The organism is Amycolatopsis dendrobii (assembly GCF_014145675.1).
In the GTDB taxonomy this organism is placed as follows: Bacteria; Actinomycetota; Actinomycetes; order Mycobacteriales; family Pseudonocardiaceae; genus Amycolatopsis; species Amycolatopsis dendrobii.
In genome coordinates this window covers 225,003-280,075 of record NZ_JACGZW010000007.1, presented here as the reverse complement: position 1 = coordinate 280,075, position 55,073 = coordinate 225,003, and the positions used below count along the sequence as shown (strand labels likewise).

The window sequence follows — 55,073 nt, the reverse complement described above, 5'->3', positions numbered from 1 at the left end:
CGTCGACGGCCACCATCCCGAGCTAGCGCTTGCTGTCGCCGAGGAAGCCCGCGCCCGCGAAGTGCCGGTCATCCTCGACGCGGGCAGCTGGAAACCGGTACTGGACCAGTTGCTGCCACTGGTCCACGTGGCAGCCTGTTCCGCGCGGTTCCGTGCTCCCGCACCGAGTTTGGCCGAACGCGGAGTGTCAGTGACGATCACGACGGCAGGCCCGGAGCCGGTCGCCTGGAGCACTACGGAAGACTCTGGGCAGGTCCCCGTGCCGCTCGTCGAAGCGCGGGACACCCTGGGGGCCGGAGACGTGTGGCACGGTGCGCTCGCGTACGCGGTCGCGACCCGGGAAGGCGCGGTCGCCGACTGGATCGGATACGCGAACGCGGTGGCAGCGGAACGGGTCCGGCACGTGGGTCCGCGTTCGTGGACCGGACCGGTCGGGGAACTGGCGAAGAGCAGAGAAGAGGGAGTGCGATGACGGCGTTCGAGGATCTGCTGGCGCGGGCCGAGAAGCTGGCCAAACCGCGGGAACGGCACGTGCTCGGCATCATCGGCGCGCCCGCCTCCGGAAAGACCACGCTGGCCTGGGCGATCGCCAACGCGCTCGGTTCGCGGGCCGCGGTCGTGGGGATGGACGGTTTCCACCTGGCCCAGGTCGAACTGCAGCGGCTCGGTCGCACCGACCGCAAGGGCGCGCCGGACACCTTCGACGCCGCCGGCTACGTGCACCTGATCCGCCGGCTCGCCGAGGGCCGCGAGACGGTGTACGCGCCGGAGTTCCGCCGCGAGATCGAGGAGCCGATCGCCGGCGCGGTCCCGGTCGCGCCCGAGGTGCAGCTGGTCATCACCGAGGGCAACTACCTGCTGCTCCCGGACGACCCGTGGAGCGGCGTGCGGCAGTACCTGACCGAGGCGTGGTTCCTTGCCCCGGACGAGCCGGAGCGGATCGAACGGCTGGTGTCCCGGCACCGGCGCTACGGCCGTTCGCTGGTCGAGGCCCGGCAGCGCGCGCTCGGTTCCGACCAGCGCAACGCGGACCTGATCGCGAACACCCGGGACCGGGCCGACCTGGTGCTCGAGAACCTGCCGCTGACGAATTTCGCCCTCTGAGCAGGCTCAGCGCAGGTGATGTTCTCCGATCCGGCGACGACGGATCCCTACGCCGGCGCGGTCACCTGGGACCGGGCCGGCGAAGCCCGGATCGCCGTGCTGTATCCGCCGTACGTCCCGCTCATCCGCACCCACCTGAACGGGTTGCGGGCGCTGGTCGACCGGCGGTTGTCCGAGCCCGCGGGACCGGTCGCGGATCCGCGGCTGGCGCTGCTGGTGGAGCGGATGCAGGAGACCACCAGCGAACCGCAGCTCGAGCCGCAGGTGCTCGCGGACGTCCGGACCCGGCTGGACTGGGCGTTGTCGGTGCTGCCGGAACATGGCGGCGTCCTGGAGTTGCACACCCCGGCGCACCAATGGTGGTGGGGACGCGCGCTGCTCGACGTGTGCACGGCGATCACCGCGCTGCTGGGAGCGTGGCTGCGGGGCGAGGCGGTGGACGGGCAGCACTGCCCGGACGACGCGACGTGGTGGATGTGGATGGCGCAGATGCGCTGGCTCGACGCCCAGTTCGTCGAGCCGCTCAAGCCAAGCGGGGAGTGAGCGGTGGGGGTTTTGGTCGTCACCGGCGGCAGCCGGGGCATCGGCGCGGCGATCTGTGAACTGGCCGCGACTCGCGGTTACGACGTGGTGGTGAACTACTCCGGCGACTCGGCACCGGCCGAGGAGGTCGCCGAGCGGGTGCGGTCCCACGGTGCGCAAGCGCTTGCGCACCGTGCCGATGTGTCTGACGAACAGCAGGTCAGCGGCCTTTTTTCGGCGGCGGCCGAGCTGGGGCTGCTTGTCGGCTTGGTGAACAACGCGGGCATCACCGGCAACACCCCCGGCCGGCTCGACGAGCAGAGCGCCGAGACCGTCCGGCGGGTGCTGGACATCAACGTCACTGGCGTTTTCCTGTGCTGCCGGGAGGCGGTGCGGCGGATGTCGACGCGCTACGGCGGGTCCGGCGGAGCGATCGTGAACGTGTCCTCCACGGCCTCGCGGACCGGGTCGGCAGGCGAATGGGTGCACTACGCGGCGTCCAAGGCCGCGGTCAACACGCTCAGCTTCGGTCTCGCTCAGGAAGTCGCCGACGAGGGGATTCGGGTCAACGCCGTGTCGCCAGGCCTGGTCGAGACCGGATTGCACGCCGCCGCGGGGATGCCGGACCGGCCCGAGCGGTTCAGCGCCGTGATCCCGCTCCGGCGCGCGGGCCAGCCGGAAGAGATCGCCGCGGCCGTGCTGTGGCTGCTCTCCCCGGAGGCGTCCTTCACGGTGGGCGCGGTGCTGGAGGTCGGCGGCGGCCGCTGATCCATCTCGGACAGTGAGACGCCGGGAGACGGGCAGATCACGATTGACCCCGGAACTCGGTCAACTCGCCCGTAGCGGTTGTCCCGGTGTGCGAGTCTGGAACGAGGGGTTGAAAGGACGGCCGCGAAAGTCATGCCCAAGCTCACGTCTGTGCACCATCTGGCGCTCACCGTGACCGATGTGGACCGAAGTGTTCCCTGGTACGTCCGGGTGCTCGACCTCGAGGAAAGCCATCGGCGCGAAGACCCGGAAACCGGGGTGCGCAAAGTAGTTCTGCGTTCGGCGGGAGACGGATTCTCCGTCGTGCTGGTCCAGCATCCCGACACCGAGAGACCCGCGTTCGACGAAAGACGAACTGGTCTGGACCATGTCGCGTTCTCGGTGTCGTCCCGCGCCGAGGTCGCCGAATGGGAGGACCGCCTGCGGGAGTACGGCGTTTCCTACCTGCCCGCGACGGAATCGCAGACCTTCGAAGGCTCCGCGGTGATCGTGTTCCGCGATCCGGACGGTATCCAGCTGGAAGTCTGGTCCGACCCGTCCTGAAAACTCAGGCGTGCGCGTCGTCGGGTTCGTCGACCGGACGCCGCATTTCCTGGCGGTAGCGCAGCACGCCGTACGCGGTGCCGAACACGAAGAACGCGATGCTCACCCACAGTGCGGCGGTCTTGACCCACGGGATGGCGTCGAGCAGGCCCGCGCCGTAGTAGCCGAGCAGCACCAGCGTCGGCACCCACAGCAGCCCGCCGACGGTGGTGGCGAGCAGGAACCGCCGCGAATCCATCCGCGCGGCGCCCGCGATGAGCGGGGCCAGCGTGCGGATCCACGGGATCCACCTGGCCGCGACGATCGCGAAAAATCCCTTGCGGTCCAGGAAGGCTTGCGCGCGTTCGAGGTTGTGCCGGTTGAGCATCCGCCCGCCGCGCCGGGCGATCAGCGTGGTGCCCGCGCCGCGGCCGATGTAGTAGCCGATCTGGTTGCCGAACACGGCGGTGACCAGTGCGGCTCCGGAAAGCAGCCACGCGTTGAGGTCCGAGCCGTGCTGCGCGAGCACCACGCCCGCGCCGAACAGCAGGGAATCGCCCGGCAGGAACAGCCCGATGATGAGCGCGCACTCGATGAGCACGAACGACAGCACGATGACCCAGACGAGCACCGGGCCGGCGGTGTCCAGCCAGCTCAGGCCGATTCCCGCGGCGTGCGCGGGCTGAGCGGCGTCGAGGTTCACGCGAAGAGCCTACGTGGCTGGGACCGGCTGCAGTACGCAACCATCGAATCCTCCGCATACGGTGACTTTGGGTATTCCTGGGATAACCAGACTGTTCACCCTTTTCGCCCAGGACAACGAACAGGCCGCCCGGAACAGTTCCCGGGCGGCCCGTCGCGGTTTTCTCTAGAACTGCGGCAGGGACTCGCCCTGCACCGCCTCGATGTCCAGCTCCACCTTGACGGTCGTGCCGATCGCGGCCACGCCCGCCCGCACCATCGCGCTGTAGTTGATCGCGAAATCGTTGCGGTGCAATTGCGTTTCGGCGTGGAACGCGGCGCGCACGCCGCCCCACGGGTCCGGGCCGTGCCCGGTGTAGCGCAGGTCGAGCGTGACGTCGCGGCGTTCGCCGTGCAGCGTCAGCACGCCGCGCAGCGCCCAGTTGTCCGTGCCGAGCTGGGAAAGCCCGGTGCTTTCGAACGTGATGAGCGGATACGCGTCGACGTCGAGGAATTCGGCCGAACGCAGGTGGTCGTCCCGCATCTTGATGCCGCTTTCGATGCTGCCCGCCTTGATCTCGGCGTGCACGCTCGACCGCTCGACCGGCCGGGCGACCTCGATCCGGCCGGCCACGTCCGGGAACCGCACCTTGATGCTCGCGATGCCCATGTGCCGCGCAGTGGCGACCACCGACGAGTGCATCGGGTCGATCGTCCACGGACCCTCCGGCGGCAGCTCGACCGCGCCGGAAACCGGCACGAGCGCGATGTCGCCGAGCAGCCCGGCCCCGTCGGAACCGATCTGCACGGTACGGGCCAGCGGCGTGTACCCCGGCGCGGTGATCACGGCGGTGTAGACGCCCGGGGGCAGCGGGTCAGTGACCACTGCCCCCTTCGCGTCCGTGACCTGCCGAGCGACCTGTCGTCCGTTCAAGTCGGTGACCGTGAGCACCGCGTTCTCGACCGGCCATCCGCCGTTCGAGCGCAGCTGTGCGCGCAGGCCCCCGCTCATGACCGGTCGACCAGCTCGTCGAGCGCCTGGTCATAGCTCAGCCGCACGTCGTGCTGGGCCTCGCCGTCGTTCAGCGTCACCTGGCTGGTGGCGGGCGGGTACCCGCTCGCCACGACCGTGTAGGAGCCGATCGGCAGGTCGCTGACCACGTAGCGGCCCTCGCTGTCGGTGCGGGCCACCGCCGCGACGTTGCCGTTCGCGTCGAGCACGGTGATCCGCGCGTCCGGCACGATCCGGTCGCCCTCGGTGCGCGCGACGCCCTGGAGCAGCACCGCGCCGGCGAGTTCGACGTCGTGGCGCAGCACACCGCTGTCCGGCACCGTCAGCGTGACCGCGACCGGGCGGTAGTGCGGGCCGCTCGCGACCAGCGTGTACTGCCCGGCGCCGACGCCGCTGAAGGTGTAGACGCCGTCCTCGGCGGTGATGAACGCGCCGTTGACCTCGCCGCGCGAATCGGTCAGCGTGACCGTCGCGTTGGCCAGCGGGGTCGCGGTGCCGATCGAACGGACCACGCCGGTCAGCTCGCCGGACCCGGTGAGCGTGACGTCGAGGTTCGCCGGGTGCCCGCCGACCACCACGCTGGAGGCCTGCGGCTGGTGCCCGGGAGCGGACACGATCAGCACGTACGTCCCCGGACCCTGGGTCGGGATCGAGTAGCTGCCGTCGCCGTTGCCGGTCGCCCGCGCCACCTGACGGCCCTGCTGGTCGATCAGGGTCAGCGCGGCCGCGCTCACGTGGCTGCCGTCCTGGCGGCGCACGTGGCCGGTGACCGGGACGCCGCCCGAGCCGGTGGCCGTGCCGAATTCGGCGTCGGCCACCGAGTTGGTGATCGGCATCGGCCGGGCGTCAGTCACCGCTTGGGGGTCGCCGTGCCCGTTGGTCAACGCGTGCCTCCCGCCCGCTCCGACGAGCACCGGCTCCTTCGGGGCTTCTTCGAACAGCGAACCGGTCTTGATCTCGGCGGTGTCGTCCGCGGCCGGGGCCGGGGTGGGTTCGTCCAGGTCCAGCAGCGCTTCGCCGCCTTCGACGGCCGCCGCGGCCGGGTTCATGCCCGCCAGCGGGATCTCCTTCATGAACAGCAGCACCAGCGTGGCCAGCAGCGCGACGCCGCCCGCGACCCAGAACACCGTGGTGATGGACTCGGTGAAGCCGATCAGGATCGGCGTGCGCACCGCTTCCGGCAGCGTCTGGATGACGCTCGTGTTGCTCGACAGGTCGCCGAGGTTGGCGCCCCCGCCCGGAGGCAGGTGGCCGCCGAAGGCCTTGGTGATGTTGCCCGGCAGCACGTTGAACAGAATCGTCAGGAACACCGCGACACCCGCGGTACCGCCGATCTGGCGGAAGAACGTGGCCGACGCGGTCGACACGCCCATGTCCTTGCGCGGGCCCGCGTTCTGCACCGCGATGATCAGCGTCTGCATGCACTGGCCGAGGCCGAGACCGATGATCAGCGCGGCCACCAGCGGGTGCCAGATCGGGGTGTCGTACTTGACCAGCGCGAAGAAGAACGCGCCCGCCGCGATCAGGATCGTGCCGACGACCGGGAAGATCTTGTAGCGCCCGGTCTTCGAGGTGATCCGGCCGGAGATGATCGAGCTGGACATGATGCCGACCATCAGCGGCAGCATCAGCAGGCCGGATTCGGTCGGCGTGTAGCCCTGCACGACCTGGAGGTACTGCGGGATCATCGTGATCGCGCCGAACATCGCCACACCGACGATCACGCCGCCGATGATGGCCACGGTGAAGGTCGAGTTCTTGAACAGCCGCAGCGGAATCAGCGCGGCGTCCTTCATGAGCTTCTCGACGACGATGAACAGCACGATGCCGACGCCGCCGATGATGTACATCCAGATCGACTTCTGGTCGCCCCAGCCCCACTTCTGGCCTTGTTCGGCGACGATCAGGAACGGCACCACGGCGATGACCATGGTGAGCGCGCCCCACCAGTCGATCTTGTGGTCGTGGCGGTTGTGCGGAACGTTCAGCACCTTCGCGACGACGAACAGCGCGATGATGCCGATCGGCACGTTGATCAGGAAGACCCAGCGCCAGCCGTGCAGGCCGCCGAGGCTGTCGAAGCCGGCGAAGAAGCCGCCGAGCACCGGGCCGAGCACGGTCGAAGTGCCGAACACGGCGAGGAAGTAGCCCTGGTAGCGAGCGCGTTCCCGCGGCGGGACCACGTCGCCGATGATCGTCATGGCCAGCGACATCAGACCGCCGGCGCCGAGACCCTGCACCGCGCGGAACGCGGCCAGTTCGTACATCGAGGTCGAGAACGACGCGGCGGCCGAACCGGCGACGAAGATCGCGATCGCGGCGAGGTAGAACGGCTTGCGGCCGTAGATGTCGGAAAGCTTGCCGTAGATCGGCGTCGCGATCGTCGAGGTGATCAGGTACGCCGTGGTCGCCCACGCCTGCAGATCGAAGCCGTGCAGGTCGTTGGCGATCCGGACGATCGAGGTGCCCACGATCGTCTGGTCGAGCGCGGCGAGGAACATGCCGCACATCAGGCCGCTGATGATCGTGACGATTTGGCGGTGAGTCAGCCGCGGACCGCCCTCGCTGTCTTCAGCGGGCGCTCCCCCTCGCGACTGAGGTTGTTTTTCAACGGTGGACGTCATGCGTTCGAGGCCCCCTTGGCCTGTGCCGTCGCCGCGGTGTCGGACAGCGACGGATTGTTCTTTTCGATACCTGTGTTGAGCCGCGCGAGAAGCTCGTTGAGCGTCTCGCGCTCCTCCTGGCTCCAATCGCCGAGTACTTCGGCCAGCCACCGGGCGCGGTGCTTGCGGTTTTCGTCGAAGACGCGAAGGCCTTCGGCGGTCGGGGCGAGCAAGCAGGCGCGGCCGTCCTCGGGGTCGGCCTGCCGTTCGACGAGTCCGTGCTGCACGAGCGAGCTGGACTGCCTGCTGATCGTGGAGATCTCCGAGTGCAGGAACTCGGCCAGCTTGCTGGTGCGTTGCGGGCCTTCGTGGACGAGGCAGAAGAGGATCGCGTACGCGGCCCTCTCGATCCCGTCCGGTCCGTGCTTGGCGACCTGGGACTTCGCCTTGGTGATCAAGCGCATGAACCGGACCAGCTCGTGTCCGAGCTGGTCGGCAAGGTCGAGGTCGGCCTCTGGCCTGACGGCGGAGTTCTGAGGTGCCATGTGGGTCTTCCTTGGGGTGGAGCAAACCATTGGTTGGCGACTGCAACTAGTTGCCTTAAGCAAGAGTGTGCCCGTACGGCGTATTTCGCAAGCGGCCGACCCCCGGTTGTGTCACAAGACACTTTAGTTGCCGCATGCAAGCAGATTTCAACCGGAGGGGTATCGTCCGGTTTCACCCGATATGGGGACACCGCTGGTCACTGGGGGTTTCGGGGCGGGAACAGATCCTCCTCGCTCGGGTTTCATAGAGGTATGACTGACGACACGGCGCTCTACGACCTCATCGCGGCGGGCAAGCAGGGGGTGCTGGCGACCCTGAAACGGGACGGCCGCCCGCAGCTGTCGACGGTGACGCATTACTTCGACCGCGACGCTCGCCAGTTGCAGGTGTCGATCACGGACACGCGCGCGAAGACGAAGAACATGCGCCGGGATCCGCGGGTGAGCTACCACGTGGCGTCGTCGAATGGCTGGTCGTACGCGGTGGCAGAGGGGCGGGCGGTGCTGTCGCCGGTCGCCGCGGCACCGGACGACGAGTCGGTGGAGGCGTTGATCGCGCTGTACCGCAAGGTGGCGGGCGAGCATCCGGACTGGGCGGAGTACCGCGCGGCGATGGTGGCGGATCGGCGGCTGGTGCTGACGGTGGAGATCGAGCGGGTTTACGGGCTGGCGCGCTGAGGTTTACGGCTGTCCTTCGCGGGATTTCGCTTGCGCGCCTGGGGTTTCGGGCTGGCCTCGGTTCGGGGTCGCTTCGCTGGGGGTGCGAGCCCGGCTGTCTTTGGGTGCTTGGGCTGGTGCCCTTGGGGGTTTCGGGCTGGCCTCGGTTCGGGGTCGCTTCGCTGGGGTCGCCAGTCCGGCTGTCTTTGGGTGCTTGGGCTGGTGCCCTGGGGGTCTCGCGCTGGCCTCGGTTCGGGGTCGCTTCGCTGGGGTGCGAGCTCGGCCGTCTTTGGGCGCTTGAGCCGGTGCCCTGGGGGATTTCGGGCTGGCTTCGATCCTGGGTTGCCTCGCTGGGGCCGCCAGCCCGGCCGCCTTTTGCCGCTTTGACTGGTGCCCCGGGGGTTCTGGCTCTCGGCCTTAGACCAGTCGATTCGTGCGGGTGCTCCGGCATTCGTGCTGCCCGGCACCAGGCTGGTCGCACCGGTTTTCGCCGTGCCCTGCCGTCCCGGCGGCTCAGCCCTTCCGGTGTCCCGCCGCGACCGTCGCCTTGACCGGCGCCCCGGCCTCGATCCGGTCGGCGATGTCCTCGATCTGCGCCAGGAGGCTGTCCGTCGCCTCCTCGCCCAGCGCCGCGCGCATGTAGAGGCCCTCGCCGACCAGCATCACCAGCTCCGCGGTCAGCGGGTCCTCGACGTGCTCGAGCATCACCGCGCGGGTGCGCTCGGTGCAGCGCCGCGACACCTCCGCCGCGATCGGGTCGTTGAGCACCAGTCGGAGCGCGGCCATCGTCGTGCGGTGCAGCGCGAGATCGCTCGTGACGTCGGTGATCGACGAACGCAGGTAGTGCCGGACCACGCCCTCCGGTGCGTTGCGCGCGCGTTCGAGGTCCTCGTCGGTCAGCCGCTCCAGGCGTTCGAGCAGGCCGTCGCGCAGGGCGTCCTTCGAACCGAAGTGGTAGAGCAGGCCGCCCTTGGACACCCCGGCGTGCGCCGCGACCGCGTCGAGCGTGATCTCGGCCGGGCCGCGGTCGGCGAGGATGACCTCGTACGAGCCGAGGATGCGTTCACGTGCTGAAGGTTTAGCCATCGCCTTGACTATACCGTCCAGACGGTTTACCTTCTACCTCAGGAACGAAACTGTACCGTCTGGACGGTACAAGGAAGGAAGAGTGCGCCATGGTGCGGCGCGGAGGCCAGTGGTGGGCTTTGGCAGTGCTGGTGCTGCCAGTGCTCTTGATCAGCGTGGACACGACAGTCCTGGGGTTCGCCCTCCCCTATCTCAGCGAGGATCTCGCGCCCACGGGTGCGGAACAGCTGTGGATCGTCGACGTCTACTCGTTCGTCCTGGCCGGATTGCTGGTCTTCATGGGCACGCTGGGCGACCGGATCGGCAGACGGCGGCTGCTGCTCATCGGCGGTGCGGCGTTCGGCGCGGCCTCGGTGCTGGCGGCGTTCGCCACGTCGCCGCTGATGCTGATCGTCGCGCGGGCGCTGCTGGGCGTCGGCGGCGCGACGCTGATGCCGTCCACGCTGTCGCTGATCCGCAGCATCTTCACCGAGGACCGCACGCGACGTACCGCGGTCGCGATCTGGAGCGCGGCGTTCTCCGGCGGGATGGCGGTCGGCCCGGTCGTCGGCGGATGGCTGCTCGAGCACTTCTGGTGGGGTTCGGTCTTCCTGATCAACGTGCCGGTGATGGTGCTGCTGCTCGTGGCGGGCCCGTTGCTGCTGCCGGAGTTCCGCGACCCGAACCCGGGCCGCTTCGACCCGTGGTCGGCGCTGCTGTCGCTCGGCACGATGCTGCCGGTCGTCTACGGCGTGAAGATCGCCGCGACCGAAGGACTGACCTGGCTGGCCGGGGCCGCGATGGTGCTCGGCCTCGCGCTGGGCGCGGCGTTCGTCCGCCGGCAGCGGCGGCTCGACCAGCCGATGCTGGACCTTCGACTGTTCGCCAACCGCAAGTTCGCCGGCTCGGTGATCACGAACCTGCTGGGCGTGTTCGCCCTGGTCGGGCTGCTGTTCCTGCTGCCGCAGTATCTGCAGTTGGTCCTCGGGCTGAAGCCGCTGGTCGCGGCACTGTGGATGCTGCCCGCGACGGTCGCCGGAGTCGTCGGCGCTCTCGCGGCCGCCTGGCTCGCCCGTCGAGTCCGGGTGCCGGTCCTGATCAGCCTGGGCCTGCTGCTCGGCGCGGCCGGCTTCCTGGTCCTGACCACCATCGGAGCCGACGCCGGACTTGCCGCGGTCGTGATCGCGTTCGTCCTGGTCGGCGGCGGGGTGGCCCTGTCGGAAACCCTGACGAACGACCTCGTGATCTCCGCCGCCCCGGTCAACCGCGCCGGTGCCGCGTCGGCGATCTCGGAAACGGGCTACGAACTGGGCGGCGCACTCGGCACCGCCCTGCTGGGCAGCCTCGCCACGGCGGTCTACCAGTCAGGCCTGCCAGCCACCGCCCCCGCCGCAGCCCACGACACGCTGGGCGGTGCGGTAGCCACCGCGCACTCCCTGCCCGCCACCGAGGGCGTGGAACTGCTGAACACCGCCCGAGAATCCTTCGTGACGGCACTGCACACAAGCGCGTGGGTGGGTGCCGCGATCCTCGTGTACACGGCACTGCAGGCGTACTTCTTGTTGGGACGCCGCCGAAACCGCCCGCAGGCGGCGCAGCGGGAAGAAGCCGCGATGTCGGCGTGATTCGGTTCCGGCAGGCACGCGAGCAAAGACTCGCCTGCCTGCCGGGCTGTGCAGTTTCGCCTGGCGGACAAGGAAAAGACTTCTTGTCGGGCTGCGCTCCGTCGACGCTTGGCGAGCGAAAACCCTTGGCGCTGCTTGGGGGTCAGGTGCGTTCGCTCCTGCGAAACTCCGTGCGGGGGCACCCTGGGGGACTCTGATTTCCTCAGGGATCCCCGCACGGGCCTCGGTATCGCGCGCCGGGCCAATCTGCGACTCGGCTCTGCCGGTCAGTCCAGCGAAGCACTCGCCGCGCGAAGTTCCTCCAGTGCGGCCACCAAAAACTCCGCCGGATCGTCATCCCCGCGGTCGCTCTCCGACCACGCGAAATACCCCCGCTTGAAAGCCAGCACCCCCAACTCGCTAGCGAGCGCCGCAGTCGCGTCGGGCAGCCCCCGTGCGGTCAGGGCGGCGGTCATCGCCGCAGCGAGGCCGACGCTTTTCAGCGCGTCCCGTTCCTGCAATTCCGTACTGGCCGCGACGGCAGCCTTCAATCGCGGGGCGAGTTCCCGGTTCATCGGGCCCATCGCGGTCGCAGCACGGCGCAGGCCGTTCGCGACGGCTTCCAGCGGGCTGGCGTCGGCGGGGGCGTCGGCGATTCCCTCCGCGAGCAGTCGGCTCAGCGTTTCCTGTCCCGCTACCAGCAACTCCCGCTTGTCCGGGAAATGCCGGAAGAACGTGCTCTTCGTGACGCCCGCCCGTTCGGCGATCTGCGCGACCGTCGTGGCGTCGTAGCCCTGTTCTGCGAACAGGTCGACGGCCGCTACGACCAGCCGTTCGCGTGCTCCGGGTTCCCATCGGGCCATGAAAACCATCCTATGTGACGAGACCTTTGTCCCGTCACTCTGGTAGCGTCTGACGGGACAAGAGTCCCATCACTGTGAGGGAGAAATCCAATGCGCGTGTTCGTCACCGGAGCGACCGGGTTGATTGGCTCCGCGGTCGTTGCCGAACTGCTGGGTCATGGCCACTCGGTCGTCGCGCTTGCTCGGTCGGAAGCTTCCGCCGCGGCGGCCGAGAAGGCTGGTGCCGAGCCGGTGCGGGGTGCGCTGGCTGATCTGGACGTCATCCGCGAGGCCGCGGGCAAAGCAGACGGGGTGATTCACCTCGCCTTCGCCAATGCGTTCAGCAGCGCCGAAGCCCTCGCCAGTGCGGTCGCTGAGGAAACAGCTGCGCTCAAGGTGCAGGCCGAGGTGCTCGTCGGAAGCGATCGGCCGTTGGTCACGGTTTCGGGGACGCCGTACGCGCCGGGTCGCGCGTCGACCGAGGCTGATCCGGTTGCGACTGACGGGCCCGTCGGCGGCAGGGGGCGCACGGTCGCCGAGGTGTTGGAGTTCGCGGACCGTGGGGTCCGGACGTCCGCGGTACGCCTGCCGCGCACGGTGCACAACAACGGTGAGGGCGGATTTGCCGGTCTGCTGACCACCATCGCGCGGCAAACCGGAGTGTCCGGTTATCCGGGCGACGGGACGCAGCGGTGGCCCGCGGTGCACGCGCTCGACGCGGCGGTGCTTTTCCGGCTCGCTTTGGAGAAGGCGGAGCCTGGTACGGCCTGGCACGCGGTCGCCGACGAAGGCGTTCGGGTCGTGGACACCGCGGCGGTCATCGGACGGCGGCTGGGGCTTCCGGTCGAATCGGTGCCGGAGGAGACCTACGGGCCGCTTGGGTCGCTCTTCGCGACTGACCAACCCTCCTCCAGTGCGCACACCCAGCAAGCGCTCGGCTGGGCACCGGAACACCCCGGCCTGCTGGCGGACCTGGTGAACATCCGGGCCTGAATTGCGGTTCCGGCAAAGAACCTTGCTGTCCAGCGCGGTCAGCGGAATCGTGAACGGCGGAGGTGGTCGCGAAAATGGTTCCGTCCGGGGAGACCGCGCAGTTCTGGGAAGACCTTTACCGCAGTCGTGCGCAGGTGTTCAGTGGCGAGCCCAACGGAGTGCTCGTCACCGAGGCCGAGGGGCTGCCGCCGGGGCAGGCGTTGGACGTCGGGTGCGGCGAAGGGGCCGATGCGCGGTGGCTGGCGGCGCGCGGGTGGCAGGTGACGGCCCTCGACATCTCGCGCACCGCGTTGCAGCGGGCGGCCGCCGCTCATGCCGGGATCGCCTGGGTGTGTTCGGATCTGGCTGCGAGTCCGCTTCCGGCGAGGGCGTTCGACCTGGTCAGCGTCCAGTATTTCCCGCTCCGCAAAGACGATCGGGTGCTGCGGAAACTGCTCGACGCCGTCGCGCCGGGCGGGACGTTTCTCTTCGCCGGTCACGATCCGCGGGACCTGTCGGAGGAGCACGCGGATTACTGTCAGCCGGACGACATCGCGCAAGCTCTCGGCGAGGAGTGGACTGTCCTCGTCAACGAGAGCCGGCCGCGGGTCATGCCAGCTCCGCCGGGCACCGCGCACACCCGGGACACCGTGCTGCGCGCCCTGCGGACCAGCTAATATCGGAATTAATATTCCGCACTGCGGAGATCCCGGTTTACCATGCGGAGATGAGCAACGACGCCCTCCTCCAGCGGCTTCGGGACGACCTCGGCCCGGCCGCGGTGCTCACCGACGCTGACGTCACCGACGCCTACGCGCGCGACATGATGCCGCTCGCTCCCTCGGGAAAACCGTTGGCGGTAGTGCTTCCGGCGGATACCGCGGGAGTGCAGGCGACTGTCCGTGCCTGTGCCGAAGCGAGAGTTCCCATCGTGCCGCGCGGGGCGGGCAGCGGGCTTTCCGGTGCGGCCAACGCGATCGACGGCTGTGTCGTGCTTTCCCTGACCAAACTGAACGAGATCGTCGAGGTCGACGCGGGCAACCGGCTCGCCGTCGTGCAGCCGGGCGTCGTCAACCTCGACTTCCGCTCCGCGGTCGAGAAGCACGGCCTGTTTTATCCGCCCGACCCGTCCAGCTACGACTGGTGCACCATCGGCGGCAACCTCTCCACCAACGCGGGCGGCCTGTGCTGCGTGAAGTACGGCGTGACCACGGATTCGGTGCTCGGCCTTGAGGTCGTGCTCGCCGACGGATCGCTGCTGAAGACCGGTCGCCGCACGGTGAAGGGCGTCGCGGGTTACGACCTGACCAAGCTGTTCATCGGCAGCGAGGGCACGCTCGGCGTCATCACCCAGGCGACCGTCTCGCTGCGGCCGCTTCCGCAGGCCCCGGCCACCTTTGTCGCCGGGTTCAATACCACCGAGGCGGCCGGCGAGGCGGTCGCGCGGGCGGTGCGCGAGGGGTTGGTGCCGTCGCTGCTGGAGATCATGGACGCGGCGTCGATCAAGGCGTCCGAGACCTACCTCAACACCGACCTCGGCGCGGGCTCGGACTGTCAGGCCCTGCTGCTCGGCCAGTCCGACGCCGGCGGCGAGGCGGCCCGCCGCGAACTGGCGCTCCTCGAACAGATCTGCACCGACTGCGGCGCGGACCTGGTCTACGCCACGGACGACCTCGAAGAGGGCAAGATGCTGCTGCAGGCCCGCCGCGTCGTGCTGACCGCGCTGGAGACCTACGGCGTCTGGCTCACCGACGACGTCAGCGTGCCCCGCACCCGGATCGCCGAGCTGATCCGCGGCTGCGAACGGATCAGCGAGAAGGTCGGGCTCAAGATCGCTGTCGTCGGCCACGCCGGGGACGGCAACATGCACCCGACCATCGTTTATGCGCCCGATTCCGAGGACGAGTTCGCGCGCGCCCAGCAGGCGTTCGACGAGATCCTTGAGGTCGGCCTGTCGCTCGGCGGCACAGTGACCGGCGAGCACGGCGTCGGCAAGATCAAGCGCGAATGGCTCGCCCGCGAAATCGGCCCGGTCGGGATCCGCGTGCACCGGCAGATCAAGCAGGCGCTCGACCCGGAGAACCTCTTCAACCCGGGCTCGATGTTCTCGATGACCGACTGACCCCGGAAACGATCGAAGCGGCGTCCGGAAAGTCCGGACGCCGCTTCGATCAGCCAAGAAACCTCAGTCGCGCACGCGCGGGATCTGCTGCGTGACGTCGGCCGAACCGTCGGCCGGACGGGCCTTCTTCTCGCGGCGGCTCTTCAGGTACTCGATGGCGATCGGCACGACCGACACCAGCACGATGAGGACGAAGATCGCGTCGACGTTGTCCCGGATGAAGCCGATGTTGCCCAGCAGCGAGCCCAGCACGGTGATGCCCGCGGCCCACAGGATGCCGCCGATGACCGTGTACGTGAAGTAGCGCTTCGGGTCCATCCGGCCGATGCCGGCGATCCAGGTGATGAACGTCCGCACGAACGGCACGAACCGGGCCAGCACGACGGCCTTCGGGCCGTGCTTCTCCAGGAACGTGTGCGTCTTGTCGACGTACTCCTGCTTGAAGAACTTCGAGTCTGGCCTGCTGAACAGCTTCGGCCCGACGAAGTAGCCGAGGTAGTACCCGACGACGTTGCCCAGCAGCGCGGCGACCGTGACCAGCACGCACACCAGCCACAGCGGAGCCTTCAGCGTGCCGTTCGCGATGAACAGGCCCGCGGTGAACAGCAGCGAGTCGCCGGGAAGAACCGGGAAGATGCTGCTCTCGATGAAGATGATCAAGCACAGCACGGCGATCACGGGGGCCGTCAGCCCGTTCAGCAGATGCTGCGGGTCCAGCCACGACGGCAGCAGGGACATGGTGGTCACTGTGTTCTGGGCGAGAATCACACCGAAAACGGTACAGGGTGACTCACGGTGGCCTCATCGGGCAAGGAATCGCAGGTCACCGGTGTGGGATCGGGGTTAAGAACTTGGCCCTGGAGTGCCTTGCCGGAGTGGTCGTCCGGGCAAGCGCGGGCGGCGGCGCGGCTCAGATCAGCGTCAGCAGGCCGATGACGGACCCGGCGGCGAGGCCGAGCAGCACTGCCAGCAGCAGGACCCAGTGCGCGGGCAGCGGGCCGTTCTGCGCCGCCTGAGCGGGACGGCGGACGGTCGCGTCGGAGGCGCCGACCGGCGGGATCGAGCCGGTGGTTCCGGGCGACGTGTCGGCCGCGTCGAGGGCGGCGCGTTCGCGGGCGAGCGAGTCGGCGCCCGCTCCGGACAGCAGGCCGTAGTTGGGCGGCAGTTCGGTGGTCGGGCCGGTCTGCGACGGCGCGCCAGTCTGGGCCGCGGCGCCGAACGAGCCGGTTCCGCCAGCGCCTGGGCCGGAAATGCCAGGGCCGCCGGCCGCGCTGAACGAGCCCGTTCCGGAAGCGCCGGGCTGGACCGAGCCAGTGCCCGAAGCTTCGGAACCAGCCTGCTCTTCCGCGGGGTTCGCCACGACGTGCGGAGCGAAGACGGCTTGTGCACGCAGCGCGTCGGCCAGTAACCGTTCCGGGTCTTTCGGCTCGCTCATCCGCTCCGTCCGCCTGTCGAAGTGCTAGCTCGTCACGTACTCAAGGTAGCCCGGCCCGCCTCGGCCACCCATTCGCCCCGGTGCAGTACCCGGGACGGGCGCAGGTCGTCGTCCAGGATCACGGCGTCCGCGGCGAGGCCGGGGCGCAGTGCGCCGGTGCGGTCGGCGATGCCGAGCAGTTCGGCGGGTCGCGCCGACGTCGCCCGGACGGCGTCCAGTACGTCGAGTTTCGCACCCTTCACCAGGTTGCGGAAGGCGTTGTCCATGGTCAGCGTGCTTCCGGCCAGCGAACCGTTGTCCAAGGTGGCGACGCCGTCGTGGACGTCGACCTCCAGCCTGCCCAGGGTGTAGCGGCCGTCGGCGGCGTCGGTGGCCGACATGGCGTCGGTGATCAGCACCGTCCGGCCGCGGCCCGCGTGCTGCGCGGCCAGCCGCACGACCGTCGGGTGCAGGTGGACCAGGTCGCAGATCAGCTCGACCGTCACCCGCTCGTCGTCGAGCAGCACGCCGACCGGGCCCGGCTCGCGGTGGTGCAGCGGGCGCATGCCGTTGAACAGGTGGGTGGCGACCGTCGCGCCGGCGTCGATGGCCGGAACCAGCTGGTCAGCGACCCCGTCGGTGTGGCCGATCGCGGCGATCACGCCGGACTCGGCGAGCTGCCGGACGGCCTTGACGCCGCCGTGCAGCTCGGGCGCGAGCGTGACCATCCGGATGGAGCCGTGCCCGGCGCGCAGCAGCTTCTCGACGGTCCCGGTGTCCGGTTCACGCAGAGTGTCCGGGTCGTGCGCGCCGCAGCGGGCGCGCGAGATGAACGGGCCCTCCAGGTGGATGCCCGCGAGGTCGCCCTCCTGCACGAGTTCGCGCAGTGCGGCGATCTGCTCGGTGAGCAGGTCGATCGGGTCGGAGACCAGGCTCGCGAGCATGGTCGTGGTGCCGTGGCGCCGGTGCGCGCGGACCGCGGTGCGGATCTCGTCCGGGTCGAGCGTCGAGAACGACGCGCCGCCTCCGCCGTGGCAGTGGGTATCCACGAAACCGGGCACGACCAGCGCTCCGGCGACGTCGACCGTCGCGGCGTCCGGGCTGCTCGGGGGCGTGCCGGTGCCTACCGCGGCGATCTGTCCGCCGGACACGGCGAGCCAGCCGTCGTCGAGTACGCGGTCCGGGGCCACGACGCGGCCGCCCGTGATGACGAAGTCTCCGGGGTGCTTCACGCGGTCCAGCATATATTGGTCTGGACCAAGGAGGGCCGACCAGCGCGAGATTGGTCCGCCCAGGTCACTGAGGCGGCTGCATTGCCTTCTGCAACGCCTCCAGCGCCCGGCTGGCGGTTGACTTCACGGTGCCCTTCGAAATGCCCGCGGCTTCCGAAATCTCCGCTTCGCTCAGCCCGCCGTAGTAGCGCAGCACGAGCACCTCGCGCTGGCGCGGCGGAAGCTTCGACAGGGCGTTGACCACGGCCTGGTGCTCGCTGGAGAGCATCGCGAGGCTTTCCGCGGACCGGGCGTTCACCGCGTGCGGGGGCACGTACTCGCGGGCGGTCTTGCGCCGGCGCAGCACGCTGCGCGATCCGTTGACCACCGCGGTGCGCAGGTAGCCGACAGCCGCGGCGGCGTCGCGCAGCCTGCCCCAGTTGCGGTGCAGGCCGGTGAACGCCTCCTGCACGACGTCCTCGGCCGTGGCGGGCTCGTCGACCAGCAGGATGGCGAGGCGCACGAGCCGCATCCGGTGCTGCCGGTAGAGGTCTTCCAGGTTCAACGGGGCGGTCGGCGGCTGCGCCGGGACCGGCCCGTCCATGGTCCGCAGGTGGCCGAGGGTCGCCTCGACGCTGCGTTCCGCGTTCCCCTCCAGCATGTATCCCCGCCTGTCCTCGACGTGTCCGCTCCGCAGGCCCCAACGCGTGCGCGATAGGCACAGCGTGCACACAGGTTCCGCCCGCGCCTAGCCTATCGGGTTGGCCTGCCGCTGCCACCGCTCGCATGGTGCGTCCGCCCGGCGGTCACCGGTAGCGTCTGCGGCGTCACCGTCGTGTCCACCCCGGGAGTAAGCGCATGGCCTGGTACCTCGTCGAAATCCGCTATGTCCAGGAGAAGCTGGCCGACGTCCGGCCGCGGCACCGGGACTACCTGAAAGAGCACATCGAGGCAGGCCGCGTCGCGGTGGCCGGTCCGCTCGCCGACAACTCCGGCGGGCTGGTGCTCTGGCAGGCCGAGGACGAGACGGCGCTGGCCGAGCTGATCGACAACGACCCGTACGCGCTCGAAGGCGTCGTGGCCGAGCGCACGGTTCGCGAGTTCAAGCCGGTGCTCGGCGACTGGGTTCCCCCGCAGAACTAAAGCTCCAGGACGGCGGGCCCGCGGTCGACACAAATCCGCACGCGCCCGCCGTCCTCGGCGGCTACCTCGCAGGTGCCGCAGAAACCCTGGCGACACGAGTACGGCACGTCCGGCAGCACCTCGCGCACCACGTCGAGCGTGGAGCGGTCGGCAGGCACGTCGAGGGTGCGGCCGCTGCGCCGCAGGACCACGCGGAACGGTTCGCCGTCCACGATGGGCGGCGGCGAGAACCGTTCAAAGTAGACCGCGGCGGCACCCGCGCGGGCCAGGTCGACGCGGACGCCGGTGATCATCGGCACCGGGCCGCAGCAGTACACCGAAGCGCCGGCGGGCATTTCCTCCAGCAGTTCCGCACCGGACGCCGGGATGCCGAACTCCGTGTCCGGCCGGATCCGCACTCGCTCGGCCGGGAGTTCGTCGAGGAACGGCATCGAATCCCGGTCTCGGCCGGTGTAAACCAGCCGCCAATCCGCGCCGCTCGCTTCGGCGCGACGCACCATCGGCAGGATCGGCGTGATCCCGATTCCGCCCGCCACGAAGTGATACGCGGGCGCGGCGACGAACGGGAAAGCGTTACGTGGGCCGCGCACAGTGACGCGGGTTCCGGCGGTGAGCGCGTGCACCTCGGCGGACGCGGAACCGATGCGCCGCACGGCGATCCGGTAGTGCGACAGGTCCGAAGGCGAGCCGCACAGCGAGTACTGCCGCACTTCTCCCGAAGGCAGCATCAAGTCGATGTGCGCGCCCGGACGCCACGCGGGCAACGGTGCTGAATCGGGCCGCACGAGCCGGAGACTCACCACGCCGACGGCCTCGGCGCGCACCGCGTCGATCACCAACGGAAGGCGACGGTCGACCTCCCGCACCGGCGGACGACGCCGGCCGGAAACCTCGGCCAGCCTTCGATAAGCCGCGCCGACCGCGACCAATGTGGACATCAGCCGGTCGCGCCTGCCGCTGCCGTCGAGCCGGGGCGGGAACTGCGGTGCGGTCATCGCGGAGCGTCGGCGGCCTTGGCCGCGGGCGAACTCGCCAGGTACGCCACCGCCTGGTCGGTGTTGCCGGTTTCGGTGGGGTGATACGACTTCCGGAAGTACGGCCGGATCTCGCGCAGCAGTTCGCGCGGTCCGGGCAGCAAGCCTTGCCGGGCGGCGCGCCGGTAGGCCCGCCAGCTGGTGCGGCCGGGTCGAGTCGGATCGTTCTTCATCAGGAATCGGGTGCCACGAAGGAAAATCCACGCCAGTACCGGCGTCACTACGAGCATCGAACGCACTCGCCGACCGTAGCGGCCGTCGAGGTGGCAGAACAGGTCGTAGGCCACCGATCGGTGCTCGACCTCCTCCGCGCCGTGCCAGCGAAGGAGATCCAGCATCGTTTCGTCCGCGCCCGCCGCGTCGAGTTCCTTCGCGTCGAGGATCCACTGGCCGAGAAACGCCGTGTAGTGCTCGATCGCCGCGACCAGCGCGAGCCGTTCGATCAGCCATTCCCGGCTCGATCCGGGCCGGTCGCCGAGCAGCCGCCGGAACATCCACTCCATCTGCGCGATATAGGGCCGCACGGAAACCCCGGCGGACTCCAGGTGCTCTGCCGCGCCGTCGTGCGCCACGGCGTGCATCGCCTCCTGGCCGATGAAGCCGAGCACGTCCTCCTTGAGCCGCTCGTCGCGGATCAGCGGGACAGCCTGCTTGAACACCTCGACGAACCAGCGTTCGCCCTCGGGCAGCGCCAGGTGCAGCACGTTGATGCTGTGCGTGGCCTGCGGCTGCCCGGGAATCCAGTGCATCGGCAGCTTCGACCAGTCGAACTCCACGTCGCGCGCGTGGAGCACGATCTGCTCGTGATCGGCACTCATGACCGGCCGCTCAGCTCGTAGTCGCTCGGCTCGACGCGCCGCGTCTCCAGCCAGTACCGCCAGGTGAAGCCCGGCCAGATCGTCCGGTTGACGCCCTTCGCGTCGAGGTACCAGCTCTTGCAGCCGCCCTGCGTCCACACGCCCTTGACCAGCTTGTCCTGGATCTGTTCCTGGAATTCGTCCTGCACCGACGGGCGCACGTCCAGTGCCGCCGCGCCGCGGGAATCGGCCAGCCGGATCGCGTCGACCACGTAGCGGGACTGCGATTCGATCATGAACACCACGGAGTTGTGGCCGAGCGCGGTGTTCGGGCCGAGCAGGAAGAACAGGTTGGGGAACCCGGACACGGTGATCCCCTTGTGCGTCTGGATCCCTTCGGTGGCCCAGGTTTTCGCGAGATCGCGGCCGCCGACGCCGGTGATGTCGAGGTACTCCAGCGCGTCGGTCACCTTGAAGCCGGTGCCGTAGATGATCGCGTCGACCTCGTGCTCGACCCCGGCGGTGTCGACGATGCTGTGCGCGCGGACCTCGGCGACGCCGTCGGTGACGACATCGACGTTCGGCCGGTCCAGTGCGGGGAAGTAGTCATTCGACAGCAGGACGCGTTTGCAGCCCATCGTGTAGTCGGGCGTGACTTTCCGGCGCAGCGCGGGGTTTTTGATGCCCTTCGCGATGTGCCTGCGCGCGAGGACCTCGGCGGCCTGCATGAGTTTCGGATGCCCGTTGAACCCGATCGCGCGGGATTCGAGCATCCAGTACAACGCGTTGCGATACAGCCGCTGCGTGCCCGGAACGCGCTTGAACAACTGCCTCGCCCAGCCCGGCATCGCGTGGTCCGGCTTCGGCATGATCCACGGCGGAGTGCGCTGGAACAGCGTCAGTTCGCCGACCTCGGGCGCGATCTTCGGCACGAACTGCACCGCGCTCGCGCCGGTGCCGATCACCGCGACCCGCTTGCCGGCCAGGTCGAACTCGTGGTTCCACTGCGCCGAATGCCAGGTCTGGCCCTTGAACTTGGCGATGCCCGGCAGTTTCGGGATCTGCGGGATGTGCAGTCCGCCGACGCCTGCGACGAGGAACTGCGCGGAAAACTCGGTGCCGCCCTTGGTCTCCACCGTCCAGCGGCGTTCGCTCTCGTCCCAGTGCGCACCGGTGATCTCGGTGCCGAACCGGATCTTGTCCCGCAGCCGGTATTTGTCGGCGACGCCCTTGAGGTAGTCGAAGATCTCCGGCTGCGGCGAGAACGACCGGCTCCAGTCCGGGTTTTGCGCGTAGGAGAACGAGTACATGTGCGACTGCACGTCGCACGCGCATCCCGGGTACGAGTTGTCCCGCCAGGTGCCGCCGACCTCGTCGGCCTTCTCCAGGATCACGTAGTCCCGGATGCCTGCTTTTTCGAGCTGGATCGCCTGGCCGAGCCCGGAAAACCCGGTGCCCACGATCACGACCTTGAACCGCTCGGTCATCTTGTCGGCCTCCGCTGCGCTGGGGGTCTGGCAGCGTTGATGTTACCTCAGGTAACAGTTACTTGAAAGTACTTCCTACTCGTCAGTATCACTCGGCAGGCGGTAGACCACCAGCGTCTGCTCCGGACGCTCGGCCACGTGGAACGCGGCGTGCGTCGCCGTCACCACGCCTAGCCGGGGGTGCCGAAAGCGCTTCTGACCTGCGTGGCTGAACTGGATTTCGTAGTGCGGCCACCACTCGCGCACCTCAGGGCTCGCCTCGGTCAGCTCGGCTACGAGCCGGGTCACGCGCGGGTGGCCGGGATGCCGCCCGGCGATCGCGCGCAGCCGGGCCAGGATGTTGCGCGCCTCCTGCTCCCAGTCGACGAGGATCTCGCGGGCGGCGGGCTCGGTGAACATCCAGCGGACGACGTTCGCACCCGGCTCGATGTGCTGGAACAGTTCCGCGGCGGCGTCGTTGTACGCGAGCAGGTCGTAGCAGATGCCGGTGACGTACGCGGGGTTGTCGCCGAGCATCGCCGGGACGCCCGCGACCTCGGGCGCGGCTTCCTCGGGCGCGTCCTCGGCGGTTGCTCCGCCATCGGCGAGGCGACGCAGGTGTTCCTGCTCGGCGCTGGTCAGCCGCAGTGCCCGGGCCAGGGCGTCGAGCACCTGGTCGGACGGGCGGACGTCGCGGCCCTGCTCGAGATAGGTGAGCCAGGTGGCGCTGATCCCGGCCAGCAGAGCCAGCTCCTCGCGGCGCAATCCGGGGGTGCGGCGGCGTCCGGTGACCGGCAGGCCCGCGTCGGCCGGGGCGATCCGCTCGCGGCGGCTGCGCAGGAAGGTGCCCAGTTCGGCGCTCACCCTAGAACCTCCGGTACCAGAATAACGCGATTCTGGATACCAGCTTAACGGCGCGCGAGGCTGGATTCATGCGAGCTTGGACTGTTGACGCACAAGGCCTGCGCCTCTCGGAGGCACCGGAACCCACGCTGCAGGGCGGTGGCGTAGTCGTGGAGGTGCTCGCCGCGCACCTCCCGGCCTACACGAAGGCGGTGGTGGCGGGAGGCCGCGGTAGCCTGCCGATTCCGCTGATCCTCGGCCCTTCGTGCGTTGGCCGCGTGACTGACGTCGCGCCGGACGTGTTCCATGTCGCGCCGGGCGACATCGTGCTGGATACGGCGTTGCTCAACGCGGGCGACGGCGACGAGATCCTGGTCGGCTGGGTGGGCCTCGGCGCTTCCGGCAGCACCGAACGCACGGACCGCATGCGCGAGGTCTGGCGCGACGGTGCGTTCGCGGAAAAAGCGTTGTGTGCCAAGGAAACGATGGTCAAGCTGCCCGGTGCCGAGAATTACCCCGACCCGGCACGGCTGGCGTTTCTGCCGTGGCTCTGCGTTGCCGCCGCGGGATTGCACACCGCGGGTCCGCTGGCCGGACGCGACGTCGCGGTGATCGGCGCGACCGGTCAGATGGGCGGCGCTGCCGTGTTGCTGGCGCTGGCGGAAGGCGCGGCGACCGTGACGGCGGTGGGCCGCAACAAGGAGGCACTCGACCGGCTGGCCGAGCTCGGTCCGCGCGTGCGTACCCACCAGTTGACCGGCGATCGCACGACGGACGCGGCGGCGATCGGCCCGGTGGACGTGGCCCTCGACGCTCTCGGTGCCACCCCGACGGCGGACGCGACGATGGCGGCCTACGACAGCCTGCGCGTGCGCGGCACCCTGGTGCTCGTCGGCGGCGTACGCCAGGATTTGACCATTCCGTACGGCGAATTCATGCACCGCAGGCTCACCCTGCGCGGTTCCTGGATGAGCGACGACGAGACGGTGCGGACGGTGTGGAACCTTGTCCGCTCGGGTGCGCTGGACCTTGCCGCCGTCGAACTGCTGAAGGCCAGCCTGGACGATCCAGAAAGCGCTCTCGACCTGGCTGAACGTACCTCCGGGCTGAGCTTCGTGGCTCTCGTCCCTTAGTAGCCGCCGCCGAGTTTCGAGTGATCCCAGCTCGCGATCTTCGTCGGACGCAGGATCAGCCCGACCCGCTTCGGGGCCTGCCGTTCGATGAAGGTCCGCAGTTCGTCGGGTGCCGGTGCGCCCGGTTCGGCTCCGGAGTAGCGCATCATCAGCGCGATCCCCATCGCCGTGACCTGCTCGGTGTCCTCGACGAACTCGACGTCCGCCTCGAACGAAAGCCCGCGCAGCTGGTCGTACGAATCGCCGCTTTCGATCAGCACGGTCGCCTCGGGCAGCCGGCGCAGGTTCTTCGCTTTCTGCGAGGTGCCATAGGTCCACGTCGCGACCCCGCCCTCGTGCGGGTAGTACCAGAGGGCGGTGAGGTGCGGCCTGCCGTTCGGGCCGACCGAGGCCACGTTGATGACCTTCTGCTCGGCCAGGTAGGCCTGCACTTCGTCCGGAGTCATCCGGATCTGGTCGCGACGGGACATGGCGCTCCTCAGCTGCGCTTGGTGGCCGCGCGTCCGCCGTGGCCGTTGACCGACGACTCGAACGCGCCGCGCTCCTCGACGTCCTTCAGCGCGGCCCGGTCCGCCGCCGGCACCCGGGTCCGCGCGCCGAGTTCGACGATCGGCGGCAGGAACGAGCGCAGCAGCTTCAGGCCGCCGACCCAGCGTGGCACGTGGATCGTCCGCGCGCGGCGCAGAATCCCGGCTTCCAGGTCGTCGAGCGCGACGTCCAGCGGGTAGGTCTTGCCGAGCAAACCCGGCATCCCGGAACGCAGTTTGCCGAACACCGGGTGCGCGTCGGCGCTTTCGACCAGGTCGGTGCGGATCCAGGTCGGGTGCGCGACGCCGACCTTCACGCCGAGATGCGCGACCTCCGCGCGGAGACTGTTGCAGAACGCCTCGACGCCGGCCTTCGCGGCGGCGTAGTTCGCCATGCCGGGCGCGTGCGTGATCGCGGCGAGCGAGGAAATGCCGAGCAGGTAGCCGCGGCGTTCGATGACGTGCGGCATCGTGACGCGGAACGTGCGCCACACGCCGAGCAGGTCGACCTCGATCACCCGCTCGAACGCGGCGCGGTCCACCGAGCGCACGAATCCGGCGGTCGCGATGCCCGCGTTGGCGATGACGATGTCGATGCCGCCGAAGTGCTCGACCACGCCCTCGGTGACGCGCTCGAGGTCGTCCCAGCTGGTCACGTCGGCTTCCCAGGACTTCGCGTTCGGTCCGATCCGCTTGGCGACCGCCTCCTGTTCGCTGGCCTCGAGGCCGACGAGCGCGACCTTGGCTCCGCGCGCGGCGAGCCGCTCGGCCAGGCCGGCTCCGATCCCGCGAGCGGCTCCGGTGATGAGCACGACCTTGCCGTCGACCTGCTTCTGAGCCACGGTGCCCTCCTGAGCCGGTTTTTGCCTGTCCGGAGGGCACCGTACAACAACCTACCCGCAGTAAGCTACTCTTCGGTAAGTATCAGTTCGACGCTTCGCCCAAAGCGGTGAGTTCGGCGTCGGTCAGGTTCAGCTCGACCGAAGCGAGCAGGTCAACGAGCTGCTCCGGGGTCCGCGCGCTGGCGATCGGCGCGGCGACGGTCGGCTGCTGACGCAGCCACGCGAGCGCGACACTGGCGACCGAAGTGCGGTGCGCGGCGGCCACCTCGTCCAGCGCGGCGAGCACTCGTTCGCCCCGGGCGTCGAGGTACGCCAGTGCGCGCGGAGCGCGCGGCGAGTCGCCCGGCTCGTCCTTCGACCGGTACTTGCCGGTGAGGAACCCTTTGGCCAGGCCGAAATACGGCAGCGTCACCAGGTTCTCGCGCGCGACCAGCGGGGCCAGCTCGCGCTCGTAATCCCGCTCGACCAGGTTGTAATGCGGTTGCAGGGCAACGTATCGGGCGAGCCCGTTCTGGTCCGAAATGGACAGCGCGGACGCGAGCCGGTCCGGTTCGTAGTTGGACGCCGCGATGTAGCGGACCTTGCCGTCGCGGACGAGCTGGTCGAACGCGCCCAGGGTTTCTTCCTGCGGGGTGTCGAGATCGTCCACGTGTGCGTAGTACAGGTCGATGTGGTCGGTTCGCAGACGCTGCAACGATTCGTCGACCGCCGCGGCGATGTTCTTCGCGGAGAGGCCGGGTCGCTGGTCTCCCCCGCCGACCTTGGTGGCGATGACGATGTCGTCGCGGCGGCTGCGCTTGGCGAGCCAGTTGCCGATGATCGTTTCGGAACCGCCTCCGCCGCCGTAGATGTTGGCGGTGTCCAGGAAATTGCCGCCGGCCGCGGTGTACGCGTCGAGAACAGCGAATGACGTGGGTTCGTCCGCGGTGTTGCCGAAGACGTTGCAGCCGAGGTTGAGGCCGTGGATGTCCAGTTCCGTAGTGCCGAGCTTCGTCATGCTTTCGAACCTAATCCGGCCGGGGCGGGAGGAAAACCGGGTTCTCGCGCGTTGGGCGGGACATGGCTATCGAACTGGGCAAGCTAGGCGTGTGGCGGATGTCGGCCGCGGTGGACGGAACGTTCGCCGCCGAGGTGGAGAAACTGGGCTACGGCACGATCTGGCTCGGCGGCTCTCCCGGCGGCGACCTGGCGATCGTCGACGAACTGCTGGCCGCGACCGAGGGGATCAAGATCGCCACCGGCATCGTCAACATCTGGGCCGACGCACCCGAGGACATCGCGCGGGCCTTCCACCGCATCGAGGGCAAGCACCCGGGACGCTTCCTGCTCGGCGTCGGCGCGGGCCACCGCGAGCACACGCAGGAGTACAAGAAGCCGTACGCGGCGCTGGTCGACTACCTCGACGCACTCGACGCCGCCGGGGTGCCCGCGGAATCGCGCGCGCTGGCCGCGCTCGGCCCGAAGGTCCTCGAACTCGCTCGCGACCGCACCGCGGCCGCGCACCCGTACCTGACCACTCCGGAGCACACCCGGGCCGCGCGGGAGATCGTCGGCACTGGCGCGCTGCTCGCCCCCGAGCAGAAGGTCGTCTTCGACACCGATCCGGAGCGGGCGCGCGAGACCGGCCGCAAGACCGTGCAGTTCTATCTCGGCCTGTCCAACTACACCGCGAACCTGCGCAAGTACGGCTTCTCCGAGGAGGACATCGCGGGGAAGGGCAGCGACCGGCTGATCGACGCGCTCGCCGTCCACGGCGACGGAAAAGCGCTGGCCACGGGCCTGCAAGCACACCTCGACGCGGGAGCCGAGCACGTCAGCGTGCAGTCGCTGGACGAGGATCCGTTCCCTGCCTACCGGGCAATCGCGGCGGAGCTGCTCTGAATCGCTCCAGTCGGTTTCGTCTCGTGTGAGGTAGGACCGGTCGGCCCGGCCGGTCCACCTCGTACGATGCCGCTGTAGAAGCCAGTCGTCTCGAGGAGGAACCGATGCCCATCGCCACCCCCGAGGTGTACGCGGAGATGCTCGACCGGGCGAAGAACGACGAATTCGCCTACCCGGCCATCAACGTGACCTCGTCGGAAACCGTGAACGCCGCGATCCGCGGGTTCGCCGAGGCGGAGAGCGACGGGATCATCCAGTTCTCCACCGGCGGCGCGGAGTTCGCGTCCGGGCAGAAGGTGAAGGACATGGTTGTCGGCGCGACCGCGCTGGCCGAGTTCGCTCAGGTGGTGGCGGCGAAGTACGACGTCAACGTCGCGCTGCACACCGACCACTGCCCGAAGGACAAGCTGGACGGCTTCGTCCGCCCGCTGATCGAGATCTCCGCCGAGCGCGTGCGTAACGGCGGCCTGCCGCTGTTCCAGTCCCACATGTGGGACGGTTCGGCCATCGATCTGGACGAGAACCTGCAGATCGCGCAGGAACTGCTGGCCAAGGCCGCGGCGGCGAAGATCATCCTCGAGGTTGAGATCGGCGTCGTCGGCGGCGAGGAAGACGGCGTCGAGGCGGAGATCAACGAGAAGCTGTACACCGCCGAGGGCGACTTCCTGAAGACGATCGACGCGCTGGGCGCCGGCGAAAAGGGGCGCTACCTGCTGGCCGCGACGTTCGGCAACGTGCACGGCGTGTACAAGCCGGGCAACGTGAAGCTGCGCCCGGACGTGCTCAAGGGCGGCCAGGAAGCGGCGGCGAAGAAGCTCGGCCTGGACGCCGGCTCGAAGCCCTTCGAACTCGTCTTCCACGGCGGCTCGGGCTCGCTCCCGGAGGAAATCCGCGAGGCGGTTTCGTACGGCGTGGTGAAGATGAACGTGGACACCGACACGCAGTACGCGTTCACCCGCCCGATCGCGGACCACTTCTTCAAGAACTACGACGGTGTCTTGAAGATCGACGGCGAGGTCGGCAACAAGAAGGTGTACGACCCGCGCAGCTACCTGAAGGCCGCCGAAGCGGGCATGGCGACCCGGGTGGTCGAGGCTACGCAGGCACTGGGCTCGGCTGGTAAGAAGCTGGGCTGACGTTGTTTTCGGGGAGGCCGTCTCGATCTAGGTCGGGGCGGCCTCCCTTTTTGCGCGGGGTGGTCAGTTGTTGACGGTTGCTCGCGGCATCGGTTGGCTGGACCGTGACGAGGGAGGAACTCCATGACCTACACCGGAGTGGTGACCACCGGCGGCCCCGCCGACGTGCGGGAAACCAGCGGGCTGACCATCTCGAAAGTCTCCGTCGGCACGATCGACAACAACGCGTACCTGCTGCGCTGCCGAGCCACCGGAGAGCAACTGCTGATCGACGCGGCCGCCGACCCGCGAACGCTGCTCGCCCTGGCCGGCGACGGTGGTCTGGCATCGATCGTGACCACGCATCAGCACTGGGACCACTGGATCGCGCTCGCGGAAGTCGCCGAGGCAACCGGGGCCCGTACCTATGCTGGGCGCGACGACGTCGACGGAATCAAGGCTCGCATCGACGTTCCGGTGGACGACGGCGACACTGTCCGCGTCGGCGAGGTCGAGTTGACGGCTCGGCATCTTGTCGGTCATTCGCCGGGGAGTATCGCGCTCGTTTACCGGGATCCGGAGGGGATTCCGCATCTCTTTACCGGGGACTCGCTGTTCCCGGGCGGGATCGGGAACACGGAGCAGGATCCGGTTCGCTTCGCTTCGTTGCTGAAGGATGTGGAGGAGAAAATCTTCGGGGAGTTGCCGGACGAGACGTGGTTCTATCCTGGCCATGGCGGCGATTCCACGTTGGGGGCGGAACGGCCGAAGCTCCCCGAGTGGCGCGAACGCGGCTGGTGAATGGTGCCCAGTCCTTTGGAGTCGTGTACGTTACGGGTGCAGAGCGGCAGTTCTCGTGAGGATGTGATGGCGGCGATCATGAGAACCAGCGCGACAAGCCCAGGTCGATGCAAGTGCTGGTGTCGAGCACGCCTTTCTCGTGGCGTTCAGTCATGAGATCACTCCCACGCGTCGTCAGGATCTAGCCGGTCCTCAGTGCCGAAGAATTCGTCAGCTTCCTGCCGCAACTCGGCCACCTCGACGCCGTTGCGAGTGACGCAATAGACCTCGCCCGCTTCGACGGCGTCCATGACGGCAGCGGAGTTGTTGCGGAACTCGCGCTGAGTGATCACCTTCACGACATCAACGTAGCCTGCTGTCGCGGCGGTTCGCCCTACCAATCCGTCGCCGAGAGCACCGCCGGAAACTCCTCCGTGAAGTCATCCGTCCGGTGCCGGGGCAGGTCGATCACGATCCCGTCCGCTGTGCGGGTCCACGGCAGCGGTCGGGAATGCCCGCCCAGCAAGCGGATTCGCGAGCGATCGTTGATCGGCACGTCACCCGGTACGAGAAGCCGACCGTCCGGCCAATGGAGCGGGATCAGGTTGAACGCGCCGCACGCCCGCGTGTAGCAAAGGTCCCCGTCCATCGCCCGAATCCAAGGCTTCGACCCATAGATCGCGCGGCCGTTGATGCGCAGCCAACGGCCCATGTCCAGCAGGCGCGAACTCATCCAGTCCGCGATCGTGCCGTCCTCTCGGGGGCCGATGTTGAGCAGCAGGTTTCCGTTCTTGCTCACCACCTCGGCGAGCAAGCGGATCAGCTGCACCGAGGATTTGATCTTCGCTGGATCCTCGTTCTCGTTGTAACCCCAGGACTTTCCGATATTCAGGCAGGCTTCCCACGGATCCGGGCGCAGGACGTACTTCTTGTTATCCCCTTCGACGGTCGCGAAATCCGCGTGCGAAGCCTCGAAGCGGTCGTTGGCCAGGACGCTCTTCGGGTGCGGGCGGCCGGCGGCGTTGCGGTAGTAGTAGGCCAGGATTTCGTCGCTGCGCCAGTCCCACGTCTTCGGCCGGAAGATCGGGCCGCCGCCGAATTCGTGGTAGCCCTGGCCGTCGGCCCAGAGAATATCCGGATCGTAGTGGTCGATCAGGGTTTTCAGGTGTACGTGCTCGTATTGAGACACGTAGTCGGTGACTGGGCGGTAGCCGGTGTAGGGGATTTCCGCGCCGGTGTAAGGGTTTCTGGGAGCAGTGCCGAGCGCGGGGCTGTAGAACTCGCCTAGGGAGTAGTAGAGGCCCCGTTTGAGCCGGGTGTCCGCGGCGGCCGAGAAGAGCTCTCCGACCAGGTCGCGGCCTGGGCCAAGGCGGACGGAATTGCGGTCGGACGCGGTGTTGCGGAACAGCTGGAAACCGTCGTGGTGCTTGGAGGTCAGCACGAAATACCGGGCTCCGGCTTGTTCGAACAGGCGTACCCAGGAGTGCGGGTTGTAGCGGCGGGCGGTGAAGCGCGGGATGAACTGATCGTAGGCGAAATCCGCGCCGTAGGTTTTCAGGTGGTGGTCCCGGGTTCCGGTGCCGCGCGCGGGGTCCGTGACGTTCATGGCGTACAGGTACCACTCGGCTGCGTGTTTGGCGTCGCCCCAAGCGGCGGCTGAGTAAGCGCCCCAGTGGATGAACACGCCGAATTTGGCGGAGGGGTACCAAGGCGTGGCGGCGGCTTGGGCCGGTGTCGCGGTGAGTCCGAGCAAACCGGCGGCGCCCGCGGCGGCGAGTACGCTGCGGCGGCTGATTCCTGCCTGGTCCATGCATCCACTCCCGTTGGCGGCGGTCATCAGATGTCTTGGCCTTTCAGGCGTACCAGCTCGGCGAACGACCGGCAAGCCTCCTGTCTCGCCAAGACAGTTGTTCACAAGCATGAACACGACGGTTGGCCGATTGACGCGGTCGAGTGCCTTTCTTATGGTCGAGTGAATACATCAGATATATCGACGGGTGGCCGCCATGGGTGCAGCGTGGGAAACCAGTCGGCGGACTGCGTTGCGCGGCGGGGTGGCCCTCGCGGCTCTGGCTGCCACCGCGGGGACCGCGTTCGCTGATCCGAAGCCGGGGCGACGGTTGCCGTTCCTGCTCGACATGGTCCAGAACAATCCCGGCGAACCACTGTTTTCCAGTCGCTTCAACGATCCTGCGACGTTGAAGGCGTACGGCTACGACGGTCAGGTGATCAACGAATTCACCCCGCCGCAAACCGCGATCACCTTCGAGACGTTCGACGAGCGCATTTTCCCCGCTGGCTCAACGGGTCGCGCGTGGGTCGATGCCACCGCGGAGAAGATCGACGCGCACATCGCGCGAGCGCACGCGGCGGGCATCGCGGCGTATTTCTTCACCGACATCATCGTGCTGCCGAAACGCCTGGTCGAGCTGTACGGCGACCAAATTCTCGACAGCCAAGGCAGAATCAGTTTCGACCGCCCGCTCACGCAGCAGATCCACCGGCGCATGCTGCGCGAGATCTGCGCGCGTTTTCCCGGCCTGGACGGAATTGTCGTGCGCACCGGCGAGACGTACGTGCAGAACGTCCCGTTCCACACTGGAAACAATCCGATCACCAACGGCGCCACCAGTCATCTGACCCTGCTCGGCATCCTCCGCGACGAGTTGTGCGTACGCGCTGGCAAGCGGGTCTTCTACCGCACCTGGTCGACCGGCGGCGACAAGCTCACCAGCGACCCGGACTTCTACCGGCAGGTCACCGACCAGGTCGAAACGCACGAAAACCTGATCTTCTCGATCAAGCACACCGCGAAAGACTTCTGGCGGACCATCCCGTTCAACCGCACCATCGGGGTCGGCAACCACCGGCAGATCATCGAAGTGGAATGCCAGCGCGAATACGAGGGCAAAGGCGCGTTCCCGAATTACGTGATCGATGGCGTAGTCAACGGTTTCGAAGAATTCCGCACCCAGCCGCGCACCGGTCCGATCGGGCTCGCCGAGGTCGCCGACAATCCCATCATCGCCGGCATCTGGACCTGGTCCCGCGGCGGCGGATGGCGCGGACCGTATCTGCGGAACGAACTGTGGTGCGACCTCAACACCTGGGTCATCGCCCGCTGGACTCGCGACACCGGCCTCGGCGAGGAAGGCGCGTTCACCGAATACGCGACGACGCGCCTCGGCCTGCACGGCGACCAGGTCCGCCGCTTCCGCCGGCTGGCGTTGCTGTCGGCGGCCGCCGTACTGCGCGGGCACTACAGTGCGGTGCACCCGATGGGCAGGCTGATGTGGACCCGCGACCAGTTCCTCGGCGGCTCCGACAAGGATCTGACCAGCGATTATGATGCAATCATCGCAATGGGGCGGGTCGAGTCGGTGCTCGCCGAGAAAGCCGCCGCGGCCCGGATGTGGGACGAAATCGTCGCGCTGTCCGGCACGCTTCCGCTGCGCGATCACGCTGATCGAACCTACTTGCGAGTGTCCGCGCGCTACGGTCAATCCTGGCACCGCGTCGTGCACCACGGCTGGGAAGTAATGCTGCGCGGTTACGCTGGCGGGTACGACAAAGCCGTGCTGCGCTACCACCTCGCCTGCTACGACGCGGAATGGCAACGCTGGCAACGACTTGCGAAAGCCGAGCCGTCCTGCGCGACGCTGTACCAGCCGTACAGCTTCGGCCCGAAAGGCCCGGACGGGCTGTACAACGCCGACCCGGACCACGGCATCAAACCGGCCACCGACTATTACCGTCGCCTTCTGTCCAGTTAGGACTGAACGGCGCCCCACCACAGAAAGTCTCGCGCCCGGGTAGCCGCGACCAGTCGCTGCCGACTGCGCAACTCGTGCTGTTCCTCTTGCTCCGCAGGGTCTTCCGGCGCAGGACGCGGCAATTGGACGACCAGCACCGCGCGAAAGTCGAGCCCCTTCGCCCGGTGCACAGTCCCGACGTGCAGCCGGTCCTCGGCCGCTCCGACGTACCGTTCGAGAGCACGCGTCGGAACGCCAGCGGATTCCAGCAGCCGCCGGCACTGATCGGCATCCGCATTGCTGAAGGTGATCAACGCTGTCTCCCCGAGCGGAATCTCCAGCGCACGGACAGCCGCAGCCAGTGCGTCCGGCAGTTCGGCCGGGGTGCCGGTCCAGGACTGCACTACGCCGCCCTCGTTGACCGAATCCGCGTCCCGCAGCGCAACCCCCGCCGCGCCGTCCAAATCGTCCACCGCGTTGATCCGCCGGGCGAAGTCGAGAATGCTCGCACGGTTGCGGTAGTTGACCTTGAGCACCTCGCCGCGGCCCTGGATCGGGATCCCGGCGTCGGACAACCGCCAGCCACCGGGATAGACCTGCTGCTGTCCGTCGCCGACGAGCAGCAGTTGATTCGGCCCGTCGCCGGCGATCGTGCGCAACAGCCGCAGGCCGGTCAACGTCATGTCCTGCGCCTCGTCCACCACCACGGACGCATAAGGCTCTTCGAGCGGCTGTCGTTCGAGTTCGATGCTCGCCCGGGACAGCAGGTCATGGAAGTCGTGCAACCCGTTCGCGGCCAGATTTTCCTCGTACGCGGTGTACAGCTGCCAGACCTTCTCGCGCTGGCCGCGGTCGAGCCGGAGCCCGCGCCGGGCTCGGTGAATGGACTGGTACTTCTCCAGCGTCCGGATGCCCTGGCCCTTGATGATGCGCTGGACCTCGGTCTCCCAGTAGTCGTAGTTCGGACCCAGCCGCTCCAGGGGTTCGCGATGCTCCTTCCACGCGCGCCCGAACGCGTCCTTGGTGAGCCGCGAATGGGTGTTCAGCTCGATGCCCCGCCGCTGGAGGAACGCTCGCGCCCACGCGTGCAGGCTGACGAACTGCGCTCGATCGGCCAGCTCCGGGGCCAGCCGCCGGAACGTGGTCTCGTTGACCGGCGGCAGCGTGCGCACGAACGTCGTGAACAGCAGCGGGCCGGTGCTCCGGCGGCCGACGTGCCGCATCCGGTGCAGCGCGACCACGGTCTTCCCGGTCCCGGCCGGACCGCTGATCCGCGCCGGACCGGAGTAGTTCCGCGCCGCCAGCGCGGCCTGGTCGGGATGCAGAAACGTCATCCACGTTTCGAACGGCCGCTCCACCGCGGCGATCAACTGCTCGTCCGCGACGCTCTCGGCCGAGAGCAGCTCGAACGACCCGGCTTCCTTCTCCGGAGCCGAGACCGTCAGCCACTCGTAGCCACGCAACCGCGCGGCGAGCCCGTCGGCGATCTTGGCGGCTTGCCGCGCGGTCAGATGCACCGTGTCGCGCCGGAAAAGCTGGTCCAGTTTGGCCGCTGGCAACGACCAGAACGGCCCGGCGTTGCGCGGCCCCGGCGAAGAATCCGCGCCGACGATCGCGACCAGCGTCACCGCGCTCCGGGCAATGCGCTGTCCGCCTGGGCCGGGCAGTCCGGCGAACCGTTCTTCCGCGTCCCGCGCCACCTCTCGCATCGTCGCCTCGTCCGGCGCGGGATCGGTGACAACAACTGCGAACACCCCGGCGCGGCCGATCAGGAAGGCGTCGGCGGTCCCCGGGGCTCCGGTGCGCACCGCCAGATGCCAGCCTTCGGCGGTCCGCTCCAGCAACCCGGCCAGCGCGTTGCGCCGCAGGGGATCCCGGAACCGCTCCGCGATCAGTCGCGTGGCCTGCCGCTGGACCTGCCTGCGGGCGTGCGTGCTGAGTCCCACGGAACCCCCGCGTTACGCCGCGACCGCACGCCGCGAAGCCCACCACTCCTTCGCCGGGCCAGCCCCGGCCCACAACGCGAACACCGCCACCACAGCGACCAAAGCCGTCCAGTACGCGACCGGCGGCGCGGACTCCGTCTGCCGTTCCCCGAGCAGCCAAGGCCGCATCCGCGACTGCACCCAGAACGCGCCGTACCCGAGCACGGTCACCAAAACCGCCCCCGTCAGCGCAGGTCGCGGCAGAAGGAAGGCCAGGTCCACCGCGATCCCGACGGCCAGCAGATAGAACGGCACCGTCGACACCGGGAAGCCCAGCGCCAGCAGCAGCGGCCACATCACGCACCGGTACGCGACATACGCGCCGGCCACGGTCAGCCCGGCCCAGCGCCGTCCGACGGTCTTGCGGGCGAGCACGAGGATCAGCGCCGAAACCCCGATGCCCCACAGCGGGTACACCCACTCCGGGATCGGCATCGTGAAGTGCACCACCGCGGCCCGGTCGACCGGGTGGCCGATCTGGTTGGCGGCGAAGGAAAGCAGTGTCGGCTCCGCCTCGGGCGTACCGCGTTCCCAGGCCCGCAGGCCGAGGATGCCGTACTCCTGCTGCCCGTTCGGGAAGAAGGTGTTCTCCAGGAAGAACGCCCACAGCGCGAGCAGCACCCCGGTGCGGAAACGGCCCGGCGGGGACAGCCGCAGCCAGCCGAGCAGGACGCCCGCCTGCATGATGCCGGTGCCGAGGTACAGCATCATGTGCGACGGGCTCCACGCGGTCAGGTCGAGGCCGTTCACGCGGTGGTTGATCACGTCGAGCGGCGCGGCGACCAGGAACACGATCAGCCCGGCCTGCATGAGCCGCAGCGAGCGCCGGTCGCAGCCGAGGCCGGTGTAGCTGTGGATCGCCACCAGCACGACGATGATCACCGTGCCGACGGTGTTGATCAGGTGCGGCGGGGCGAGGTCGTCGCGCAGCCACTTGAAGTGCCACGACATGTCCCACGACGACCCGACGAGCTTGAACGCGAACGCGGTCAGCCACATGCCGTAACAGAACCGCAGCACCCACGCCGGCGTCGGTGCTCCCGGCGCGCCGCGGTGCCAGTGCGTCGCGAAGAAAAGCCTGGTCTTGCCCACGGGTCCGCGCGGGACCGCGGGGCAGGCGACGTCTTCAACCGCCTTCGTCATAGGCGCCATCATTCCCTGCCGCAAGAGGACGCGGCGGGAGAAGGGGCAAAAACCGGGGTTCACCCCTACGGGTGGCGGACTTGCCCTCGCGCCGCCCGGCACGGCAGGGTGTCGGCCCATGATGCCGAAACGAGCCGTCGCCGCCGTGCTGATCGCAGCACTCGTTCTGGCCGGCGGAGGCGTGCTGACCAGCCTGTTCCTCTGAGCCGGGAGCATCGTGGGCACAATGGCGGCATGACGCACAACCTGCTGGGCCCCGAGCCCACGCTGCTGCCCGAGCACACCGACGCGCAGGCCGCGCTCGACTCCGGGACGGACCCGTCCGCCGTGGCCGCCGAACACCCCGACTACAGCGAGGCCTGGGCCACGCTCGCCGAACGCGCGCTCGCCGACGGCGAGACCGTCGCCGCCTACGCCTACGCCCGCACCGGCTACCACCGCGGTCTCGACCAGCTCCGCCGCGCCGGCTGGAAGGGCTTCGGCCCGGTGCCGTGGGCACACCGGCCGAACCAGGGTTTCCTGCGCGCGCTCGCCGCGCTCGGCACCGCGGCGGGCCGGATCGGCGAGTCCGAGGAGTACGAACGCTGCAAGACGTTCCTCGCCGACTCCGACCCGGCCGCGGCCGAGGCGACCGGCCTGAAGTGACGCGGGCCGCCGGTCGCGCCCCGGCGAAAACCCGGGCGTGACCGGGCCGCCTGCCCACCTTCGGGTGACAGCTAGAGGTGTTCGCATTTGGTGACACCTACAAAGGCGGCCATGCGAGGCACGGCCATGCTCACCCCCCGGATCCGCACCCTCGGCACCGCGTTGCGCGAGGCCCGGATCGACGCCCGTTTCGGACTGCGCGAACTCGCCCGGCGAGTCGGCACCAACCCCGCGCTGGTGTCGAATTGGGAGCTGGGACAACGGGTTCCCGCGCTCGAGGACGTCGCGGGCATCCTCGGCGCGCTCGGCGTCGTGGGTGCGGAGAAACAACGGATCCTGCAACTGGCGCGCGGCACCGCCGAACCGGGCTGGGTCGCCCGAGGCAAACAGTCCGACCCGGACCATCTCGGCGGGCTGCTCGCGTGCGAACGCGCCGCGACGTCGGTCGTCGAATGGCAGCCGCTTCTCGTGCCGGGACTGCTGCAGATCCCGGATTACGCGCGGGCGCTGTTCCTCGCCGACGGATTGCCGCTGAAGGACGCGGAACGCCAGGCGGAGATCCGGATGATGCGCCGTCCGCTGGTGGTCGGCCCCGGCGCGATTCCGTGTGAGGTGCTGCTGGGCGAGGCAGCATTGCGCAATCCGGTCGGCGGACCGGCGACGATGGCCCGGCAGCTGCGTTTCCTCGCCGATCTCATGGCGACGTCGGCGAAGCTGTCGGTCCGCGTCGTGCCCGCGGGCTACGGCGGACATCCCGGTCTGGCCGGCCGGTTTTGCGTGTACTACGTGGAGGTCGGCGACCCGATCGTCTACTTCGAGCACCAGCACTCGGGGGCCTTCCTCCTCGACGAGGGGACCGACACCTACTGCGAGGTCGCGGACCGGATCCGCGAAGTCTCCCTGGATTCCCGCGCGTCGGCGGCGTTCGTGCAGCGCACCGCGCAGGAGTTCAGGGAGATCGCGCAGGGGAAAAAGCCGGAGGGGCCTAGGAATATGCTCGGTTAGCCGGTACGTCGACCGCGATCCGCAGTTCGCTTTGCAGCAGGTTCTTCGACACCGAAAACCCGTGCCGCAGGTAAGCCGGGATCGCGCGATCCGAGGAATGCACGGTCACCCGCTCCATCCCGAATTCCGCGGCCAGCCGCAGTGTCGCCTCGATCAGGAGCCCGCCGACGCCGCTGTCACGCGCTTCCGGCACCACGTACACGCATTGCACGTCGCCGCAGACCCGCGAAAAGTCGTGCGGTGTCGGCACTCTGGGGGTTAGCGCGAGGAAGGCCATGCCGAGCACGTGTTCGTCCCGCACCGCGACCAGACAGCGATGCGTTTCGGCGTGCGCGCGAGCCCAAGCGGCGAACTCGCGGACGAAATCGGCCTGAGCACAGTGCAGCGGACCGCCTTGGTCGGCAACCCACCGCCAGCGCAACGCGGCGACGGCGGGGAGTTCGTCGTCGCGGGCTGGGCGGATCTCGGTGAGCGGCACAGGTTTTACTAATCCGACCATAAGTCGGCCGACCCCCCTTCGGTACGTAACCGTTGCTACGAAGCCATTAGGCCGTGACGGTGGCCGGATTAGCAATCATCGGCACAGTGTCTCCGAATTCCGGGGCTGACGAAGGATGGACCCGGCCGGCCGGGGGAGGGTGCCGGCCGGGTCCGAGGTCGTCAGGCGACTGCCGCGAGTTCCCGGGTCGGCGGCGTGACCGAGCCGACGACCCGGTTTCGGCCGCTGTTCTTCGCCGCATACACCGCGGCGTCGGCCGCGGCCATCACTTCCTCGATGCTTGTCCCGTCCAGCGGGAACGCGGCCACCCCGATCGACGCGGTCCGGTTCTCGATCGAGACCGCCTCGCCTTCGTTCGTCTGGGTCGGGATCACCAGCTCGCTGATCCGCTGCCGGATTCGTTCCGCTGTCACGATCGCGTCTTCCTTCGACGTCGACGGCAGCAGCGCCACGAACTCCTCGCCGCCGAACCGGCCGACGAGGTCGTGTGCCCGGGTTTCCTGTTTCACCACGGCGGCAACGGCTTTGAGCACGTCATCGCCCGCGAGATGGCCGAACGTGTCGTTGATCCGCTTGAAGTGGTCGAGGTCGATCATCAGCGCGCCGAAGCTGCCGTTCTCGCGCTCGGCGCGGGAGATCTCGCGCTGCGCGCCGTCCTGCCAGGTGGTGGCGTTGAGCAGCTGCGTTTTCTGGTCCGTGGTCGCGAGTTCCTCGAGCCGCTTGATCAGCATCGACCGCTGCAGCACGTAGAGCGGCAGGATCACCAGCACCGACAGCAGCGGTTCGTGGCTCAGCACCATCACGAGCAGCCCGCCGACGCACAGGGTCGCCAGTTCCAGCAGGTTGTCGTCCATCGTGCCCAGGCACGATTCGGCCGTCGCCTTCGCCGGGTCGCCGAGGTACAGACCAAGGCCGGTCAGCGCGGTGTTGACCAGGAAGTATCCGAGTGCGCCCGCCACCACGGTGGTGACGCTGTGGCCGTCCGCGAGGTGTCCGGCCAGCGCGGCGCCGAAACCGGAAAGGATCATCGTGGTCGCGTTGGCCGCGACGCGGTGCGCCTCACCGGGGCGCGTGCCGTTCCAGCTGCGGAACGCCAGGTAGACGTAGATGATCACGCCCAGCGCGGCCACCAGCTGCGGCGGCACCAGCAGTGCCGCCGGAAGCAGCCACACCGAGGTGACGGTGATGTGCGGGCCCTGGCTCAGCATCCGGCGCTGCCGCTCGATCTGCCGGGTGACCTCAGTCTGCGCGATCGCCAGTCCGACGAGCATGCACAGGATGCCGATCTGGCCGAGACTGACCGGGAACACCAGCGTGCTGACCACGGTGAGCACCACCGTGACGGCCATGCTCGTCAGCGTGACCGCGACCCACTGACGCGGTCGAGTCCAGAGCGACCACCGGGAAACCGCATCGCGCAGCCCCAGACCAGAAAATTCCCCCAATGTGACCATTCTTCCCCCCGGGTCTTGCGCGGATCTCCAGTGACACTCGCCTTACTCACAGTTTCAGACCGTTTGCCGCCTGTCCACAAGGGCCTTAGGTGTGTACATTTTTCCCGAACACGCCGGATGAAGGGTGACCAGCGATGCGCAGCAAGGAACAGTGACCGCGTAGCAGCACCGCAAGGTCGCGCAGGTCAGAGCCTCACGCGCGGGGCATGTCGGGGTACTTAGGCATGTTCGGCGCGTGTGGCTTCCTTCGCTGACCCGTCTTCAGCCTGCCCGGAAACACTCCGCTGCCACGCGATCGCGAGCGGAATCGTGATCAGCAGGCCGGCCAATCCGAAGATCCCGACCGTCGTCTGCGCGCTCACGTGGTCCGCGATGACCCCGCCGATCAGCGGCGTCACGCCCATCGTCGTGGTCAATCCGGTGTTCGACAGCCCCATCGTCTGCGCCCGGCTCTCGTCCGGGACCGCGACCGTCAGCGACGCCGTCGCCTGCAGCAGCGCGATCGTGCCGAAGCCGCCGGAGATCACGAACAGGATCACCGAGACGACCGGGCCCGGCTGCAGGAAGCAGAGCAGCAGCGGGATCGCGGCGAGCGCGGTCATCGGGCCGATCAGCTTCGGCCGGATCCCGGCGGGCACCCAGCGCGTGTAGACGAACGTGAAGATCACGCTGCCCACCGGGTCGGCGGCGAGCAGGAAGCCGATCATCTCGGACCCGCCGCCCGAGGAAGCGACGTACGGCGCGGCAATGCCCTCATACACCGGCATCAGCCCGGCGAGCCACGTGAAGACCATCAAGGAACGCAACGCCGTGGTCGCGAAGGCGACGCGGCCGCCCGCGCTCAGCGAGGAGAAGAACGGCTTGCGTTTTTCGCCGCTGGCCGCCGCGGGGCGGGCCTTCAGTCCGAAGCGGAGGAAGAGCGCGGAGAGCACGAAGGTGCCCGCGTCGAGCACCAGGGCGAGGCGGGCGTCCATCGCGAGCAGCAGCGCGCCGCCGCCGGCGAAACCGAGCAGCTGCGCCGACTGGACCGTCATGCTCCGGATGCCCATGCCGACCACGAATCGGTCGCCTTCGAGCACCTGTGGCAGCAATGCCAGCTGAGACGCCTTGAACGGCGGATTCAGCAGTGAAACACAGCCGACGAGCACGCATAGTGCCCAGAACGGCAATCCGGGAATGGCAACGCACAGAATCAGCGCCGCACGTGTGGCATCGACGGTGACCATGACCGCCCGGCGCGGGAAGCGGTCGGCGAGTCCGGTGAGGAAGATGCCGCCCAGCAGCGACGGGAAGAACGTGAGCGCGTAGGTGAGACCGGTCAGCGTCGCCGAACCGGTGTTGGCGTAGACGAGGACGGACAACGCGACTCGGGCCAGCTGGTCACCGGCGATAGACAGCAGTTCGCCGAACCACATCGCGCGGAACTCGGCGACTCCGAACACCTCGCGGAAAGTGACCCGGTGTGGTGCTGTCGTCATGCGTGTTCTCCCCGCTGCTGTGCGCGGACGGTGCCGCACTTGTGACCAACGGGTGACCCTAGATCCTCCTGGTCACGGGTCGGTCACACGAAGTGAGTTGTCAAGCTCAGTGTCTCGTGACTGTTGGTGATTCTCTAGGTTCTTTCGCCGGTATCCGACAGGTCACGGTCAGTTCGCCACGTGTCCAGACGATAGCGCTCCGCACTCCCCGCCGGGGCCGGTTCGATCTTTGTGGTTTGTGCCACATCCGTTCGAGCGGCCCGTCCGCAGAGTGGAACGGCCGCCGCGCGGCCACCCAGCCGCGTAGCTTCGCCCGAGTGACCGCTCTCCCGACGTTCACGCTCGCCATCGTGGGCGCCGGACCTCGCGGGGTCGGCGTCCTCGAACGGCTGTCCGCGAACGCCGCCGGCCTGCTCGGCGACCGGCGGATCGAAGTCCATCTCATCGACCCGTTCCCGCCCGGCCCCGGCCGCGTGTGGCGGTACGAGCAGTCGCCGCTGCTGCGGATGAACTCGATGCCCGAGGACGTCACCGTGTTCACCGACGACACCGTCCGGATCGACGGTCCGGTGCGGCCGGGTCCGTCGCTGATCGAGTGGGTGCGGCAGGTGCGCGCGGGCAAGCTCGCCTATCCGGTGCCGGACGACGTCCGCGCCGAGTTCGACAGCCTCGCCTCTACGGATTTCCCGACCCGGCGGCTGCAAAGCCGGTACCTGGAGTGGTTCTACCGCGAGGTGGTGGCCGAATTGCCGCCCGGCATCACGGTGGTCGAGCACCTCGCCACGGCCGAGAGCATCGACGACGACGAGACCGTGCGGCTTTCCGACGGCACGACCGTGTCCGCCGACGCCGTGGTGCTGACTGTCGGCCACCTCGACGCGGTCCCCGACTCTCGCGAACGCGAGTTGGAGTCGTTCGCCGAGCAGCACGAGCTGTCCTACTACCCCGCTGGCTACACCGCGGACGTCGACTACTCCGCGGTGCCCGCCGGAGAACCGGTGCTAGTACGCGGTTTTGGCCTCGCGTTCGTCGATCTGATGCTGTTGCTCACGGAGGGGCGGGGCGGCCGGTTCGAGGAACTGCCGTGTGGCGGCTTGCGCTACCACCCGAGCGGCGCCGAGCCGGTGCTGCACGTCGGCTCCCGGCGCGGGGTTCCGTATCACGCGAAGACTGGCTACCGGTTGCGCGGGAAACCGTTGCAGCTGCCCAGATTCTTTGACAAGCGCGCCATTGACGGGCTGACCGGTCCGCTCGACTTCCGCGCGGACGTGTGGCCGCTCATCGCGAAGGAACTCGCCTGGGCGTACTACACCGAGCTGTTCACCGGGCATCCGGATCGCGTGCGCACGGATTTCGCGATCTTCGCGGACAAATTCGCCGACCTGCCGTGGTGTTCGTCCGAAATGGACGATCTGATCGCGACTGCGGTGCCCGCGCTGGAAGACCGGCTCGATCTGGAGCGGCTGGACCGGCCGTTCGCGGGCCGCCGGTTCGATTCCGGCGAGGAATTCGGGAAAGCGGTACGGAAATACATCGAGTCCGATCTGGCACGCCGGGCGGACGTGCACTACAGCGCGGACCTCGGCGCGTTCATGGCCCTGCTGTCCGTGATCGGTCAACTGCCCGCGCTGCTCGCGACCGGGCGGCTGACCGCCGCGTCTCAAGTATCCGATATGGACGGTTGGTTCCACGGATTCTTCTCTTACTACGCGAGCGGCCCACCGCCGCGCCGGCTCGACGAACTGCTCGCTCTAGCGGACGCTGGCGTCGTGTCATTCCTCGGCGCGGACATCTCGATCGCCGCGGACGAGACGGCCGGGACGTTCGTCGCGTCGAGCACCAGTCATCCGGACACCGTCGCCGCGCGTACGTTGATCGAGGCGCGCCTGCCGGACGCGAGCGTTCCGCGAGTGTCCGACCCGCTGCTGCGCAATCTGCGGGATACTGGTGCGCTGGCCGAGGAAACCGTGCCGGACGTCGATGGCGCGACGTTGCCGTCCGGGCGGATCGCCACGACGCTCAACGACTTCCGGCTGGTCACTGTGGACGGATCGGCGCATCCGCGGCGGTTCGCGGTGGGCCCGCACACGAGCGTCCGCTCGGCAGGAGCCTTCACGAGGCCGCGCACGAATGCGATCTCGTTTCGGCAGAACGACGCGCTGGCAAGGGAAATCCTGCGGCTGGCTAACCCTTGACCGCCGGTGCGATCTGCTGCGCCCATTCCCACGGCGCGGCGGTGTCGCCGGGCAGCGAGTTGAAGTACTCCCAGCCGTCGATGCCGCCGAAATCCGAGTACTTCTGAACGAGGCCGCCGACCGTGTTCTTCAGCGTCGGCATGTCGACGTAACCGTTGCAGTTAGCCGGATTCGTGACCGTTCCGGCCACGACCTTGCTCGCCGGAACGACGCCGTGGCCGATGATCTGATCGTAGCCCGAGGTGTCCGCCAGCGAGCCCCAGCCACAGTAGAACTGGGCGTTGAACCAGGAGATCTTGTCGCCGCGTTCGCGGTAGAGCCGGTCGTAGTCGAGGCCGGAAAGACCGCCCCCGCCGCTGAGTTCGGTCGCGACCGGCGCGAGGGTGATCAGGAAGTCCGGGCCGAAGTCGTTGCGCAGCGCGTCGATCACCCGGTTCAGCGCGTCGTTCGACATCTGCTCCTCGACGTCGAGGTCGATGCCGGACAGCGAATGGTCGCGGATCAGGTTGCGCAGCAACGGGTAGTAGGTGTCGAAGTCCTGCTCGAGGCGCTGGAAGCTGCCCTTCGCCGCACCGCCGACGAACGCGAGCGTGTGCACGCCTTTGCTTCGCATCGTGGCGAGATCAGCCCACATCTGCGTGAATTTGGCGTCCGACGGCGGATCGTCGTTGAGCGTCATGGTTCCGCCGTCGTTGAGGTGCACGGCTCCGACGATCACGTCAGTGACGCCGGTGTCGTGATCGGTGAGCCCCAACGGAGAGATGTACGACCCGTTTTGGTGCGTCGTTTGGTAGTAGACAACGACTCTGCGTCCGGTCGCCGCCGTCGCCGGGACTGCCCCGCAGAGCACCAGGAACACCGCCAGCACCGCCGCCGTGATCTTCCGCATGGCTTCGGACCATAGGACGGCAGCGGTGCCCGCGGTAGGGCCGATCGACTCAGCAGCGGCCCAGCATGTCCGTCAGCGCAGATTTCTCCGCCGAATTCACGGTGAGCTTGAACTTGTACTTGACCGTCACCCACATCTTGGCGTAGGTGCACCAGTAACCGGTGGACGGCGGCTTCCACTGGTCCGGCGACTTGTCGCCCTTTTCCTGGTTCACGTTGTCAGTCACCGCGATCAGCTGCGGGTCGGAGAGGTCGTTGGCGTAGGCCTGGCGCTGGTCCTGGGTCCAGGACGAGGCTCCGGTGCGCCACGCGTCGGCGAGCGGCACCACGTGGTCGATGTCCACATCGGACGGAGAGCTCCAGGTCGCCCCGTCGTACGGCGAGGTCCATTTGCCCGACGTCGGATAGCAGTCGGAGCCGACCTGGACGTTCGTGCCGTCGCGCTTGAGCACCATCTCGCGCGTGTTGCAGCTGTTGCCCTGGTCGATCCAGTGCGGGAACTTGTCGCGGCTGTAGCCGTCCTGCGAGCCGTCCGGTTTCACGGTGAGACCGGCGAGCTGGCTCTTCGCGGTGTCCGCCGACGGAATGCCCGGCGGGGTGGCGTCGGCGACGCCGACCGTGACCGAGCCGAGCAGCGCGACGCCGGCCAGGACGGTCAAGGAGTTGCGAACTGTACGTGTGGTCGGCATATTGCTGCCTTCCTGGTCAGATGCGGGACTGATTCACCTTTGACCACGAAAGTGGCGTGCGCAACACCGTCAGGTGACAGGAAGCCGACCTTCTGTAAACGGAAAGTCACCGAGAGTCCAAGTTTGCTTGAACCTCGTCCGCGCTATCGGGTCAGCCGCGAACCGCTCGAAGATCGACTGTGTGCCGGTACCAGGTTCGCCGGGTAATCTCGCGATCCTGCGCGACACCATCGATGACCAGCGAAGACGTCGGCACGCAGCCGAGCTGGAAGGCGCGCCCGCGGAACGTCGCGGACCGTTTGAGGAGCTTGCCGCGGGTGATTCGAGCGGTCACTCCGGAGCCGTCCGGTGCGACCTCGATGCCGGAAACCGAACCGTCGAAAGCCACCTGTTCGTCGCAATACGCCTGGCCCTTGACATCGCGCAGGGTCGCGTGCCCGAGGAGCACGCCGCCGGTGTCGTCGCGGACGAGGGAGATCTCGGCGTCCTCGCCCTTCCAGGCGAGCGCGAACGCCTCGTCCGGGTCCGAAGGCAGCCGCCAGTGCGCGGCGACGCGAGAGGCGGACTCAGTGGCCACGAAACCGACTGACACGCCCGGGAGGACTTCGCGGCGCATGAGACGCACCACCACGGCGGCGAGGTCGGCGTCGGAGCCCAGCACGACGAGCCGGTCGTGTTCCCCCAGCAAGGGGTCGATTTCCGCCTTGCCGGGACGGGGCCCGGCGTGCACCAGCGGGACGTCGCCGAGCCGCGCGGGGAGATCCGCCGCGGCGCCGCAGGCCACCACTATTCCGCGCACTCCGGCGTCCTCCGTTAAAGTCATGCACCGGCATTTACCAGCGCCACCCGTGTCCCCGTCCGGGGTCACTATTCCTATTGCCGAACACCTGGAGTGTCACATGCCGGCCATCGTGCTGATCGGTGCCCAGTGGGGGGACGAGGGCAAGGGCAAGGCCACCGACCTGCTCGGCGACCGCGTCCAGTGGGTCGTCCGCTACCAGGGCGGCAACAACGCGGGCCACACGGTCGTGCTGCCGAACGGCGAGAACTTCGCGCTGCACCTCATCCCGTCGGGGATCCTGACGCCGGGCGTGACGAACGTCATCGGCAACGGCGTGGTCATCGACCCCGGCGTGCTGCTGGACGAACTGGCCGGTCTCGAGGAGCGCGACGTCGACACCAGCAAGCTGCTGATCTCGGCCGACGCGCACTTGATCATGCCCTACCACGTGGCGATCGACAAAGTCACCGAGCGCTACCTCGGCAGCCGCAAGATCGGCACCACCGGCCGCGGCATCGGCCCGTGCTACCAGGACAAGATCGCCCGGGTCGGCGTCCGCGTGCAGGACCTGCTCGACGAGAAGATCTTCCGGCAGAAGGTCGAGGCGGCACTGGAATTCAAGAACCAGGTGCTGGTCAAGGTCTACAACCGCAAGGCGCTCGACGCCGACCAGGTCGCCGACGAGGTGCTCGCCGCCGGCGAGAAGTTCGCGCACCGCATCGCCGACACGCGGCTGCAGCTGAACCAGGCCCTGGAGCGCGGCGAGACGGTGCTGCTGGAGGGCTCGCAGGGCACGCTGCTCGACGTGGACCACGGCACGTACCCGTTCGTCACGTCGTCGAACCCGACGTCCGGCGGCGCGGGCTCGGGCTCGGGCATCGGCCCGGGCCGCATCACGACCGTGCTGGGCATCCTGAAGGCATACACGACCCGCGTCGGCTCCGGCCCGTTCCCGACCGAGCTCGACGACGAGTCCGGCGAGTACCTGCGCAAGCAGGGCGGCGAGTTCGGCGTCACCACCGGCCGCTCCCGGCGCACCGGCTGGTTCGACGCGGTGATCGCCCGGTACGCGGTGCGGGTCAACGGAATCACCGACTACTTCCTGACCAAGCTGGACGTGCTGTCCGGCCTGGAGAAGGTCCCGGTGTGCGTCGGCTACGAGGTGGACGGCTTCCGCACCTCGGACATGCCGATGACGCAGACCGACGTGCACCACGCGGTCCCGATCTACGAAGAGCTGCCGGGCTGGTTCGAGGACATCTCGAACTGCCGCACGTACGACGAGCTGCCTGCCAACGCGCGGGCTTACGTCGAGCGGATCGAGGAACTGTCGGGCGCACGGGTTTCGGCGATCGGCGTCGGCCCCGGCCGGGAGCAGACGATCGTGCGGCACGAGTTCGCCTGAGTTTGTTGCGTCTGTCGTCTGCCGTTCGATGAGAGCGGCATGACGACGGACGACGCTGCCGGTCGGCCAGGCCGGGTGCAGAAACTGCCGGAGCTGCGGTGGTGGTGGGTAGCCGCTGCCGCCGCGGCGACCGCGGTCCTGATCGCCGCGGCTACTTGGCTGCTCGTGAGCCAGGTAGCGACGGCTCCGACGTCGGACACGGCCAGAGCCGAACTGGACGCCATCCGCACGGCACTGAGCCTCGCGGTCGGCACGGGCGGCGCGTTCGCGCTGTGGCTCGCCGCGCGACGGCAGCGGTCGACGGAAATCCAGATCCGAGAGACGATCGCCGCCACCGCCGAGGACCAGCGCCACCGGGAGCGGGTCCAGCTCGCGACGGAGTTCGACCTGACCGAGCGGCGGATCACCGAGCTGTACGCCAAGGCTGTCGAACAGATCGGTTCGGACAAGGTACCGGTTCGGCTGGGCGGGTTGTATGCGCTCGAACGGCTGGCCAACGCGAATCCGACGCTTCGACAGGCCGTCGTCAATGTCATTTGCGCGTATCTCCGGATGCCGTTTCCGAAGCCTTCGTGGGACTACGAAAGCTCGAGAGCGGCCGAGCTGGAAAGCGGCATGTCGGAGGCCGAGCGGCGGGAACGCGAGGAACTTCCGGTACGGCTCGCCGCGCAGGGAGTGCTGGCGGATCACCTCCGGGAGGCGGACGGCTCCCCGGAGAAATGGGGTGCCCTCGACCTGGACCTGAGCCGCGCGGTCTTGATCGATTTCCGGTTTGAGGGGTGCGCTGTCGGCAAAGCCCGGTTCCGCGGCACCCTGTTCTTGGTCGTGGCCAGGTTCGACAACACCGTCTTCCACGGAGAGACCTGGTTCTATCAGTCCGATTTCGACCGGCTGGCGAGCTTCTCCGGGGCGAAGTTTGTCGATCGGGCCGTCTTCACGGGTGCCCGGTTCGGCTGGAATCTCCTGGCGAGAGGCACGCGATTTCTCGGCGGAGCCTGGTTTACTCCCTCGGAGTTTTGCGGAATATGCGATTTCCGCGACGGGGAGTTCGCTCGATTCATCGAGTTCGACGAGCGGCCGAAGCTCGGTGAGCAGGTCGGCGGTACGTGGTCGTGGGACGAATTTCCCAGCACCCGCTTCAACTTCCGGGGTGCCAGGATCGGGCAGCTGGCGGAGGAGCCGACGCTGCCCGACCGGTGGCGTGTTGGCGCTGACGGGACGCTGACCTATCGCGGCGAACTGGATCCGTCGTGATCGGCGTGCTCAGCGAACCGTTGTGGTGACTGGGGTTTGGTTGCGGAACAGGTCGAGCACCGGGCAGTGCTCGTCCACCGCGCGGCGGAGTTGTTCGTAGACCTCGGGCGCGGCCGGACCGTCGAGTTCCACGGTCACCCGCACGTCGCTGAAGCCGGGCCGGGTCGATTCGTCGAAGCCGAAGAAGCCGTGCAGGTCCAGGTCTCCGTCCACCTTCACGCGCACTCCGTCCAGCGGGATGCCGAGGCGGGCGGCCCAGAACTGGTACGTGATCACCTGGCAGGACCCGAGCGCGGCCAGCGCGTACTCGACGGGGTTCGCCGCCTGGTCGGTGCCGCCGAGGGCGGGCGGCTCGTCCACGGTGAACGCGTGGTCGCGCACCCGGACGTCCACCACCGTCGCGGTGTTCGCGGCCAGCGCGTGGTCGACGCTGAACGACACCGCCGCGTTGTGCCGGTCCGTCTGCACGGCTTGCCGGGTGCCGTCGATGACGTCGGTCAGTGACATCGGTCCTCCTGGAGTCGTCGGGCGTCCAGGGTGCGGGTCTGCCGCGGTGCCGGGCAGGGGCTCTCGTCGGCTGAGAATCCGGCTGGCACAAAGCCGTACGGTTGTTTCGGCTGGTGAGAAACCGGTGGTGTGCCTGAATAATTTGAAGGTATGAGCGTCGGACTGACCGTGCCTGCCCGTCCGCAGGCGAACATCACCGTGACCGAAGTGCTGGACCAGGCGCGCGAGGCCGAGGAGGCTGGCGCGGCGTCGATCTGGTTTTCCCAACTGCCCTCGGGTCACGACGCACTGGTGCTGGCCGCGCTGGCCGGACAGGTGACCTCCCGGGCCGAAATCGGCACGTCCGTCGTCCCGATTTACCCGCGGCATCCGCTGGCGCTGGCGGCTGCCGCGCGCACGGCGAGCGAGGCGTCCGGCGGACGGTTCACGTTGGGCATCGGCCTTGGCGCGAAGAACTTCCTCGAACCTGTTTACGGCACGCCGTATCCGCCGCCGGTGCGGCACCTTCGGGAGTACTTGACCGTCTTGCGTGCGTTGTTCGCCGGGGAACAAGTCGACTTCTCCGGTTCGACGGTGGAAGCCCATCTGTCGGAGCCCGCGCCTGCGGCACCGATCTCGGTGATCGTCGCCGCGATGGGTCCGCAGGCGTTGCGCGTCACCGGCGAACTGGCCGACGGCACACTGCCGTACCTGGCCAGCCCGCGTGCGCTCTCGAACCTGATCGTGCCTGGGATCGGCCCGGGCAAGCGAGTGATCGCTGCTGTCCCGGCTGTGGTGACCAGCGACGTCGACGCGGTCCGTGAGATCGCGGCACGGGAACTCGGTTTCTACGGCTCGATCCCGTCGTACCAGCGTGTGCTGAAGGAGGGCGGCGTCGAAAACGCGGCGGAACTGGTGCTGATCGGCGACGAGGAGACGGTCGCCGCCGGGGTGCGGCGCTACTTCGACGCGGGTGCGACCGACGTGTTGCTCACCCAGACCGCCCTGCACACCGACGAGGACCGCCGCCGTACCTGGCGGCTGACGGGCGAGCTCAACTCATCCGGTTCGTAAGGGTTGTCGTTACGGACATTTCCTCCAGATCGAGTTCACGCAGGACTTTTTGCAGGACGTCGTCGTCAAGGCGGCCGGCGCGGTTCTCCTCGATCATCGCCGCGCGCTGGGTGATGAGAAGTTCCCGCCGCGCCTTGGCGAACTGCGCCTGCGGACTGTCGCGCCGCTCCTCGCCGGACAGGGTGATCGCGGCCTGCGCGAACCGGTAGCGAGTGTCCACCACGCGTTCGAGCCGTTGTTCGAGCCGCTTCATCTTCTCCGGTTCCATGTCCAAAGTGGATAGTTGGTCGCGAGCAAGCTCGCGCAACCGTTCGTGCGCGGCTTTCTGCGCGACCTTGCGCGCGGCCAGCTCCTCGGCCTGGTCGCGGGCGTCCTCGTCCGGATCCTGGACTTTGAGCAACCGGATCAGCGGCGGCAGCGTGAGCCCTTGGATCAGCACGGTCCCGACCGCGACGGCGAACGCGAACAGCTGAATCTCCGCGCGGCCAGGCGTATCCGCGGGCACACCGGACGCGGCGGCGATGGTGACGACGCCGCGCATACCGGTCCAGGAGATCACCGCCAGCGACCGCCAGGCAGGCGGGTCGTGCTTGGTGCGTCTGAGAAGTTGCAGGGGCCGGGGCAGATAGCTGGACAGGAAGACCGCCGGAATCCGCACGAACATCGTCGCGAGCAACACGATGATCGCCGACAACGCGAGCGTCCCGTTGTCCCGCGCCGCATGCTGCGCCCCGTCGAGCACGAACGGCAGTTGCAACGCCATCAAAGCGAACACCAGCGCCTCGAGCATGACGTCGATCGATGCCCAGACAGACCGGTCCTGCACCCGCGTCGCGGGCGACGCCCGCAACGACCGGTGCCCCAGGAACAGCCCCGCCGTGACGACCGCCAGCACGCCGGACCCGCTGAACTCCGCCCCGAACGGATGCAAATGTTCGGCGGTGACGTACGCCGCGAACGGCACCACGATCCCGAACGCCGATTCGAGCAGCGGATCGTCCAGCCTCGTGCGGATCAGCTCGACGACCCCGCCCGCGACCAGCCCGACGAGAATGCCGACCACCGTCGCGACGGCGAAGACCGCGAACCCGTGCCCGAGCGATCCGGCCGTCCCGGCCACCGCCGCGAGCGCGACCTTGTACAACGTGAGCGCGGCCGCGTCGTTGACCAGACTCTCGCCGGTGAGCACCGTCATCACCCCGCGCGGCAGCCCCAGCCGCCGCCCGATCGCGACAGCTGTCACGGCATCCGGCGGAGACACGACCGCCCCGAGCACCAGCGCCGACGCCCACGGCAAATCGGGCAGCAGCAGATGCACGACGAACGCGATCACGAACGCGGTGGCCACCACGAGCAGCACGCCGAGCGTGATGATCGGCCGCAAGTTCGCACGAAAGTGGGAGATCGAACTCTCCAGCGACGTCGAGTACAGCAACGGCGGCAGCACGACGGTCAGGATCAGCTCAGGCTCCAGCTCGACCCGCGGAACACCGGGAATCAACGCGATCCCCAGCGCGACCACCACGATGAGCAGCGGCGCGGACAGGTTGAACCGCCGAGCGACCGCGGTCAGCCCCAGCGACCCGGCGAGCACGCCGACCAGCGTCAAGGTCTCCATGCTTCGCATCTTGACTCATGAATCCGGCCGGACGCGGATGGTGTGGGTTCGTGTCGGGACTCCCTTCGGGCGAGGTGGACGGGTCGGTTGCGGGAAGCGGACGGCTCGGTGGTGGGGCGCGCGGGGCGTTGGTGAATGGGGTGGGCATGGGGCTTCAAGGGTCGGGTTTGGCTGGTGGTCGGCGGACGGTGAGGGCGGGCAGCGGCGTGCCCGCTCGGAGGGAACGGCCGTTTGACGTTGACGCGGAGGCGAATCGCCAGGGCGGCGGTCGGGCAGCGGTGTGGCGGTCGGGCAGCGACGGGCGAAATAGCCGGTCGCTGCCGCGCGAGTGGGCGGGCGACACCGCGGGAGGCGGAGCAGACCGGCGCGGCGGCGTAGTGACGACCGGTTCACCTCGCCGCACGTGAGGCTTGGTCGGCCCGCGTTGGTTCGGCAAAGGCCGGTCCTGCTCGCGGACTCCGGTCAGGTGCTCAGCTCCGACGCGGTGTCGGGTGGAACGCCGCTGGGTGGAGCGACGCGGAACGGAGCGATGCTGGGTGGAGTGCTGCGGAACGGAGCGGCGTCGGGTGGAGCGACGCGGAACGGAGCGACACCTGGTGGAGAACGGTCGTCCGTCGCGAGCACCCTCCGGCCTAGCCGAGTTCCTTCAGTTCCTTTTCCACCGCGGCCAACTCGTCCGCCGAACCCTGCACCTTCGGGCCGGTGAACCACTTCCGTGCTGACAAGACCCACCACAGGGCTGCCCCGCCAAGGACGACCAGGAAGGCGATCGGCGTGTAGTTGAACGTGTCGACCGTGACGGGACTTGCTTGGGGCAGCATGAAGAGCACGAAGATCACCACGACCCAGACCGTCGCGACGATGCCGATTGGTTTGCCCCAGCGGCCCAGGTTCCAGGGGCCCTTCTCGAAGCTGTCGCCGCGGCGGACGCGGAGGAAGACCGGGATCACGTACGCGACGTATAGGCCTACTGTCGCGATCGAAGTGACTGCTGCGTAAGCCGTCGCGCTCCACAGATACGGCAGCGCTAGCACCAACGCGCCGCCCGCTGCTAGCCATACTGCGTTGGTTGGGGTTTGGGTTCGTTTGTTGATGTTGTGCCAGATCTTCGAACCCGGGATCGCGCCGTCGCGGGCGAAGGCGTAGATCATCCGGGAGTTCGCGGTCACCGAGGCCATGCCGCAGAACAACTGGGCTCCGATGCAGATCAGGAGGAGGAATTTGCCGGTCACCGCGCCGGTCGCGTCGATGAAGATCTGGGCTGGCGGCACGCCGGTCGCCGAGTTGACGGCTCCGTCGTAGTCCTGGATCGCGAATGTCAGGCCGATCAGCAGGATCCAGCCCGCGACCAGCGACACGAGGATCGAGTTGATGATTCCGCGCGGGCCCGCTTTCGCGGCGTTCTTGGTTTCCTCCGTCATGTGCGCCGAGGCGTCGTAGCCGGTGAGGGTGTACTGCGCCAGCAACAAACCCAGCAAGAACACGTACGGCGCGGATCCCCAGCCCGTCTGGTTTACGAAGCTGCCGAACACGAACGACGCTTCTTGATGCTTCGCCGGCACGAACACGAGCACGCCCACGATCACCAGCACGCCAAGCAAATGCCACCACACGCTGACGCTGTTCAGCACCGCCACCGCACGCACGCCGAAGGTGTTCAGCACCCCGTGCACGACAAGAATGATGGCCAGCAACAGAATCGTGTGGCCCGGCGTCGCGCTGAAGCCCCACTGCAGATCGAGGAACGCGTTGAGGAAGAGCGCGGCTCCGAAGTCGATGCCCGCGGTGACCGCGATCTGCCCGATCAGGTTGAACCAGCCGGTGAACCACGACCACGCCGGGCCGTTGCGGGTCGCCAGTTTCGCGGCCCAGTAGTAAAGCCCGCCCGCGGTCGGGTAGCTCGAGCACACCTCTGCCATGCCCAGTCCGACCAGCACCACGAACAGCCCGACCAGCGGCCAGCCCCAGATCATCGCCGCCGGGCCGCCGGTTTTCATGCCGAAGCCGTACAGCGTGAGGCAGCCGGACAGGATCGAGATGATCGTGAACGACACGGCGAAGTTCGAGAACGCCGACATCGTGCGTTTGAGTTCCTGCGCGTAGCCGAGCGCGTGCAGGCGAGCGCTGTCTTCGTCGGGTTGTCCGGTCTGCTGGTCGGAGACATCCATCGGGCACCCACCTGAAAGGTATGCGGACAGACCATTGAGAGTGCGCAGAAGTTAGCCCCCGGCGTTCGCGGGTGTCAAGGTTTCGCTGGTGGCTGGACGGAAGCTCCTCCGAACGGCGCAGGGCGGTCCGGGGCTGAGTGATCAACATGGGACCAGTATGTCGAACAATTGTTCGAGTGCGCATCACTCGAAACGGTGCTCTGTTCGGCGCCGCCATGATGTCGAGAAGGACGCGGCGGCTCCGTCCCCGGGGCGAGAGACTCACCGTCCGCACCGGAAAGGATCGCCGCCATGGCTGTCGCCGAAGACATTGACCGCGCTACTGACTCCCAGTGGGACTGGGTCGCCGAGCAGACTCGGGCATACCTGGCCTCGAACGGCGCGGAGGGCCACGAATCCGACGGTCTCCGCATGCTCGTGCTCGCCACGACCGGACGCAAGACCGGCGTGCCCCGGCGCACCTGCTTGATCTACGGCACCTCCGGCGACGAATTCGTGGTCGTCGCTTCCAAGGGCGGAGCCGACGAGGACCCGGAGTGGTTCAAGAACATCGGGGCGGAACCGAGCGTCGGTGTGCAGGTCGGCGCGCGCCGGTTGACCGCTCGCGCTCGCGTCGCGTCTCCGGAAGAGCGCGAGGTGCTTTGGCCGCAGATGGCGCGCGTTTTCCCGCTGTACGACGAGTACGCGCAGAAAACCGACCGCGTGATCCCGATCGTTCTGCTCGCTCCGCGAGGCTGACGCGAAACGGCCCGCCGGTGACCTGGCACCGACGGGCCGAAAGAAAAGCTAGATCCGTGAAGGGAAAGTCAGCGACCGGTGAAGTCCCGCACCGATTCCAGCGCGGTGTCCGGCTGGTCGGCGAAGAATCCGTCGACCCCGGCCTTCAGGAACGCCGCTTCCTCCGCGAACACGTTGCCGAACGCGCTCGGGCTGGCCGAGGAGCGCAGGTTCGCCGGAAGGAACGGGTTTTCGTTGCGGAAGGTGTAGGGCTGCACCTCAAGCCCGGCGCGGTGTGCGTCGGCGATCAGCGTGGTCGGCTTGCCGAGGTTGTCCTGCGCGTCCCGCGGGATGATCTGCCCCTTCTCCGGGCCGAGGTACTTCGCGTACTTCGCGATCTCGCGCAGGCCGGCGGGCGTGACCAGGTCGGCGTACGTGCGCTTGTCGCCCTTCGCGACGAAGTCGGCCGGAGCGCCCTTCGCCTCGGTCAGCTGCAGCAGCGGCACCCGCACCTGCTTGTGCAGCGCCTGGAGGTTCGACACCTCGAACGACTGGATGATCACCGGCGCGTTCGGCCGGTTCAGGCCGTTGCGGTCGAGGATCGACACGAGCTTCGGTTCGGTCGGGTTGCC

General features: G+C 68.3%; 54 protein-coding genes (2 of these 54 cut by a window edge). 23 read left to right on the top strand and 31 right to left on the bottom strand.

Features of this window, described 5'->3' with window-relative positions; translation table 11 throughout:
- From H4281_RS22095 to H4281_RS22075, 5 genes are all read left to right on the top strand, one after another.
- A protein-coding gene (locus H4281_RS22095) for a PfkB family carbohydrate kinase (protein ID WP_182893023.1) crosses the window boundary here: on the top strand, nt 1–472 show its 3' portion. Its footprint begins 395 nt before the window's first position; the window shows 472 of its 867 coding nt (coding positions 396–867); its start codon lies off the left edge, out of view; it ends in the stop codon at nt 470–472.
- Nucleotides 469–1,104 (top strand): nucleoside/nucleotide kinase family protein, encoded by a 636-nt coding sequence (locus H4281_RS22090; RefSeq protein WP_009084950.1) that lies wholly within the window; start codon nt 469–471, stop codon nt 1,102–1,104. Before H4281_RS22095 ends, H4281_RS22090 begins: the two co-directional genes overlap by 4 nt.
- A gap of 18 nt (nt 1,105–1,122) precedes the next feature.
- Nucleotides 1,123–1,647 carry a hypothetical protein gene (locus H4281_RS22085; protein ID WP_220507670.1) on the top strand — a complete coding sequence of 175 codons (525 nt, stop codon included), beginning with the start codon at nt 1,123–1,125 and terminating at the stop codon, nt 1,645–1,647.
- Between the two features lie 3 nt (nt 1,648–1,650).
- Nucleotides 1,651–2,394, top strand: coding sequence for an SDR family oxidoreductase (locus H4281_RS22080; RefSeq protein WP_182892837.1), 744 nt, complete (start codon nt 1,651–1,653; stop codon nt 2,392–2,394).
- A 132-nt stretch (nt 2,395–2,526) separates the two neighbouring features.
- Nucleotides 2,527–2,937: a VOC family protein gene (locus tag H4281_RS22075; protein WP_182892836.1), complete on the top strand. Its 411-nt coding sequence runs from the start codon at nt 2,527–2,529 to the stop codon at nt 2,935–2,937.
- A gap of 4 nt (nt 2,938–2,941) precedes the next feature.
- Here H4281_RS22075 and H4281_RS22070 read toward each other — a convergent pair whose 3' ends face one another.
- From H4281_RS22070 to H4281_RS22055, 4 genes are all read right to left on the bottom strand, one after another.
- A complete protein-coding gene (locus H4281_RS22070; protein WP_182892835.1) occupies nt 2,942–3,619 on the bottom strand; it encodes a DedA family protein in 678 nt (225 codons plus the stop codon).
- Between the two features lie 165 nt (nt 3,620–3,784).
- On the bottom strand, nt 3,785–4,609 hold the full coding sequence (locus H4281_RS22065; RefSeq protein WP_182892834.1) for a YceI family protein: 825 nt from the start codon (nt 4,607–4,609) through the stop codon (nt 3,785–3,787).
- Nucleotides 4,606–7,233 carry an MFS transporter gene (locus H4281_RS22060; protein WP_182892833.1) on the bottom strand — a complete coding sequence of 876 codons (2,628 nt, stop codon included), beginning with the start codon at nt 7,231–7,233 and terminating at the stop codon, nt 4,606–4,608. Before H4281_RS22060 ends, H4281_RS22065 begins: the two co-directional genes overlap by 4 nt.
- On the bottom strand, nt 7,230–7,757 hold the full coding sequence (locus H4281_RS22055; RefSeq protein ID WP_182892832.1) for a MarR family winged helix-turn-helix transcriptional regulator: 528 nt from the start codon (nt 7,755–7,757) through the stop codon (nt 7,230–7,232). Before H4281_RS22055 ends, H4281_RS22060 begins: the two co-directional genes overlap by 4 nt.
- 252 nt (nt 7,758–8,009) lie before the next feature.
- Here H4281_RS22055 and H4281_RS22050 point away from each other — a divergent pair, with 252 nt between their 5' ends.
- Nucleotides 8,010–8,435 carry a PPOX class F420-dependent oxidoreductase gene (locus H4281_RS22050; RefSeq protein ID WP_182892831.1) on the top strand — a complete coding sequence of 142 codons (426 nt, stop codon included), beginning with the start codon at nt 8,010–8,012 and terminating at the stop codon, nt 8,433–8,435.
- A 492-nt stretch (nt 8,436–8,927) separates the two neighbouring features.
- On the opposite strand, the gene H4281_RS22045 is transcribed toward H4281_RS22050, so the two are convergent.
- Entirely contained in the window at nt 8,928–9,500 is a 573-nt protein-coding gene (locus tag H4281_RS22045) for a TetR/AcrR family transcriptional regulator (RefSeq protein WP_182892830.1), read from the bottom strand.
- Between the two features lie 89 nt (nt 9,501–9,589).
- Here H4281_RS22045 and H4281_RS22040 point away from each other — a divergent pair, with 89 nt between their 5' ends.
- Entirely contained in the window at nt 9,590–11,104 is a 1,515-nt protein-coding gene (locus H4281_RS22040) for an MFS transporter (protein ID WP_182892829.1), read from the top strand.
- A gap of 266 nt (nt 11,105–11,370) precedes the next feature.
- On the opposite strand, the gene H4281_RS22035 is transcribed toward H4281_RS22040, so the two are convergent.
- Nucleotides 11,371–11,946 carry a TetR/AcrR family transcriptional regulator gene (locus H4281_RS22035; protein WP_182892828.1) on the bottom strand — a complete coding sequence of 192 codons (576 nt, stop codon included), beginning with the start codon at nt 11,944–11,946 and terminating at the stop codon, nt 11,371–11,373.
- Nucleotides 11,947–12,036: 90 nt separating this feature from the next.
- Here H4281_RS22035 and H4281_RS22030 point away from each other — a divergent pair, with 90 nt between their 5' ends.
- The 3 genes from H4281_RS22030 (at nt 12,037) to H4281_RS22020 (ending at nt 15,019) form a co-directional block, all read left to right on the top strand.
- On the top strand, nt 12,037–12,918 hold the full coding sequence (locus H4281_RS22030; protein WP_182892827.1) for an NAD-dependent epimerase/dehydratase family protein: 882 nt from the start codon (nt 12,037–12,039) through the stop codon (nt 12,916–12,918).
- A gap of 74 nt (nt 12,919–12,992) precedes the next feature.
- Complete coding sequence (locus H4281_RS22025) at nt 12,993–13,574, top strand: class I SAM-dependent methyltransferase (RefSeq protein WP_182892826.1); 582 nt, start codon at nt 12,993–12,995, stop codon at nt 13,572–13,574.
- 50 nt (nt 13,575–13,624) lie between these two features.
- Nucleotides 13,625–15,019 (top strand): FAD-binding oxidoreductase, encoded by a 1,395-nt coding sequence (locus tag H4281_RS22020; protein WP_182892825.1) that lies wholly within the window; start codon nt 13,625–13,627, stop codon nt 15,017–15,019.
- Between the two features lie 63 nt (nt 15,020–15,082).
- On the opposite strand, the gene H4281_RS22015 is transcribed toward H4281_RS22020, so the two are convergent.
- The 4 genes from H4281_RS22015 to H4281_RS22000 form a co-directional block, all read right to left on the bottom strand.
- Entirely contained in the window at nt 15,083–15,787 is a 705-nt protein-coding gene (locus tag H4281_RS22015) for a DedA family protein (protein ID WP_037808826.1), read from the bottom strand.
- Between the two features lie 142 nt (nt 15,788–15,929).
- Complete coding sequence (locus H4281_RS22010; RefSeq protein ID WP_182892824.1) at nt 15,930–16,454, bottom strand: hypothetical protein; 525 nt, start codon at nt 16,452–16,454, stop codon at nt 15,930–15,932.
- 32 nt (nt 16,455–16,486) lie between these two features.
- Nucleotides 16,487–17,677, bottom strand: coding sequence for an N-acetylglucosamine-6-phosphate deacetylase (nagA, locus tag H4281_RS22005; RefSeq protein WP_182892823.1), 1,191 nt, complete (start codon nt 17,675–17,677; stop codon nt 16,487–16,489).
- 52 nt (nt 17,678–17,729) lie between these two features.
- A complete protein-coding gene (locus H4281_RS22000; protein WP_051172562.1) occupies nt 17,730–18,305 on the bottom strand; it encodes a SigE family RNA polymerase sigma factor in 576 nt (191 codons plus the stop codon).
- A gap of 197 nt (nt 18,306–18,502) precedes the next feature.
- Between H4281_RS22000 and H4281_RS21995 the strand changes: the two genes are divergently transcribed.
- Nucleotides 18,503–18,787 carry a YciI family protein gene (locus H4281_RS21995; protein ID WP_182892822.1) on the top strand — a complete coding sequence of 95 codons (285 nt, stop codon included), beginning with the start codon at nt 18,503–18,505 and terminating at the stop codon, nt 18,785–18,787.
- Here H4281_RS21995 and H4281_RS21990 read toward each other — a convergent pair.
- The 4 genes from H4281_RS21990 to H4281_RS21975 form a co-directional block, all read right to left on the bottom strand.
- Complete coding sequence (locus H4281_RS21990; protein ID WP_182892821.1) at nt 18,784–19,782, bottom strand: PDR/VanB family oxidoreductase; 999 nt, start codon at nt 19,780–19,782, stop codon at nt 18,784–18,786. The genes H4281_RS21995 and H4281_RS21990 overlap by 4 nt on opposite strands.
- The gene (locus H4281_RS21985; RefSeq protein WP_182892820.1) at nt 19,779–20,639 is read right to left on the bottom strand and encodes a metal-dependent hydrolase; all 861 of its coding nucleotides are present in this window, start codon (nt 20,637–20,639) and stop codon (nt 19,779–19,781) included. Before H4281_RS21985 ends, H4281_RS21990 begins: the two co-directional genes overlap by 4 nt.
- A complete protein-coding gene (locus H4281_RS21980; protein WP_182892819.1) occupies nt 20,636–22,105 on the bottom strand; it encodes a flavin-containing monooxygenase in 1,470 nt (489 codons plus the stop codon). The genes H4281_RS21985 and H4281_RS21980 overlap by 4 nt, the downstream gene beginning before the upstream one ends.
- Nucleotides 22,106–22,180: 75 nt before the next feature.
- Complete coding sequence (locus tag H4281_RS21975; RefSeq protein ID WP_182892818.1) at nt 22,181–22,948, bottom strand: helix-turn-helix transcriptional regulator; 768 nt, start codon at nt 22,946–22,948, stop codon at nt 22,181–22,183.
- A 68-nt stretch (nt 22,949–23,016) separates the two neighbouring features.
- Here H4281_RS21975 and H4281_RS21970 point away from each other — a divergent pair, with 68 nt between their 5' ends.
- A complete protein-coding gene (locus H4281_RS21970) occupies nt 23,017–24,060 on the top strand; it encodes a zinc-binding dehydrogenase (protein ID WP_182892817.1) in 1,044 nt (347 codons plus the stop codon).
- Here H4281_RS21970 and H4281_RS21965 read toward each other — a convergent pair.
- The 3 genes from H4281_RS21965 to H4281_RS21955 form a co-directional block, all read right to left on the bottom strand.
- Complete coding sequence (locus tag H4281_RS21965; protein WP_182892816.1) at nt 24,057–24,530, bottom strand: pyridoxamine 5'-phosphate oxidase family protein; 474 nt, start codon at nt 24,528–24,530, stop codon at nt 24,057–24,059. The two genes, H4281_RS21970 and H4281_RS21965, sit on opposite strands and share 4 nt — an antisense overlap.
- Nucleotides 24,531–24,538: 8 nt before the next feature.
- A complete protein-coding gene (locus tag H4281_RS21960; protein WP_182892815.1) occupies nt 24,539–25,429 on the bottom strand; it encodes an SDR family oxidoreductase in 891 nt (296 codons plus the stop codon).
- An 82-nt stretch (nt 25,430–25,511) separates the two neighbouring features.
- Nucleotides 25,512–26,426: an aldo/keto reductase gene (locus tag H4281_RS21955; protein WP_182892814.1), complete on the bottom strand. Its 915-nt coding sequence runs from the start codon at nt 26,424–26,426 to the stop codon at nt 25,512–25,514.
- 62 nt (nt 26,427–26,488) lie between these two features.
- Here H4281_RS21955 and H4281_RS21950 point away from each other — a divergent pair, with 62 nt between their 5' ends.
- The 3 genes from H4281_RS21950 to H4281_RS21940 all read left to right on the top strand — a co-directional run bounded on the left by H4281_RS21950 (nt 26,489) and on the right by H4281_RS21940 (nt 29,226).
- The gene (locus H4281_RS21950; protein WP_182892813.1) at nt 26,489–27,310 is read left to right on the top strand and encodes an LLM class F420-dependent oxidoreductase; all 822 of its coding nucleotides are present in this window, start codon (nt 26,489–26,491) and stop codon (nt 27,308–27,310) included.
- A 104-nt stretch (nt 27,311–27,414) separates the two neighbouring features.
- A complete protein-coding gene (fbaA, locus tag H4281_RS21945) occupies nt 27,415–28,446 on the top strand; it encodes a class II fructose-bisphosphate aldolase (protein WP_182892812.1) in 1,032 nt (343 codons plus the stop codon).
- 123 nt (nt 28,447–28,569) lie between these two features.
- On the top strand, nt 28,570–29,226 hold the full coding sequence (locus tag H4281_RS21940) for an MBL fold metallo-hydrolase (protein WP_182892811.1): 657 nt from the start codon (nt 28,570–28,572) through the stop codon (nt 29,224–29,226).
- A gap of 158 nt (nt 29,227–29,384) precedes the next feature.
- On the opposite strand, the gene H4281_RS46265 is transcribed toward H4281_RS21940, so the two are convergent.
- Together H4281_RS46265 and H4281_RS21930 are read right to left on the bottom strand one after the other, a co-directional pair.
- Complete coding sequence (locus tag H4281_RS46265; protein WP_182892810.1) at nt 29,385–29,564, bottom strand: type II toxin-antitoxin system Phd/YefM family antitoxin; 180 nt, start codon at nt 29,562–29,564, stop codon at nt 29,385–29,387.
- Between the two features lie 35 nt (nt 29,565–29,599).
- A complete protein-coding gene (locus tag H4281_RS21930) occupies nt 29,600–31,015 on the bottom strand; it encodes an alpha-L-fucosidase (RefSeq protein WP_182892809.1) in 1,416 nt (471 codons plus the stop codon).
- A 196-nt stretch (nt 31,016–31,211) separates the two neighbouring features.
- Between H4281_RS21930 and H4281_RS21925 the strand changes: the two genes are divergently transcribed.
- A complete protein-coding gene (locus H4281_RS21925; protein ID WP_220507604.1) occupies nt 31,212–32,978 on the top strand; it encodes a hypothetical protein in 1,767 nt (588 codons plus the stop codon).
- Here the strand turns inward: H4281_RS21925 and H4281_RS21920 are convergent.
- Together H4281_RS21920 and H4281_RS21915 are read right to left on the bottom strand one after the other, a co-directional pair.
- The gene (locus H4281_RS21920; RefSeq protein WP_182892808.1) at nt 32,975–34,903 is read right to left on the bottom strand and encodes a UvrD-helicase domain-containing protein; all 1,929 of its coding nucleotides are present in this window, start codon (nt 34,901–34,903) and stop codon (nt 32,975–32,977) included. The genes H4281_RS21925 and H4281_RS21920 overlap by 4 nt on opposite strands.
- Nucleotides 34,904–34,915: 12 nt before the next feature.
- Nucleotides 34,916–36,085, bottom strand: a complete 1,170-nt coding sequence (locus tag H4281_RS21915) for a hypothetical protein (protein WP_182892807.1) — start codon at nt 36,083–36,085, stop codon at nt 34,916–34,918.
- A 234-nt stretch (nt 36,086–36,319) separates the two neighbouring features.
- Between H4281_RS21915 and H4281_RS21910 the strand changes: the two genes are divergently transcribed.
- Both H4281_RS21910 and H4281_RS21905 read left to right on the top strand, forming a co-directional pair.
- Nucleotides 36,320–36,730 carry a DUF3151 domain-containing protein gene (locus H4281_RS21910; protein ID WP_182892806.1) on the top strand — a complete coding sequence of 137 codons (411 nt, stop codon included), beginning with the start codon at nt 36,320–36,322 and terminating at the stop codon, nt 36,728–36,730.
- A 111-nt stretch (nt 36,731–36,841) separates the two neighbouring features.
- Nucleotides 36,842–37,735: a helix-turn-helix domain-containing protein gene (locus H4281_RS21905; RefSeq protein WP_182892805.1), complete on the top strand. Its 894-nt coding sequence runs from the start codon at nt 36,842–36,844 to the stop codon at nt 37,733–37,735.
- On the opposite strand, the gene H4281_RS21900 is transcribed toward H4281_RS21905, so the two are convergent.
- The 3 genes from H4281_RS21900 to H4281_RS21890 form a co-directional block, all read right to left on the bottom strand.
- Nucleotides 37,716–38,213 (bottom strand): GNAT family N-acetyltransferase, encoded by a 498-nt coding sequence (locus H4281_RS21900; protein ID WP_446680390.1) that lies wholly within the window; start codon nt 38,211–38,213, stop codon nt 37,716–37,718. The genes H4281_RS21905 and H4281_RS21900 overlap by 20 nt on opposite strands.
- A 182-nt stretch (nt 38,214–38,395) precedes the next feature.
- Nucleotides 38,396–39,583 carry a sensor domain-containing diguanylate cyclase gene (locus H4281_RS21895; protein WP_246412172.1) on the bottom strand — a complete coding sequence of 396 codons (1,188 nt, stop codon included), beginning with the start codon at nt 39,581–39,583 and terminating at the stop codon, nt 38,396–38,398.
- A 323-nt stretch (nt 39,584–39,906) separates the two neighbouring features.
- Entirely contained in the window at nt 39,907–41,166 is a 1,260-nt protein-coding gene (locus tag H4281_RS21890) for an MFS transporter (protein ID WP_182892803.1), read from the bottom strand.
- Nucleotides 41,167–41,483: 317 nt separating this feature from the next.
- Here H4281_RS21890 and H4281_RS21885 point away from each other — a divergent pair, with 317 nt between their 5' ends.
- Nucleotides 41,484–43,361 carry an FAD/NAD(P)-binding protein gene (locus H4281_RS21885; RefSeq protein ID WP_182892802.1) on the top strand — a complete coding sequence of 626 codons (1,878 nt, stop codon included), beginning with the start codon at nt 41,484–41,486 and terminating at the stop codon, nt 43,359–43,361.
- Here H4281_RS21885 and H4281_RS21880 read toward each other — a convergent pair.
- The 3 genes from H4281_RS21880 to H4281_RS21870 form a co-directional block, all read right to left on the bottom strand.
- The gene (locus tag H4281_RS21880) at nt 43,351–44,250 is read right to left on the bottom strand and encodes a glycosyl hydrolase family 18 protein (protein ID WP_182892801.1); all 900 of its coding nucleotides are present in this window, start codon (nt 44,248–44,250) and stop codon (nt 43,351–43,353) included. The two genes, H4281_RS21885 and H4281_RS21880, sit on opposite strands and share 11 nt — an antisense overlap.
- 49 nt (nt 44,251–44,299) lie before the next feature.
- The gene (locus H4281_RS21875; protein WP_043834747.1) at nt 44,300–44,938 is read right to left on the bottom strand and encodes an HNH endonuclease family protein; all 639 of its coding nucleotides are present in this window, start codon (nt 44,936–44,938) and stop codon (nt 44,300–44,302) included.
- A gap of 151 nt (nt 44,939–45,089) precedes the next feature.
- Nucleotides 45,090–45,761: a hypothetical protein gene (locus H4281_RS21870; protein WP_182892800.1), complete on the bottom strand. Its 672-nt coding sequence runs from the start codon at nt 45,759–45,761 to the stop codon at nt 45,090–45,092.
- Between the two features lie 76 nt (nt 45,762–45,837).
- On the opposite strand from H4281_RS21870, the gene H4281_RS21865 reads away from it, so the two are divergent.
- Nucleotides 45,838–47,124 carry an adenylosuccinate synthase gene (locus H4281_RS21865; RefSeq protein ID WP_067577432.1) on the top strand — a complete coding sequence of 429 codons (1,287 nt, stop codon included), beginning with the start codon at nt 45,838–45,840 and terminating at the stop codon, nt 47,122–47,124.
- A gap of 39 nt (nt 47,125–47,163) precedes the next feature.
- Nucleotides 47,164–48,378 carry a pentapeptide repeat-containing protein gene (locus tag H4281_RS21860; RefSeq protein WP_182892799.1) on the top strand — a complete coding sequence of 405 codons (1,215 nt, stop codon included), beginning with the start codon at nt 47,164–47,166 and terminating at the stop codon, nt 48,376–48,378.
- A gap of 9 nt (nt 48,379–48,387) precedes the next feature.
- On the opposite strand, the gene H4281_RS21855 is transcribed toward H4281_RS21860, so the two are convergent.
- On the bottom strand, nt 48,388–48,885 hold the full coding sequence (locus tag H4281_RS21855; RefSeq protein ID WP_182892798.1) for an OsmC family protein: 498 nt from the start codon (nt 48,883–48,885) through the stop codon (nt 48,388–48,390).
- A 150-nt stretch (nt 48,886–49,035) separates the two neighbouring features.
- Between H4281_RS21855 and H4281_RS21850 the strand changes: the two genes are divergently transcribed.
- Complete coding sequence (locus H4281_RS21850) at nt 49,036–49,938, top strand: TIGR03564 family F420-dependent LLM class oxidoreductase (protein WP_182892797.1); 903 nt, start codon at nt 49,036–49,038, stop codon at nt 49,936–49,938.
- On the opposite strand, the gene H4281_RS21845 is transcribed toward H4281_RS21850, so the two are convergent.
- Both H4281_RS21845 and H4281_RS21840 read right to left on the bottom strand, forming a co-directional pair.
- A complete protein-coding gene (locus H4281_RS21845) occupies nt 49,919–51,556 on the bottom strand; it encodes a Na+/H+ antiporter (protein WP_182892796.1) in 1,638 nt (545 codons plus the stop codon). The genes H4281_RS21850 and H4281_RS21845 overlap by 20 nt on opposite strands.
- A 632-nt stretch (nt 51,557–52,188) precedes the next feature.
- Nucleotides 52,189–53,724, bottom strand: a complete 1,536-nt coding sequence (locus H4281_RS21840; protein WP_182892795.1) for an amino acid permease — start codon at nt 53,722–53,724, stop codon at nt 52,189–52,191.
- A 291-nt stretch (nt 53,725–54,015) separates the two neighbouring features.
- On the opposite strand from H4281_RS21840, the gene H4281_RS21835 reads away from it, so the two are divergent.
- Nucleotides 54,016–54,462, top strand: coding sequence for a nitroreductase family deazaflavin-dependent oxidoreductase (locus H4281_RS21835; protein ID WP_182892794.1), 447 nt, complete (start codon nt 54,016–54,018; stop codon nt 54,460–54,462).
- 68 nt (nt 54,463–54,530) lie between these two features.
- Here H4281_RS21835 and H4281_RS21830 read toward each other — a convergent pair whose 3' ends face one another.
- A protein-coding gene (locus tag H4281_RS21830; RefSeq protein ID WP_182892793.1) for a glycerophosphodiester phosphodiesterase crosses the window boundary here: on the bottom strand, nt 54,531–55,073 show its 3' end. Its footprint extends 594 nt past the window's final position; the window shows 543 of its 1,137 coding nt (coding positions 595–1,137); the start codon falls outside the window, past its right edge — the gene reads right to left on this strand; its stop codon occupies nt 54,531–54,533.

Excerpts from the sequence above, each read along its gene's own strand:
- H4281_RS21840 (WP_182892795.1), bottom strand. The coding sequence starts at position 53,724 with ATGGATGTCTCCGACCAGCAGACCGGACAACCCGACGAAGACAGCGCT.
- H4281_RS21865 (WP_067577432.1), top strand. The coding sequence starts at position 45,838 with ATGCCGGCCATCGTGCTGATCGGTGCCCAGTGGGGGGACGAGGGCAAG.
- H4281_RS22000 (WP_051172562.1), bottom strand. The coding sequence starts at position 18,305 with ATGCTGGAGGGGAACGCGGAACGCAGCGTCGAGGCGACCCTCGGCCAC.
- H4281_RS21995 (WP_182892822.1), top strand. The coding sequence starts at position 18,503 with ATGGCCTGGTACCTCGTCGAAATCCGCTATGTCCAGGAGAAGCTGGCC.
- H4281_RS22040 (WP_182892829.1), top strand. The coding sequence starts at position 9,590 with ATGGTGCGGCGCGGAGGCCAGTGGTGGGCTTTGGCAGTGCTGGTGCTG.
- H4281_RS22025 (WP_182892826.1), top strand. The coding sequence starts at position 12,993 with ATGGTTCCGTCCGGGGAGACCGCGCAGTTCTGGGAAGACCTTTACCGC.
- H4281_RS22050 (WP_182892831.1), top strand. The coding sequence starts at position 8,010 with ATGACTGACGACACGGCGCTCTACGACCTCATCGCGGCGGGCAAGCAG.
- H4281_RS21990 (WP_182892821.1), bottom strand. The coding sequence starts at position 19,782 with ATGACCGCACCGCAGTTCCCGCCCCGGCTCGACGGCAGCGGCAGGCGC.
- H4281_RS21870 (WP_182892800.1), bottom strand. The coding sequence starts at position 45,761 with ATGACTTTAACGGAGGACGCCGGAGTGCGCGGAATAGTGGTGGCCTGC.
- H4281_RS21835 (WP_182892794.1), top strand. The coding sequence starts at position 54,016 with ATGGCTGTCGCCGAAGACATTGACCGCGCTACTGACTCCCAGTGGGAC.
- H4281_RS22020 (WP_182892825.1), top strand. The coding sequence starts at position 13,625 with ATGAGCAACGACGCCCTCCTCCAGCGGCTTCGGGACGACCTCGGCCCG.
- H4281_RS22010 (WP_182892824.1), bottom strand. The coding sequence starts at position 16,454 with ATGAGCGAGCCGAAAGACCCGGAACGGTTACTGGCCGACGCGCTGCGT.
- H4281_RS22060 (WP_182892833.1), bottom strand. The coding sequence starts at position 7,233 with ATGACGTCCACCGTTGAAAAACAACCTCAGTCGCGAGGGGGAGCGCCC.
- H4281_RS22065 (WP_182892834.1), bottom strand. The coding sequence starts at position 4,609 with ATGAGCGGGGGCCTGCGCGCACAGCTGCGCTCGAACGGCGGATGGCCG.
- H4281_RS21850 (WP_182892797.1), top strand. The coding sequence starts at position 49,036 with ATGAGCGTCGGACTGACCGTGCCTGCCCGTCCGCAGGCGAACATCACC.
- H4281_RS21860 (WP_182892799.1), top strand. The coding sequence starts at position 47,164 with ATGACGACGGACGACGCTGCCGGTCGGCCAGGCCGGGTGCAGAAACTG.
- H4281_RS21880 (WP_182892801.1), bottom strand. The coding sequence starts at position 44,250 with ATGCGGAAGATCACGGCGGCGGTGCTGGCGGTGTTCCTGGTGCTCTGC.
- H4281_RS22030 (WP_182892827.1), top strand. The coding sequence starts at position 12,037 with ATGCGCGTGTTCGTCACCGGAGCGACCGGGTTGATTGGCTCCGCGGTC.
- H4281_RS21940 (WP_182892811.1), top strand. The coding sequence starts at position 28,570 with ATGACCTACACCGGAGTGGTGACCACCGGCGGCCCCGCCGACGTGCGG.
- H4281_RS22090 (WP_009084950.1), top strand. The coding sequence starts at position 469 with ATGACGGCGTTCGAGGATCTGCTGGCGCGGGCCGAGAAGCTGGCCAAA.
- H4281_RS21925 (WP_220507604.1), top strand. The coding sequence starts at position 31,212 with ATGGGTGCAGCGTGGGAAACCAGTCGGCGGACTGCGTTGCGCGGCGGG.
- H4281_RS22045 (WP_182892830.1), bottom strand. The coding sequence starts at position 9,500 with ATGGCTAAACCTTCAGCACGTGAACGCATCCTCGGCTCGTACGAGGTC.
- H4281_RS22035 (WP_182892828.1), bottom strand. The coding sequence starts at position 11,946 with ATGGCCCGATGGGAACCCGGAGCACGCGAACGGCTGGTCGTAGCGGCC.
- H4281_RS21875 (WP_043834747.1), bottom strand. The coding sequence starts at position 44,938 with ATGCCGACCACACGTACAGTTCGCAACTCCTTGACCGTCCTGGCCGGC.
- fbaA (WP_182892812.1), top strand. The coding sequence starts at position 27,415 with ATGCCCATCGCCACCCCCGAGGTGTACGCGGAGATGCTCGACCGGGCG.
- H4281_RS21845 (WP_182892796.1), bottom strand. The coding sequence starts at position 51,556 with ATGGAGACCTTGACGCTGGTCGGCGTGCTCGCCGGGTCGCTGGGGCTG.
- H4281_RS22055 (WP_182892832.1), bottom strand. The coding sequence starts at position 7,757 with ATGGCACCTCAGAACTCCGCCGTCAGGCCAGAGGCCGACCTCGACCTT.
- H4281_RS21895 (WP_246412172.1), bottom strand. The coding sequence starts at position 39,583 with ATGGCCGTCACGGTGGTGCTCACCGTGGTCAGCACGCTGGTGTTCCCG.
- H4281_RS21985 (WP_182892820.1), bottom strand. The coding sequence starts at position 20,639 with ATGAGTGCCGATCACGAGCAGATCGTGCTCCACGCGCGCGACGTGGAG.
- H4281_RS21855 (WP_182892798.1), bottom strand. The coding sequence starts at position 48,885 with ATGTCACTGACCGACGTCATCGACGGCACCCGGCAAGCCGTGCAGACG.
- H4281_RS21970 (WP_182892817.1), top strand. The coding sequence starts at position 23,017 with ATGCGAGCTTGGACTGTTGACGCACAAGGCCTGCGCCTCTCGGAGGCA.
- H4281_RS22075 (WP_182892836.1), top strand. The coding sequence starts at position 2,527 with ATGCCCAAGCTCACGTCTGTGCACCATCTGGCGCTCACCGTGACCGAT.
- H4281_RS21915 (WP_182892807.1), bottom strand. The coding sequence starts at position 36,085 with ATGACGAAGGCGGTTGAAGACGTCGCCTGCCCCGCGGTCCCGCGCGGA.
- H4281_RS21980 (WP_182892819.1), bottom strand. The coding sequence starts at position 22,105 with ATGACCGAGCGGTTCAAGGTCGTGATCGTGGGCACCGGGTTTTCCGGG.
- H4281_RS21950 (WP_182892813.1), top strand. The coding sequence starts at position 26,489 with ATGGCTATCGAACTGGGCAAGCTAGGCGTGTGGCGGATGTCGGCCGCG.
- H4281_RS21930 (WP_182892809.1), bottom strand. The coding sequence starts at position 31,015 with ATGGACCAGGCAGGAATCAGCCGCCGCAGCGTACTCGCCGCCGCGGGC.
- H4281_RS21905 (WP_182892805.1), top strand. The coding sequence starts at position 36,842 with ATGCGAGGCACGGCCATGCTCACCCCCCGGATCCGCACCCTCGGCACC.
- H4281_RS21910 (WP_182892806.1), top strand. The coding sequence starts at position 36,320 with ATGACGCACAACCTGCTGGGCCCCGAGCCCACGCTGCTGCCCGAGCAC.
- H4281_RS21965 (WP_182892816.1), bottom strand. The coding sequence starts at position 24,530 with ATGTCCCGTCGCGACCAGATCCGGATGACTCCGGACGAAGTGCAGGCC.
- H4281_RS22085 (WP_220507670.1), top strand. The coding sequence starts at position 1,123 with ATGTTCTCCGATCCGGCGACGACGGATCCCTACGCCGGCGCGGTCACC.
- H4281_RS21955 (WP_182892814.1), bottom strand. The coding sequence starts at position 26,426 with ATGACGAAGCTCGGCACTACGGAACTGGACATCCACGGCCTCAACCTC.
- nagA (WP_182892823.1), bottom strand. The coding sequence starts at position 17,677 with ATGCTGGACCGCGTGAAGCACCCCGGAGACTTCGTCATCACGGGCGGC.
- H4281_RS21890 (WP_182892803.1), bottom strand. The coding sequence starts at position 41,166 with ATGACGACAGCACCACACCGGGTCACTTTCCGCGAGGTGTTCGGAGTC.